We start from the raw sequence: 57,671 nt of genomic DNA, 5'->3' as shown, positions 1-57,671 counted from the left end.
GCTTTCTCGATGGTTGGGTTAATACACACAACAGTATGGGCCACCACGGCTGGTACTTTGATCAGCAGACCACAGAGCAGCTGCGCAACAGCGGTTTTGATGACATTAAGGCCGCTTGCCGTAACTACCACTGGCACTTCGACAGTGCCCTTCAGGCAGGAGAATATTGCCGCCTGATGTTTGGTATAGACCGGGCTGAGGCGTCAGATGTCAGTGAAGTGTTGGCCCGTGAACTGGGTTTTGACAGACTGACAGACGGCCGGATCGGGCTGCGTTGGCAGCTGCACTTTATTACTGCCTGCAAGTCCGGAGGTTGATGGTTACGGCATTTAAATATGTTCTCTGGGGATCATCGCAACCGCAGGCCCCTGATAAAATAAAACCGCTGTAATCTCACCACTTACGCATTCTTCCTGTCTTGCCTGCCATAAACTGCAGGTTGCTCAGCCGGATAGGGCGTTGCCATTCACAGGGTTCAATTAACCCCTTCTTCACCTACTAAATCAGGATACTGAGGCCAGCAGCCACATGGTTAACTCCGGAGTTAATTTCTGCCGGAGAGAATACTATGGCAATAAGAACAGTAAGCCGTTATATGCTGCTGGCACTCTGTATTGGCTGTGCAACCAGCAATGCCGGGCCGCTGAAACAGGTGGCCGTTATTCAGAGTTATCATCCGCAATATAATTGGGATGCGCAGTATCTGCAGGCACTGCAGGATAATATGGGCGAGAAATGTCAGCTGACGGCATATTCAATGGATACCAAGCAGCTGGCTAAAAGTGACTGGCCGGAAAAAGCTGCCGAAATACAGCAAAGCATACGTCACCTGGCTCCTGAACTGGTGATCATTGGTGATGATAATGCATTCTCGCTGATGGCTGAAAGCATTGCCGGAATGGGTATACCAGTGGTCTTTCTTGGTGTTAATGGCGGCCGAGCCCAGTATCCGTTTATCGATAACCCGTTAATTACCGGTGTACTGGAGCGGCCATTCTTTGTGCAGAACATCCGCCATATGCGTAAGGTTCTGAAGCGCGACAAACATTTTCTGATTCTTACCGACGACTCACCGACCATGAATAATGCCATCGGTGAGTTTTTTGGTGATGCCCGTACGATGGTTATTCATGGTACGCAGGTCGATGTGCTGATGACCAATAACCGCGAGCAATGGCTGCATGCAATAAGCTCTGCTTCTGAGCGCGGTATTGATGCTGTGATTGTCGGCACCCATCACACCATTCACGATCATAACGGCCAGCATGTCAGCCCGGATACGCTGATGAATGAAGCCTGGGGAAAAGCGGAAGTGCCGATTTTTTCACTGTGGGATATTTTTGTTGGTGAGCATAAAGCCGCCGGTGGCTTTACCGTCTCGGCTTATCAGGAAGGCGTTACTGCTTCACGTCTGGCAATGATGATTCTTAACGGCACTCCGATATCCAGTATTAAGCCTCTGAATTCACTCAGTGGTCATTATGTTTACAGCCGTAAAGGTATGCAGCACTGGAACATTCACCTGTCGTCGCTGACGGCTTCGCAGACCACCTTTATTGAATAAATCCGGGGCATATTCCTGCTGAGCGGCTCAGAGTAAACATTTTTACTGTTACCTGATGCCGCATTACATTCCGTATTCCCGTTCCACTCTTGCTATCCGCACCCGAAATCCGGAATACCATTGCCTGCGGCCAAGGCGTTGTGCTTCTTTATGATCGGCGTCGTTCTTCCAGCGATGGATAGCCTCAAGACTGTCCCAGTACGATACCGTAATACCCAGATCTTCCCTTGCGGATTCAATACCAAGAAACCCCGGCTGTCTTGCTGCTGTTTCAATCATGCGTGCAGCCATTTCAGCGTAACCGTTATCTCCTTCGGTGCGGTGACTGCTGAAAATAACAGCGTAGTAGGGTGGCTCGGGTGTTTGAGCTATTTCCGGCATAACAGACTCCTGCGTATGTAATATTCACTGTTGGGACAGTAAATACATGACGGTAATGTGCGCCTGCAGGAAAGTAAATATCATGGAATGGGCAGCAGTGTCTGTTGCTGATTGCTTGTATTTTTTTGGAAGAAAAGATTTAAAAGATTGGTATATCCCCGGAAGCCAAAGGCTTCCGGGGATAGCAGCATCGGCTTACTGACCGTAAACCATGGCCGGGAACCAGTTCACCAGTGACGGGAACATAATCAGCAGTGTCAGGCCCAGTAACTGCAGTACGATAAACGGAATAACACCACGGTAAATTGTGCCGAGTTTGATTTCTGGCGGGCATACACCCTTCAGATAAAACAGTGCAAAGCCAACCGGTGGTGTCAGGAAGGATGTCTGCAACGTCACGGCAACCAGCATTACAAACCACACCATAATCGGCTGATCAATCACACCATAGCCATTAATAGAAATTTCCAGAGCATTAATTACCGGAGCGACCAGCGGTAATACGATCAGTGTAATTTCAATCCAGTCGAGTACAAAACCCAGAAGAAAAACAATGCCCAGCACAAACAGAATGATGCCATAAGGGCCAAAGGGCAAAGAGGTCAGGAAAGATTCAATATACTCATCACCACCCAGCTCGCGCAGCACCAGTGCAAACATGGTTGCACCAATAAAGATCGCAAAAATGTAACCACTGACGCTGAAAGTATTGTGCAGGCATTCACGCACCACATTGATACTCAGACGGCCGTTATGCCAGGCCAGAAGAATCGCGGCGGCGGCGCCAACAGCAGACGCTTCGGTTGGCGTTGCTATACCGGTAAAAATACTGCCCAGAACCGCAATAATCATCAGCAGTGTGGGGAGCACGGAACGCATAACGTTAACCCAGACTCTCCATGTTACCGGCTGTACATCTTCTGCCAGTGGCATGGAATGCGGGCGGATGATGCCCCAGCCCAGCACATAGACGATATACAGCACGCCCAGCAGAAGACCGGGGACGACGGCTCCCATAAACAGATCACCGACAGACAGTGCCAGCTGATCCGCCATAATTACCAGCATAATGCTGGGCGGAATCAGAATGCCCAGTGTACCAGCGCTGGCAACGGTACCAACGGCAACGGTTTTACAGTAGCCCTGTTTGAGCATGGCGGGTAGAGACATTACCCCCAGCAGCACAACAGAAGCACCGACAATACCGGTAGAGGCGGCCAGAATAATCCCGATCAGAATAACCGTAATAGCCAGGCCGCCACGTACCCGGCCAAATAATTCCTGAAAGGATTGCATCAGGTTTTCTGCCGCGCCGGATTTATCCAGCATATTTCCCATAAAAATAAACATGGGTAGCGCAACCAGAATCCAGTTGTCCATGATCTTGTAAATACGGCTGACCACCAGACCAATGGAGTTAAAGTCGATACCTATCATGGTATCGAGATACATGTCGCTCATATACGCCAGAGCGGCAAACAATGTGCCGACACCACCCAGAACCCAGGCAATAGGAAATCCGGAAAAAAGCAGAAGGATAAAGCTGGCGAACATCGCCACGATCAGAATTTCATTAATTTCCATAGTTATTACCCCGTATCAGTAATACAGACTCGCGATACAGATGGTTGATAAAGGTAAGCATCATCAGGCCGACTGAGACAGGGATCATCGATTTGATCAGCCAGCGCCAGGGCAGACCGGCAGGGGCGAGAGAGCGCTCATTGATGCGCCAGGATTCGGCAACAAAATCCAGACTGTGAATAAACACGACGAACAGAAAAGGCATTGCCAGTAACAGAATTCCGGCGATTTCAGTCATGCTTTTTGCTCTGGCAGAAAAACGCGACTGCAGAACATCTACCCGTACATGACTGTTGGTCGCCTGAGCGTAAATAACACCAAAGAGTACGCCAATGGCATACAGGTGCCATTGCAGTTCTTCCAGTGCAATCAGACCGGCGCTGAAACCACGGCGCAGGGTTATCTGCAACAGAATAACGGCAATAAGAATGGCGTATACCCAGGACAGGTATTCGCAGCTTTTACGTAATACACGATCGACCGCATCTGCCAGCAGCACGGTCGAAGGTGGCCGGAGATCATTATTCATAACATTACCCGTTTAAAAACAGAAATACCGGCACAGGGTTCTGTGCCGGTTTAAGGCAGGATTCAGTCGCGGTTGATAAAGGCGCGGCTTGACCAGAGTTTGTAGTTGTCGCGGAAGTTTTTCAGATCGTCATAAACCACGGCAAAGGTCGGGTCCTTACGCTGTTCCTGAACCACCTCTTCCCATGCTGAACGGAACTGATCCATCATTTCCTTTGGCCAGGTACGGATTTCTACACCACGGACTTCGGCATTTTTCTTCATGGCTTCAAACTGAATGTACTCAGATTCCGCCACGGAGTTGGTTACAGATGCCTTACAGGTTGTGGAAATCTGTGCGCGCTGGCTGTCGCTCATGCCGTTCCAGGTATCTTTGTTGATCAACAGTTCGAATACCGTGGCCTGCTGATGCCAGCCAGGGAAGTAGTTATATTTGGCCACTTTATAGAAGCCCAGTTTTTCGTCGATGGCTGGCTGTGAGAATTCGGTGGCATCAATTGCGCCTTTTTCCAGAGCACCAAAAATTTCACCACCCGGAATCAGCGAGGTGGAGACTCCCAGTTTCTGCATCACTTCGCCGCCAAGGCCGTAGAAACGCATATTCAGGCCTTTAAGATCATCGACGCTGTTTACCGGTTTTTTAAACCAGCCGGATGTTTCCGGACTGATCAGGGCGCAGGGCTCAACGTGTACGTTGTAGCCGCCATCATCGTACATTTTCTGGTACAGTTTCAGGCCATTGCCGTAATACATCCACGCGGCAAACTCCGGCGCTTCAGGGCCGAACGGAATGGTAGAAAAGATTGCAGCAGCCGGCATTTTTCCTGCCCAGTAACCGGCAATAGAATAACCGGAGTTCACTTTACCGCTGGATACGGCATCCAGAATTTCCAGTGGCGCAACCAGTTTTCCCGGCTCGTAAATTTTCATTTTAATCTGACCGCCGGATACCAGAGGCAACTGCTCAGATACCCAGGTGATCGGGGTTCCAAGGGCCGGCAGGTTGGAGCCGAAAGCAATGGGTGTTTTCAGTAATACAGGTTTTGCATGAACCGCAGCGGCACAGAGTACAAGAGCGGAAGCCGTCAGTAATGGCTTGATCATGGTTTTCATATCAGACTCCGGATTTATTATTTTCCTTTAATCTGAAAAGTCAGTTATCTGACAGATCAGGATTAAAAAAACTATATGAACCGGTTGGCTTTCACTCCATCCTTCTTTGGTAGGGACAATTAAAATAAGTGCAATACCTACTAAAGTAGGTGGTGGGCAGTCAGATATCGCCATGCACAAAAAAATACGGAAATAGTCAGCCATAATTGTCACTATAGCTGTGACGAAACGCCGGGCCTGTTATATGGTGCAGGGGCGGACTGAAAGAATAAGATGAGGTGCCACTTGATCGATTACCTGAGCAGTATATGGCTGGTTGGTCTTATTTCTTTGGCTTATGTGGGTTTTCTGTTTGTTCTGGCTATTCTGGGTGACCGTATCCGGAAGTCTTCATGGCAGCCCTATGTATACAGCCTGACACTGGCAATATTCTGCACCACCTGGGCCTTCTATGGAACGGTTGAGCAGACCGTGCGGCATGGTTGGCTGCTGGCACCAACCTATCTGGGCGCGATTGTTTTAATCACCGTCGGCTGGAAAATTCTTGATCGAATTATTCAGATTGCCCGGCAGGAAAACAGCACGACCATATCAGATTTTATTTCAGCCCGCTTTGGTCATAGCCGTGGATTGGCAGTACTGATTTCGGTACTCAGTATTCTGGGCATCGTGCCTTATATTGCCCTGCAGCTTAAGGCTGTATCGGGAAGCTTTCAGATTATTACTGATACCACCTCTGTTCAGCTCAGCTGGTACAGTGATCCGACACTGTTTATTGCCGCCGTTATGGCGGTTTTCAGCATTCTGTTTGGTACCCGCACAGTGGACTCGAGTGAAAGCCATCAGGGCATGATGCTGGCTATTGCCTTTGAATCGCTGGTGAAGTTATTTGCCCTGAGTGCTGTGGGTATTTTCGCGGTTTATGGTTTGTATGATGGTTTTGGCGACCTGTTCAGTCAGGCATTAGCCAATGAAGAGCTGCATAAAGTACTGACTACCTACGAGAACCCAAGCGTTTATCTTACCCATGCACTTATCGGTGGCATTGCGATTATTGCTTTACCGCGCCAGTTTCACGTAGCGGTGGTGGAATACCGCAGTGAGCAGGATTTAAAAACAGCCCGCTGGATGTTTCCACTGTATTTGCTGCTGATTAACCTGTTTTTGTTGCCGCTGGCTCTCGCTGCATTTATGCATGGTGACGTGCTGGAGTCTTTTAACTTTATTACCTTACAACTGCCGCTGGCATTCGGGCAGACAGAGCTGGCCACCTTTGCTTATGTTGGAGGCTTGTCGGCCGGAACCTCAATGGTGATTATTGCTTCTATCACCCTGGCCACCATGATCTGTAACGAGATCATTATCCCATTGTTAATTAAGCTGCGCCTGCAGGGCGACTCGCGGGATATTAAAGAACGTGTACTGAATATCCGCCGCATAGCCATTGTTATTGTTATGGCTTTTGCTTTTGTTTATTACCGTATGCTGTCGCAGTTCCACAGTCTTTCAGAAATCGGTCTTCTGTCGTTTACCGCTATTGCTCAGTTTGCCCCACCGATTCTGATTGGTCTGATGTGGCAGGGAGCTAACCGGCTGGGCGCTTATGCTGGCCTGATCAGTGGCTTCTTACTGTGGTTTTACTGTTTGTTTTTACCGGTATTAGCTAATGCCGGCTGGATTGATGCCGGCTTTATGGATGGGCCGTTTGGCTTGTCTTTTTTACGTCCGCAGGCACTGCTTGGCTTTGACCATATGAATCCGGTGGTACATGGCACTTTCTGGAGCCTGATGGCCAATACCCTGGCTCTGGTTATTTTCTCACTGTATTACAAGCCGGGTTTCTCTGATATCGAGCAGGCGCAACGCTTTGTTGAACCTTTTTCCGGGCAGCGTAATGTCGCACCACGGCGCTATGCGATCCGTACCGACGATCTCAAAGCACTGCTACAGCGCTTTATTAATCCGGCAAAAATCGATGCCCTGTTTAAAGACTTTTCCAATCCGGTAACCGGGCGGCTGATTACCCGTGGCGTGGTCAGCGAATCGATGCTGAAAGCGGCCGATCGCTTACTCAGTTCTGTGCTTGGCCGGCGTGGGTCTGACTTGTTGTTGCACAATCTGGTGGACGATAAGTCACCGCAATTCGCCCACCTTAACAGCCTGATGGAAGAGGTGAGCGAAGTTGTATTGTTTAACCGTGACCTGCTTAACTCCGTGCTGCACAGTCTGGTACAGGGCATTACCGTCGTCGATGAAAATCATAACCTGGTGGCCTGGAATCAGCGCTTCGCCAATCTTTATGATTTCCCCCCGGGTTATTTATACGTAGGGCTTTCTGCAGAAATGGTGGTGCGCTTTATTGCCCGATCCGGTGGTTATGGTGAAGGTGATGTGGAAGCTCAGGTGCAGATGCGCATGAGCGAGATTGAAAACCGAATGTCGCTGCATTATGTGCGCCGTGCCGCCGATCGCCGTTATATTGAATTAATCGGTAACCCGATCTCAACCAACCTGTATATTACGGTATACAGTGATATTACCGAATACCGCAATATTGAAGATGAGTTGCGTAAGGCTAACGAAATTCTGGAAGACAGAGTTGAGGAACGGACGCAGGAGCTGACGGCTCTTAATGCCGATCTGCAGCGTGCCAACCGAAATAAAACCCGCTTTCTGGCAGCCGCCGGTCACGATCTGGTACAGCCGCTGAATTCGGCGTCGTTATTTTCTGCATCCATCATCAATAAATTACAGAAAGCCGCAAGCCGCTGTCCGGAACTCAGCACCGATATTCTGCCGGTAGCCCAGAATATGGAACACTCACTCAGCTCTGCCGAATCGCTGCTGAATGAGCTGCTGGAAATATCCAAACTGGATGCCGATATTGTGCGTGCCAATGTGCAGATATTCCGCCTGTCTTCCGTATTACGCTCGCTGGTTGAAGAATTCCGGCCGTTATTTCAGCGCAAGGGTATTGAGTTACGTTTTATTGATTGCCAGCTGATGGTTGAGTCAGACCCTGTACTGTTACGCCGTATTTTGCAGAACCTGCTGGCCAACGCATTACGCTATACCGACCGTGGCCGTGTGCTTATCGGCGTCCGCCGCAGTCGTGATCATGTGCGCCTGCAGGTACTGGACAGTGGCCGTGGTATTCCGCCGGATGACCTGCATATGATTTTTGAAGAGTTTCACCGGGTCGAAAGTCAGGGAGATAATGGCAGTAAGGGTCTTGGTCTGGGTCTGTCGATTGTGCAGCGTATGTGCAAACTGTTACAGCACCCGATTCAGGCACAGTCTGAACTTGGCCGTGGCAGTGTCTTCACAATGGCTATTCCTATTACTGAGCAGCTGCCTGAGCCGGAAATTCCTGCCGCAGCGCAGGTCAGTTTATCGAATGATCAGCTGATTCTGTGTATTGATAATGAGCGGCAGATTACCGAAGGTATGAGTGAGCTGCTCTCTGACTGGGGTTATCAGGTTGTGGCAGCCATTAACGACGAAGAAGCGTTACAGAAGCTGCAGGGGCGTACTCCGGCAGTGGCGATTGTTGATTATCATCTGGACTTCGGCAAAACCGGACTGGACGCTATGGCCGCACTGCAACCACACTGGCAGCAGCCGGTACCTTGTCTGGTAATTACCGCCGACTATACCGACGAAGTAAAAGAACGCATTCAGGCGCTGGATTATCAGCTGCTGAAAAAACCGGTTAAGGCAATGGCGTTGCGTGCGGTGTTAAATCAGATAATGGGGTATAGGGAATAAATACCAGAAGAAAAATCCGGGTCTTTCTCTGACCCTCTGGCAGAATGGTTTGATGGATTATTAATCCGGAATCACCAGCTCCTGCACAATCAGCGCAGCCTGAGTGCGGTTATTAATATTCAGCTTGCGGAAAATATCGCTGATATGGGATTTAACCGTGGTTTCTTTGATATTCAGCGCATAGGCAATCTGTTTGTTCAGTGCGCCTTCGGCAATAAACTGTAATACGCGTAATTGCTGCGGTGTGAGCTGGCGCAGTTTTTCGGCCAGATCAGATTTGGTATGGCTGAATTCGGGAAAGCTGATACCACCTGAAAAAATATGCTCAACCGCCGTGCGGATCTCCACAGGTGATGATGCCTTGGGAATAAAGCCCAGCGCCCCCATGCTGCGGATACTGCCGATAACAGACTGATCTTCGCTGGCGCTGACAACAGCAACCGCCAGTTGCGGGTGCTCACTGCGTATACGCATTAAGCCCATAAGGCCATTGTTGCCGGGCATTTTTAAATCGAGTAGCAGCAAATCGGTATCGCCTGAGCGCAGGTTTTCCTGAACCTGATCGAACGTCTCACATTCGCTGATGTTGCAGGGTTCTTTCAGCTCGGCAAGCGCACCACGCAACGCTGTACGGAACAGCGGATGATCGTCCGCAATAAGTATCTGATACATGGGCCCGCCTTGTTTTTATCGTTATCCGGCTATGACTCTAACCGTCGTCCTGACCTGCAGGCAATACACTAACACCCCCTCTACCTACTAAAGTAGGTTGTTTTGGTAACGAATTTTCAATGATAAGTACGGTCTGGCGCAGATTGGCATTTTCTGCTCATAAACCACAACAGTCCCTACTATTTTACGGGATACCCGTTACTTTCCCCGCCCTATATTAATCGTGCTCCGCAGGAATTACCTGCACTGTGCGGATACAGACTGGTTGTTTGTGATCCGTAATTTCACATCATCTAAAGGGTAGGAAGACATGATGCAAAATAACAATAAGGCCAACCGTCTGGCGCTGGCGGTATGTACTGCAGCTCTGTTTGGTGCGGTTGCCGCACAGGCGGAAGTTAAAACTGAAAATACCTTCAGCGGCTACGTAAAAGCAGACATGCTGTTTAATTCTGAAAATGACGCCACGGGTGGCCTGCGTGAGCAGGCACTGCTGACACTGAATGCCGATGAAGCCGATGATGAAGAAGGCGATCTGTATATGTCGGCCTGGGAATCACGCCTGAATTTCACCTCAAAAAGCACCGGCACTCCGGTGGGTGATCTGAAAGCAGTGATTGAAGGCGATATGTATTCTGGCCCGAGCCAGAATGTGTTTAACCTGCGTCATGCCTATATGCAGCATAATAACCTGACCATCGGTCAGACCTGGTCCACCTTTATGGATCTGGGCGCGCTGGCGGAGACCGCTGATTTTGGTGGCCCGGCTGCCCGTATTTTTACCCGTCAGCCTCTGATCCGTTACAGCGTCCAGATGGGTGATGCGACTCTGGATCTGGCAGCAGAAAAACCGAAAAACTCGATAGATCCGGTAATGCCGGATCTGGTGGCTAAATACACCATGAAAACTTCTTTTGGTCATCTGTCTGCTGGTGTATTAGCACAGCAACTGAACGATGATGACGGTGTTAAAGACGATTCTGCGATGGCGCTGGCAGCACGTTTCTCCGGACGAATTAACCTGGGAGGAGATAACGTTAAATTTGCCGTCATCTCCGGTCAGGGCCTTGGTGGCTATATGAACTTTGGTGATGTAGCAGCCTATGATTTCTCTGGCGACAGCATTGAACTGTCGGAACAGACCGGCTTTAAAGTCGCCTACCAGCATGTATTTACCGATACCCTGCGTTCTACTCTGCGCTATGCCCAGACCAGCAGCGAAATTGACGGTAAAGACATGGGTGATTTCAGCTCAGTACATGCCAACCTGATTTACAACCCATACAAGCCGTTAAGCTATGGTGCTGAAATTATTTCCGCGACCAAGGCCAAGGCTGAAGGTAATGCCCTGACTGAAGACCGCAAACTCAGTCGTCTGCATCTGTTCGCCAAACTGGCATTCTGATGTTCTTACTGAGCCGGGGATTTGTCTCCCCCGGCTCAGATTTTTCGCGCCCGTCGCATCCCCTGGCATTGTTTGTGTCAGCTCTCCTTCCTTATTCGCCAGGGGCTTTTTTTACTGTGTTGTTCGCCGGATATGACCGGAGGAAAACCTACCAAAGTAAGATGTGCCTGCTGTCATCGCTTCCTAGTATGAAGTTACACCAAAGCTTTCTTTGTGTGCGCACCAATAAATATAACGATGGATCAGAATCATGATTAAAAAAATAACCTTGTTTTATACCGCCGCCCTGTTACTCGGAGGCAGTATGCTGGCTGAAGCCGGAACCAGAACCGATTATACCTTTTCCGCTGAAAGCTACAGTGGTTCCAAAAGTCGTCAGTACAGTGTGTATCAGCCGGATGGCCTGAGCAGTGCTGCGCCGATGGTAATGGCATTGCATGGCTGTAAACAGAATCAGAATGATGTACTGAACGACTGGGGGCTGACGGCAGCTGCCGACCGTTATGGTTTTATTCTGGTTACCCCTTTTATTACCCGTTACGACGGCCTGCGTAATGAAAACTGCTGGGGTTTCTGGTTCGATAACGAACGCCATCAGGGTGGTGGTGAGGTAGAAGATTTAAAACGCATTGCAGAAAGTGTTGAAGCGGATTACAGCATTGATCCGCAGCGCCGTTTTATTACCGGTCTTTCTTCCGGTGGTGCCATGACCGTTGTTGCTGCAACAGCACATAACGAATACTGGACTGCCGCAGCAACGGTTGCCGGTCTGCCTTATGGTGAAGATTCTGCGTCGGTATCGCTCAGTGGCCAGTGTCCGGGTTATGCCACTTTTCACTCGGTTGCACGGGTGGCTGAGGATATGCGCAACGAAATAGACAGTAACCGGGTTATTCCTCTGATGGTGCTGCAAAATGAAAATGACTGCACCGTACTGGCACAGGCCGGACGTAATATTCGTGATGCTCATTTGCAAGTATTCGGTGCCAGTGGTTTTACTAATCCGACGGCAGCCTTGGCTGATAGCCAGGACTGTTCGCCGTATTACCAGAATAATTATGGCTGTGTACACAATACCTACACGCTGGATGGCAGCAGCGGCAGTGCATCGGTAGTTGAGACGGTTTTTCTGAATGGCCCGGCGGCTACGCCCAATACTCAGGATACCGATCACGGCCATTACTGGGTTGGTGGTGAAGACGGCAATAACGGTAAGTGGTCGGTACGGGTCGGCCCCAGCTATCCGGATATTATCTGGGATTTCTTTAACCGCCAGACAGGTAGTGGCGGTGACACTACAGGTAAGCCGGTATGTGTTATTTATGGCGATAATCCACAACAACTGAATCTGGGAACCGTATTCAGTGATGCCGGTGCCGGTTGCAGCGATGCCAGTGGTACATTAACCGTTACAGCCACCTGCAATGTAAATACCGCCGTTGTTGGCGAATACCACTGCGATTACAGTGCAGAAAACAGCGCGGGCAGTAAATCGGTACGTCGCATTATTAATGTGATTGACCCTGATGCACCTCTGGAAACCTGCAGCGAAATAAGCGCCACTCCGGCTGCGCATATCAGTGCCGGACGTGCGGTTGCAGGCGGCAGTTTCAGTCTGCGGGCTGTCAGTAATGGTGACCAGCAGGATATTGGTTACGCTTACGACAGCTGGGGCAGTGTTACCCTGACCGAAGGTGAAGCGGGGCTTTGGTATGCACAAAAACCGGCAGCCTGTAATGGTACATCTGACCCCGATCCGCAACTCGATACCTGCGATGACTGGTACAGCACTAACCTTGCACACCAGCAGGCCGGGCGTGCGTATTACAGCATGGGGTATTACAGCACTGGCGGAAATGATTCTCTGGGAGCGGTATCCGGTGTGTACACCTGGGTTAAATCAGGCAGCAGTGGTGTGTATCAGGCTGGCCGTTGTAATTAATTTTTCATAATAAAAAAGGCCGGGCAGTAATATGTCCGGCCTTTTTTATGGTTTTATTTTCATTTATTTTCGCTGGTCGTACCAAAGTACGGTATTTATCAGTATTGCCGGAAACTAGAATTCAGTGATGTTGCAGAGTGTTATTTTTCTGCCATTTTTCAGTTTTCCGGAGTCTTTATTGTGTCCTATCAGGATTTTCCGAAACTTATCAGTGCCACTGAAGCGGCTGCTCTTGTGCAGGATGGCGATACGCTGGCGACCTCCGGTTTTGTCGGTATCGGTTTTCCGGAGAAACTTGCCATCGCTCTGGAAAAACGTTTTCTGCAGGAGCGCTCTCCTAAGGAGCTGACACTGGTTTATGCCGCAGGGCAGGGGGATGGTAAGGAAAAGGGCCTGAACCATTTTGCCCACGAAGGATTGGTCCGGCGGGTTATTGGTGGTCATTGGGGTCTGGTTCCGGCGCTGGGAAAACTGGCGGTGGAAGGGAAGATAGAGGCTTACAATTTACCGCAGGGCATTATTTCGCATTTATACCGTGATATCGCTGCCGGAAAACCTGGCCTGCTGAGCCGGGTTGGTCTGCATACCTTTGTCGATCCGCGTCATGATGGCGGACGTATTAATGCCAATAGTCCGGAATCTCTGGTGCAGCTGCACTGCATCGGTGAAGAAGAATTTCTGTTTTATAAAAGCTTTCCTATCACCGTTGCATTTTTACGCGGTACTACTGCCGATGCGCGCGGCAATATCACCATGGAAAAAGAAGCGCTGCCATTGGAAAGTCTGGCGCTGGCACAGGCCGTACGTAACAGCGGTGGCAAAGTGATTGTGCAGGTTGAGCGTCTGACATCGCAGCACCGGCTGCATCCGTCGCAGGTGGTTATTCCCGGTATTCTGGTCGATCACATTGTGCTCGCCAGTGGCGATCAGCATTTTCAGACCTTTGCTGAATTTTATAATCCGGCCTACAGCGGTGACGTGCGTGTGTCGGATCATCTGCCCAGTGATGAACTCAGTATCCGCAAAATTATTGCCCGTCGCGCGGCACTGGAATTACGTGATCAGGCGGTGGTGAATCTGGGCATTGGTATGCCGGAAAGTGTGGTGCGGGTGGCCAGCGAAGAAAAGGTTTTAAACCAGCTGACACTCACCATTGAGCCCGGTGGTATCGGTGGCCTGCCCGCCGGCGGTTTAAGTTTTGGTGCGGTGGCCAATGCTGAGGCGGTGGTTGATCAGCCGGCGCAGTTTGATTTTTACGATGGCGGAGGTCTGGATCAGGCGTTTCTTGGTCTGGCCGAAGCCGATGCCTGCGGCAACGTAAATGTCAGTCGTTTTGGTTCACGCCTGGCGGGTGCCGGTGGCTTTATTAATATCAGCCAGAACACCCGCGAAGTATTTTTTCTCGGCAGTTTTTTTGCCGGTGGTGTGCAACCGCAGATTCATCATGGCGAGGTTGATTGCCAGCGCAGTGAAGGGCTGGGCAAGTTTGTCAGCCAGGTGCAACACCTGACCTTTAACGGTGCTTATGCACTGAGCCGGAATCAGCGCGTGCTGTATATCACCGAGCGCTGCGTATTCCGCCTGCAGCGTGCAACCGATGGTACCGCGAGGCTGGAATTATGTGAGCTGGCGCCGGGCGTTGATCTTGAACGCGATGTACTGCGCTTTCTGCCATTTACCCCATTAATTGCTGATGACCTGCGACCGATGCCCGCAGCGATTTTCCGTTCGCAGCCTATGCGTCTGCAGCTGCGGCCAGCAGTACGCAGTTAATTATTACCTGATAAAGGAGTGCTCATGAATATTGCCAATGCAGTGGTTGCTATTACCGGCGGCGCCCAGGGACTCGGTCTGGCGATGGCCTGCCGTCTTGTTGCCCGCGGTGCCCGTGTCGCATTGCTGGACGTAAATGCCGACAAGCTTAACGAAGCGCTTACCCATTGTGCGGCAGCCGCGCAGGAGCATGGTTACAGCACGGATTGTTGTGCGGCGTATCCGTGCAATGTGGCGGACGAACAACAGGTGGAAAATACCTTTTCCGCTATCGTTCGCGACTTTGGTCAGCTGGATGCACTGGTGAACAACGCCGGCGTATTGCGTGATGGTCTGCTGCTGAAAGTACGTGATGGCGAAGTAACGGAACGCCTTAGTCTCAGCCAGTGGCAGACGGTTATTGACGTTAATCTGACCGCGCCTTTTCTCTGCACCCGTGCGGCGGCCACACAGATGGTTGGCCAGAAGCGGGGCGGCTGCATCGTTAATATCTGCAGTATTTCCATGGCCGGCAATATGGGGCAATCGAATTACTCGGCGGCCAAGGCCGGACTGGCGTCGATGACGGTGGTATGGGCGAAAGAACTGGCCCGTTACAACGTGCGTGTCTGCGCTATTGCACCGGGTTTTATTGCTACAGATATGACCGCGCATATGAAACCGGAAGCGCTGGAAAAAATGACCCGTCAGATTCCGCTGCAGCGTATGGGCGAGGCTGATGATATTGCCCACACGCTGCAATACCTGCTGGAAAATGAATATATCAGTGGCCGCATTGTCGAGGTTGATGGCGGTTTGCGCCTCTGATTTCGCCGTACCGTTTATACCCGGCGGAGGTGCTGTCCCGGCGGGTATCCGGAAAACAATAAACACAACGGAGATTGCCTATGTTTGCCCGATACCCCATTCACCTGCTGACCCTCACCGGTGCTGTTCTGCTGGCCTCCTGTGGCGGCGATGACAATAACACCCCATTTAATATCCGCCCGGATTTTATTCAGGGCACACTGACGGCGGTGGAATACGATGGCGTCAGTGATGATCTGCTGACCGCCGGCCTTGGCGTCAGTGGTTTACAGGGTGCTGCACCGGCCTATGCCGACGCGCAACATCCGACGGCCGCAGAGCTGCGCCGTAAAGCGATTTACAGCAATTACCGCGCGCTGCTCGATACCACCACCGAAGGCGGCTTCGGGCGATTGTACGGCCCTAATATTTATCGGGGAGAAGTGCAGGCCCACGGCGGAAAAATCGCCGGTAAAGAATACGTTTTCCTCACCGACAGTGGCGACGGTGTGCAGCGTAACGTGACCGTTGCCGTGCAGATTCCTGCCAGCTTTGATCCGCATAATGCCTGTCTGGTGGTGGGCGCTTCATCCGGTTCACGCGGGGTATACGGAGCCATCGGTACCTCGGCCGAATGGGGGCTGAATAACGGCTGCGCGGTAGCGCTGACCGATAAAGGCACCGGTAACGGCGCGCACGATCTGGACTCCGATACCGTGATACTGGCCGACGGCACTTTAGCCAGTGCAACGGCAGCTGGTACGGCCTCGCACTTTACCGCCAGTGATGCCGGGCTGGATGATTTCAGCGCCACTTATCCTGCCCGTGTGGCTTATAAACACGCCCACTCTGGTGCCAACCCGGAAAAAGACTGGGGATTGTTTGTGCTGCAGGCTGCTCAGGCCGCGATGTACGTGCTGAATCTGCCGGAGAATTTCGGCCGTGAAAATGACGCCGGTAAAAACCTGCAGGTATTGCGCCGCAACAACACGCTGGTGATTGCCGCCAGTGTATCCAACGGTGGTGGCGCCTCGCTGCGTGCCGCAGAACTCGACAGCAGCGGCCTGATTGATGCTGTGGTGGTATCGGAACCTAATGTACAGCCAGCTCAGGCGTTGGCTGCCGGTTACAGTGTGCAGCAGGGCAGTTATCAGTGGAATCAGCTTGGCCGCAGCCTGTACGACTACACCAGCCTGCTCAGTGTGCTGCAGCCCTGCGCCAGTGTGGGTGCCGATGCTGCCGCCGTGGGTAGTGGCAGCGTTGCCCGTTGCCATGCGCTGCAGAGCGCCGGTCTGATCAGCGGTGCCAACGATGCCGAACTGGCAGCCGCTGCACAGCAGCAGTTACGTGATTACGGTCTGGTGCCGGAACAGGATTTTACCCAGCACGCCAATAACACCATTAAAGTGCCGCAATCCATTGCCGTTACCTACGCCAATGCCTATGGCCGTTTTGGTGTAAGCGATAATCTGTGTGACTTTTCAATGGCGTTTGGGCCTCTGGCGCCGACTTCCGCCACCACCACCCAGCTGGCCGACCTGTTTGCCTCAGGCAACGGTATTCCACCAACCGGCGGTATCGTGCTGATCGACAATAAAACCGGCAGCGAAGACCGCGCCGCCAGCGCCGACCAGAACCTCGCCGGACACCTGTGCCTGCGCGATCTGGCTTCAGGAGCTAACGCTGCTGATCAGACCAAAGCCCAGCGTGTAGCGGCCGGTATCGCCGAAGTAAGCGCTGACCCGCGTAAGCTGAACGTACCGACGGTCATTGTGCATGGGCGTGCCGATGCCATTATTCCGCTGAATCATTCATCACGGCCGTACTTCGCTATTAACCAGAGTCAGGGCAGCAAAGCCAATGCTGATCTGCGCTATGTCGAAGTGCTCAATGCCCACCACCTCGACCTGCTGAATGGCCTGTTTCCGGGCTACAAAACCCGCTACGTCGGCCTGCATTATTACTTTGGCCAGGCACTCGACCAGATGTATGCCCACCTGCGTAACGGCAGCCCGCTGCCCGGCAATCAGGTGGTTGCCACTACACCACGGGCCGATGCTGCCGACCTGCTGACCACAGAAAACCTGCCAGCCATGCAGACTGCAGACAACGTAAGCAGCGACTGCCGTATTCAGCTGACTGGCAAGACCCTCACCATCCCGGCTGGCTGCGGTAACCCGGTGCTGTAATGAAGGCGCTGTAATGACCGCGGCAGAGCGCTGACAACCGCCGCTCTGCCGCTTGTTTTGCCGCGCCAGCTCCACCTATGGAGCCGCCCGAAAAAAACGTATACAATGCGGGCACTTACGACCTGAGCCTAAAGTTGCTCATACGTAAACCGCCCGTAGCTCAGCTGGATAGAGCGCTGCCCTCCGGAGGCAGAGGTCAGAGGTTCGAATCCTCTCGGGCGGGCCATTTCCAGCAAGACTTTCCGCGCTAGTAGCTACTAACCAACTCAGCTTTGAGACCAGATTGAGACCAGTCTGAGACCATCTTGGATTTTGGTTGTTTTTTGATCATCTGCTTTTGATTGTTGCTCCTCCTGGCCCCACTCCTAGCATTGCTTTACCTCCTGGCCCTTTGCCGATATGGTCATCAATATGGCAAGGAGAGCGAACATGGACAAAAAAGCACAATACGAACTGACAGCCCCAAGGATGACGTTGTGTCCGGTTTGCTTTGAAGAAATAACAGTGAGAAGACTGGAAAAGCACTTACTCAAAGAGCATTCCCGCGCAAAACAAATCTGCTGCATCTCTTGTTCTGCGCCCTTCAAGAAATCCAAGTACGTGCAGCACATACGAAATGATCACTCCGATGGCTTTTGGATTGGTACTGGGGTTAAGAAAGCGCAGTTAAACATGGTTATTCAACGCTGGTATAGCCCCGTGCCGGACAAGAATACCCTCTACACCTGCTCAGCCTGTCATTCAGAAATTGAATCCAATCAGCTCTTTCAGCACCAGAAAACGGTTCATGGCATTGATTATTTGAACCCTAAGGTCATTGCTACCATGCAGCCTGGCCGCCTTGGCAAGGGAAACGAAGACTACAATACCGCCAAAGAGTTGAAGAACGCCGCCACCGTCAAGTTCACCGTGCGCGGTGTTGTGCCGTTAAGGGTATGCCAGGAGTTGATCATCAACTCTGCTTACTGGTACACCCATCAAAGCGGAAAACCAGTTCGAGCCCCAAAGCATCATAATAGAGTCACCTACTCGCCTTTTACTGGCGGGCGCATTTCCTTCGGGGCCAACACCTTCCTTATTCAAAAGGCCGCTGAGAAGTTGATTGAGCTGCTGGAAATCAGAACTGACGACCATGGTCGTTTATTGGTGGATCCTGCTGTTTTTGCAAAGGAAGCCACAGAAATTGTGGCCTCCTCGGTAAAAAGCAAAAACGGCCGGTATGCTCAGTACCCGATTCAGGATGATGGGCACATGCGCTTCGGAGCACAGTCCATCCATGTTCCCAGCTTCATCAAAACCTTCACGGAAGAATTCCGTATCCGCAACCGCATCCCCTTATAATTTGACACAAATGTTAATGGGGAATCTGGAAGACCCTCATCAAAACAGTTACCATCATCATAATTATGATCATCTAAGGAATATCCTCAGGGATGACATCCAACGCACAGATTGAAAGCCTCGCCTCAACAGGTCAGCGCGAGCGGCTATGGCAGATCGATTTCCTGGCCCGGTTCCGTGGTTACTTGTCCCGGCAGGATCTGGCCGATCGGTTTGATATTGCGTTATCGAATGCCACCCGGGATCTGACTCTTTACCGTGAGTTAGCGCCGGGCAACCTGGAATACAACAGCAGCAACAAAAGCTATTGCCGCGCCCCTGGCTTCAAACCCTTATTCACTTACGACCACGAACACACCCTGCAGGTGCTGTCACAAGGCCAGGCACGCGGGTTTGATGCCTTTCAGCAAAGCATCCGCATCGAGTCTTCCGCCAATCTGAACGAACCTGATCTGGACATTCTTGCCACCTTGTCGCGCGCCATCTGCAACCATCAGGCTTTGCAGGTCACCTATGTCTCGGCAAGCAGTGGTGATCAACAACGCGCCATTGTCCCGCATGCTCTTATTAACACCGGTTTGCGTTGGCACGTGCGGGCTTTTTGCCGGCAACACCAGCAATTCCGTGACTTTGTCCTTACGCGCTTTCTGGCCGCAGCTCCTTTAGCTGGCGCTGAGCAAGAGCATGAGCAGGCGCATAACGATGATGACTGGAACCAGCACATCACACTGGAGCTGGTGCCTCACCCCAAAGCTGCTTTTAAAAGAGCCATCGAGCTGGACTACGGCCTGCAGCCTGGTGCCACTCTTAACATTCAGGTGCGTGCCGCAACCGCTGGTTACCTGTTACGACGCTGGGGGGTTGATTGCTCTCGAGCAGGCGGGCTGTCGCCAGTGGAATACCAACTGCACCTGCATAACCGATCAGCCCTTGAAGGCATAAACTGCCTGCGCATCGCGCCCGGTTTTTCTATGGATAACAACACATGACGTCACAAACAGCACTGCAGCAATTTGGCTTCAAATATGGCCGCAATGGGGCTCATGCAAGCCGCACCATGATGCTCAGTGAAATTACGGAGTTATTCGCCGTATTGCCTGCATCCGCCAGTCCGGCCCAGTACCAACAGGAAATTGTGCAGTTTAATGTGCTGCACAAACCCACAGAAAAGTCCCGTCAGCTTACCTGGCGGCATTTGTGCGACCTGTATGGCATGGACAGCAGCATTCCATTGTTCCGGGTATTCAGACAGTTATGGGATAGCGACCCCGAAGCACGATTGCTGCTGGCCTGCCAGATCGGCCTTACCCGCGATCCTCTGCTGCGCATCTCCAAAGAAAAAATCCTGGCGCTCGAACCTGGACAGGTGCTGCCCAGAGTGGAAATGGAAGAGCTGTTTAAGGAACGCTGCCACGATCGGTACAGCGATGCCACACTGCGCTCCATCGCGCAGAACGTAAACGGAACCTGGACCAGCGCCGGTTACCTGCAAGGCCGCGTAAAAAAAGTACGCTCACAGCCTAACGTGCGGCCGGTCAATGTCGCCTTTGCCTTGTTTCTGGGGTACCTACAAGGCGCAACCGGCAACCGCTTATTTACCAGCGAATGGGCTCGTATGCTCGAGTGCACACCCGATCGCCTGCAAGATCTGGCGCGCATCGCCAGCCAGATTGGACTGATCAACTTCAAACATTCCAGTGACGTTATGGAAGTAACCTTCCCCAATTTTCTGACCCGGGAAGAGGAGGTATGGCGCCATGAGTAACCGCATTAATCGTCTGATCCAAAGCTACAACCGCCAGATCAGCATTCCGTGGGTGCATAACCTGGCCGATGAACAGCGGGTAATGTTTGCGGTTTACCACCGCGAAGATGAGTTACGCCTGCGCGCTCGCCTGGAAGAGTTCAAGCTGGCGACCGAAAGCTGTGGCCATCCCTGGCTGGAATTGGATATGACACACTTGTTCCCGGAATGGATGGCCAGCCAAAAATACCGTGAAGAATACTTTGCCGACCCGGAAAGCCTGCAGCCTAAATACAAAAGGTTCATTAGCCAGTCGGTCGAGAAACTGGCCGCCATCATTGCGGAAAAAGCCGATAACAACACCCTGATAGCCCTGGTTGGCTGCGCCACCTTGTTTGGCTTTGGTTCAGTCTCCGACTTTGTAAAACAGCTGTCAGCCCATGTGCCGGGGCGGCTGTTGGTCATGTTCCCCGGCGAATATGAAAACAACATTTATCGTCTGCTCGATGCGCGTGATGGCTGGGGTTACCAGGCCATTGCCATCATGGCCGACAACTGAAAAAAGACGTTACAAGGAGTACGTTAGCTCATGCTGAATCGTGATATTTACCAGCTGGAACCCAGCCAAAATCGCTTGGCCAACAATGGCGTCGCCCAGGTTAAAGATGACCTGTCAGAACCGGCTCTGAAAACCCTGCGCTATGAGCTGGAAACCTTCGTTTGCGACGGTGAATACGAAGCCGGGATGGACAAAATCCTGTCTCAATATCTGCGTAACTTAAACGACCAGCATGAGCAGCCCGGCGTATGGATCTCCGGTTTCTTTGGTTCAGGGAAGTCGCACCTGGCTAAAATGTTACGCGCATTGTGGGTCAACCAGAGTTTTCCAGACGGTGCCAATGCGCGCGATATTGCCGATTTGCCGCAGGAAATTCGTGACCACTTCAAAGAACTGAGCATTGAAGCCAAACGTCATGGCGGGCTGCATGCTGCGTCGGGCACGCTGGGTTCTGGTGCCAACAACAATGTGCGCATGGCGCTGTTAAACATCCTCTTCAAATCCGCCGGATTGCCGGAAGAATACCACCAGGCCCGCTTTATTATGTGGCTGAAGCGGGAAGGATTATTCGAGCAGATTAAAGCCGCCGTAGAAGCCGATGGCGACAAGTGGGAAGAAGAGATCGACGACCTGTATATGTCGACCAGCATCGCTTCGGCGTTATTAAAAGCCGACAGCACACTGGCTACCGATATTCCGGGTATGCGCCAGTTACTGAAAGACCAGTACCCGATCGTTACGGACGTTACGAATAAACAAATGGTCGATGCCATCATCGATGCCATCAGCGTTAATGGCGAGTTGCCACTGACTTTGATTGTCCTTGACGAGGTGCAGCAATACGTCGGCCAGGATGCAGAAAAAGCCCACCAGATTCAGGAAGTAACAGAAACCATCAGCGGCCATTCCGGCTTTAAAAACAAAGTTTTGTTTGTGGCAACAGGCCAGAACGCCTTATCCGGAATGCCGAACCTGCAGCGCTTAATGGGCCGCTTCCCCACCACCGTGCAGCTGTCCGACACCGATGTGGAATCGGTTATCCGCAAAGTCATTCTGCAGAAAAAAGAATCGGCCAAGCCGCAAATTGACTCATTGCTGAAAACGCATTTGGGTGAAATTTCCCGTCACTTACGCGGCACCCGCATCGAATACCATCGTGATGACGAAAAAGTCATGCTGGCCGATTATCCTCTGCTGCCCGTACGTCGCCGTTTCTGGGAGCGCGTGCTGCGTATCGTCGATACAACGGGTACGGTTTCGCAACTGCGTAACCAACTCAAAGTCGTGCACGAAGCCACTCAAAGCACGGCCGATAAAGAACTGGGCTATGTTGTACCCGCCGACTTTATTTACGACCAGATTGCCAACAACCTGCTGCAAACCGGCATTATTTCCAAAGCAGTTTCCGAAAACATTGGCCGCTTAAAAGCCGGTGATGAAAACAGCCAGATTCAAAGCCGCCTGCTGGCTCTTATTCTGCTGATTGGCAAGCTGCCCACCGACCCGGTATCCGATGCTGGCGTGCGTGCCACGCCCGATATGCTGGCCGATTTGTTAATCGATGATCTCGGCAGCGGCAAAGACCAACTACGCACCCAGGTACCGGAACTGCTGGAAGACCTGGCCAGCCAGGGCCTGATTATGGCCATGCAAACCCAGGCGGGTACGGAATACCGCTTACAAACCCAGGAAAGTGCGCAGTGGTACGACACCTTCCGACAAGAAGAAGCAACCCTGCGTGGCAACATGCAACGGGTCGAAAACCTGCGCATCGACTTGCTGCAAAAAGCCTTGCGCCAACAGATTCATCAGGTTCGGCTAACGCAGGGTCGCCACGTCAGCGAAGCCCGGCAAATACTGATTCATACCGATGCGGAGCTGCCACGCGATGCCAGCGAAAAAATATACGCCTGGCTGCAAGACGGCTGGGGTAACAGTGAAAAAGACTTCCTGAACGAAGCCCGTCGCCGGCCGGCGGGCGACCCGACCATCTTCATCTTTGTGCCTGCGCGCAACAAATCGGAACTGGCCGCCGCCTTAATTGCGCAACACGCCGCCGAAACCACCTTAAGCCTGCGGGGCATTCCCAATACCGACGCCGGCAAAGACGCCCGCTCGGCCATGGAAACCCGCAAACGCGATGCTGAAAAGCACGTTGAAACGCTGCTGAAAGAAATTCTGGATGGCGTCATGGTGTGGCAAGCCGGTGGTGCCGATGTGGATGGCAACAGCATCAGTGAGCGGGTAGAAACCGCCGCCAGGGCATCCCTGGTGCGTCTGTACCGCGAGTTCGACGCCGCCGACCATGCAGGCTGGAGCAAAGTGTACGACCGCGCCCGCAAAGAGGGCGGCCATAACGCACTGGAAGCGGTCAACCACAGCGGCGATGCCGACAAGCATCCGGTTTGCGCACAAATTAAACGCTACATTGGCGTATCCAAAACCGGCAAAGAAATCCGCGATTATTTCCTGGCCGCGCCCTATGGCTGGCCGCAGGATGCCATCGACGGCGCTCTGTATGCACTGCTGGCAGCCGGCGTCATCATCGCCAAAGACAGCAGTGGGCGTGCCATTAAAGCGCCAGACCTGGAACGCAAACAAATTACCCAGGTCGCCTTTTACCCGGAAAACGTCACCATCAGCCCGGTTGATCTGATTAAGGTACGGGGCGTTATTGGCAAATGGCTGGGCGTTCAATGCCAAAGTGGTGAAGAAAGCACCCGCCTGCCCCAGATGATCGAAAAAGCCCGCGAACTGGCCCAACGTGCCGGTGGCGAAGCACCGTATCCGCAACAACCCGATACCCAACTGTTTGATGATATTGCCCGTCAGTCGGGCAATGCCCAGATCAAGCTCGTGGTGGAGCACCAACAGGCACTTTTAGATGCCCAACAACACTGGCAGGAACAAGCCCAGGCCATTCAGGTGCGCAGCAACGACTGGGATCAGCTGCAAACGCTGCTGGAATTAAGCAAAGACCTGGCGTTTTACGCAGAGATCAATAAAGAAGCCGAGGCCATTCGCCAAAACCGCTCGCTGCTCAGCAATCCGAACCCGGCCAAGCCGCTAATTCAACAGCTGGTCAGCAAACTGCGGGATGCCGTTAATCACCATGTACAGGCCTACCTCGACACCCACGCGCAACAACTGCAACAACTGCAGGCCAATGCCGACTGGCAACGTCTGGACGACCAGCAACGCCAGCAGATGCTGGCCAAACGTAACCTGCTGACCTTGCCACAACCCGAACTGAGCGATGCCGATACCATCATCGATGCCCTCAACGACGTGAGCCTGACGCAATGGAGCGACCGCACCGACTCGCTGGCCAGTAAGTTCGACAGCGCCCGGATGGAAGCGGTGCAACTGCTGCAACCCAAAGTGCAGCGCATAGACCTGCCGCGCACCACCATCAGCACCGAGACCGAACTCAATGCCTGGCTGGACGACGTTAAAGCCCGGGTTTTAAACAAACTGAATGACGGCCCCGTAACCTTTTGACGAGCAGCGACGTAATGATGAACACCCTGCATTCAAACCATCGCCAACCGCTGGAAAAACCCCTGCGTGCGGCGCTGGAAAAAACCGTTATTAAAGCCCGCGACATCGCCGAGGCCGCCGCTGCCACCGCTCTGAACCGCTTAGGCATAGGCGAAGCCAAAGCCCCGGATTACTTAAGCGATGCTGAACGCACGCTGCGTACTCGTTTGCGCGCCCACGGTCGCCAACTGGGTGATGTTAAAAACGCTAACGGCAGCCAAAGCACGCACCAATTACGCACGGAAGTTGCCTACGAACACTGGCACCGTATGTTGTTTGCCCGCTTCCTGGAACAAAACCACCTGCTGATGTATGAAGCCGGCGTGCCACTGACCCTGCACGAATGCGACGAGCTGGTGCGCGACGGCGTGTACCGCGATGACCAGGAACAAGCCTGCCGCAACGGCTGGGAACTGGCCGGGGTGCTGGCCTCAAAAATGCTGCCGCAGATCTTCCGCGTGGAATCACCCGTATTTGCTCTGCATTTTGCCCCGGAAGACCAGCGCGAGCTGGAACACCTGCTGCACTCCCTGGCCCCGGAAACCTTCCAGGCTCAGGACAGCCTGGGCTGGGTTTACCAATTCTGGCAGAGCAAGCGCAAGGAAGAGGTCAACAAGTCTGAGGTCAAGATCGGCGCCGACGAACTCTCGCCCGTCACCCAGCTGTTTACCGAACCCTACATGGTCAGCTTCCTGCTGGATAACAGCCTGGGCGCCTGGTGGGCCGGGCAGCGGCTGACGGAAGCCGACTGGCAAACCGCGCACAGCGAGCAAGAGCTGCGCGACAAAGCCGCCATTCCTGGCGTACCACTCAGTTACCTGCGCTTTGTGCAAGACGACCAAACTCAACAATGGCAACCCGCCTCCGGCAACTTCGACGCCTGGCCCAAGCACTTAAGCGAACTCAAAGCTCTCGACCCCTGCTGCGGTTCCGGCCATTTTCTGGTGGCGGCGTTTTTGATGCTGGTGCCCATGCGTATGGAACTGGAACAGCTTACCCCGCAACAGGCGATCGACCGGGTGCTGAGTGAAAACCTTCACGGCCTGGAGCTGGACCAGCGCTGCGTCGAGCTGGCGGCCTTTGCCGTGGCGCTGGAAGCCTGGCGTTACCCCGATGCCGGTGGCTATCGCACGCTGCCGGAACTGCACCTGGCCTGCAGCGGCCTGTCCATCGCCGCCGCCCGTGACGAATGGAAAGAGCTCAGCCGCAAGGCTGGCAAGCAGAACCTGACCATTGCTCTGGACTGGATGTACCAGACCTTTCAGGATGCCCCAGTACTCGGCAGTTTGATCAACCCGCGCCGTAGCAAGGCCGCGCAGATCGCCCAGTGGAGCGAATTGCAGCAACTGTTGGGCGAAGCGCTCACTCAAGATCAGGCCAACCAGCAGGGCCAGGCCGACGGCGAAATCTCCGCCCTGACCAATCGCCTGGAAGCCGGTATTGTCGCCCAGGGCCTGGCCAAGGCCGCCGAGCTGCTGGCTGGCCAATACACCTGGGTCATCACCAACGTGCCTTACCTGGCACGCGGCAAGCAGCACGAGACCCTCAAGGACTACTGCGAAGAGTATTACCCGGAAGGCAAAAACGACCTGGCCACGGTGTTTCTTGATCGTTGCCTGGAGTTCTGTGTACAGGGTGGCAACGCCAGTATTGTGTTGCCACAGAATTGGCTGTTCTTAACCAGCTACCGTAAATTCAGGGAAAAGCTACTGCTTAGAGATAACTGGCGGCTTGTCATAAAGCTCGGCGGCGGTGCAGAGGCCTTCGAAATCGGACCTGGCAACATCACTAATATTGCTATGGTCTCTATTGTCAGTGGCAATAGCGCTGACCAGTCTGCGGGTCTGTTGAGAACTAGCGAGCAGGGCAACTGGATTCGTGGGGTGGATGTGTCCAAACCGCGCACTGCTGTAGAGAAAGCGGTGGGCTTGCTGGCAGATGAAGTGAAGAGTGTGGAGCAAGGTAAGCAGCTACAAAATCCAGATGCGACCATTATTCTTGACACGTCCGACATAGCAACGAGGCTGAATACGAAGGCTAAGGGGCTAGCTGGAGTCCTCAATGGAGACTCTCCTCGTTTTCAGCGTCAATTTTGGGAGTTCAATCAACGACCAAATATCTTCGTTTTTCAACAAGGCACTGTAGTTGAACCACTCCACTTTGGTGGCATGGATAAAGTCATTGAGTACGATGACGTTAATGGTCACCTTAGGCTTCCGGCTGAGTTTCGTCGCGAAAGACTTCATGACTCAGATCAGAGAGGTAATGCCGCGTGGGGTAGATGGGGCGTCGCAATCAGTCAAATGAGCGTGCTACCAACTTCACTGTATGTGGGCAACAAGTTTGATTCTAACATCGCTGTTGTTCTTCCTAATAATGAGGACGTGCTCTCAGCTCTTTGGTGTTATTGCTACAGCAGTACATATAACGAAGAAGTGCGGAAAATTGATCAAAAACTAAACGTCACAAATGCCACTTTGGTTAAAGTACCGTTCGACCTAGAACACTGGACCAAAGTCGCCGAAGAACAATACCCCAACGGCTTGCCCCAGCCCTACACCAACGACCCCACCCAGTGGATCTACCACGGCCATCCCTGTGGCTCGGTGATCTGGGACGAAGACCGCAAATGGACCGCCCACGGCGAAGTGCGCGTCGATGACAGCGTGCTGCAAGTCGCCGTCGCCCGCCTGCTCGGCTACCGCTGGCCGGCAGAGCTGGACCCGGAGATGGAGCTGGCCGCCGAACAGCGCGAATGGGTCGAGCGTTGCCAGGCACTGTCTGGTTTTGTCGACGACGACGGCATTGTCTGCCTGCCACCGGTGCGCGGTGAAAAAGCCGCCGACCAGCGCCTGGAAGCCCTGCTGCAAGCCGCCTATGGCGATGCCTGGACCACCCCGCTGAAAAACCGCTTGCTCGATGCCGTCGGCAGCAAATCCCTGAGCCTCTGGCTGCGCGACAAGTTCTTTGAGCAGCACTGCAAGCTGTTCCAGAACCGCCCCTTTATCTGGCATGTGTGGGATGGCCTGAAAGACGGCTTCAGCGCCCTGGTGAACTACCACCAGCTTGACAAGGCCGGCCTTGAGCGCCTGATCTACACCTACCTGGGCGACTGGATCCGCACCCAGCAAGCGGGTGTGGCCAACGGCGAAGACGGTGCCGATATCCGTCTCGCTGCGGCAGAAACCCTGAAAACCGAGCTGGAAAAGATCCTCGAAGGCGAAAAGCCCTACGATATCTTCGTGCGCTGGAAACCCCTGGCGGAACAACCCATCGGCTGGAACCCCGACCTCAACGACGGCGTACGCCTCAACATCCGCCCCTTCCTGCGGGCCAAAGACCTGGGCAAAAAAGGCGCCGGCATCCTGCGCTGGAAACCCAACATCAAATGGACCAAAGACCGCGGCAAAGACGTCGAATCCGCCCCTTGGTATTCATTAGGACTGGAATACGGCGAGGGCGAAGGCGCGCGGATCAATGATCATCACCTGGCATTGGAAGAAAAGCGTAAAGCAAGGGAGAGCAAAGCATGAGTAACAAGATAGCGGGAGCAGAGTACCCGCTGGCGAAAATCTTCAGTTCTGACTTCGACTTTGTTATTCCGGCTTATCAAAGACCGTATGCATGGACTGATGACCAGGCCTTGGAGCTATTCGACGATCTCTACAGTTTCTATTTGGCGGAGCCGGAGGATGACTCGTATTTTCTTGGCAGCATTGTGCTGATCAAGGCAGAAGGCAAGCCAGCATCCGAGGTGATCGACGGGCAGCAGCGACTGACCACGCTGACGATCTTGTTATCGGTGATCACCAGTTTGCTTGAGGGTGAGGTGCGTTCTGATTTCGAAGGTTATATCCGTGAGCCTGGCAGGCTTTCGCAAGGTATCCGAGCCAAACCCAGGCTGAGCTTGCGCGAGCGTGACAGGCAGTTTTTTGCCGATTATGTCCAAGCGTTCAAATTCAACGAGCTGTTTGCCCTGGAGTCTGCCCAGCTGGAAGAGCCACAACAAAACATCCAGCGCAATGCCAGACTGCTGAGGGACAGGCTTGTATCGGCTTTTGCCAACGATACAGCTGGTCTTATCCGGTTTGGTGCTTCGCTGATCCAGCGCTGTTTTCTGGTTGTGGTGTCCACGGCCAGCAAAAAATCCGCGTTCCGGGTGTTTTCCGTGCTGAATAGCCGGGGATTGGATTTGTTGCCGACCGATATTATTAAGTCCGATGTGATCGGTAATATCGCTGCGGCAAAGCAAGAAGACTTTACCAATACATGGGAAGAGCTTGAGGTCAAAACTGGGCGAGCGGGTTTCGCTGAGCTTTTCAATCATATCCGCATGATCTACGCGCGGGCAAAGGCTCAGCGCACTCTGCTGGAAGAATTTGAGGAGCATGTGGTAAAGAAATCGACCAGCTCTGAACAACTGATTTCGAAGGTCATTGAGCCATATGCCATGGCTTACCTGATTGCCAAAAAGAGTGAGTACATCTCGACAACGAACGCAGCTGATGTAAACGCTCTGTTGAAGTGGTTGAATCGCATCGACAACTCTGACTGGATGCCCTGTGCAATCCAGTTTTTGTCTACCCATAAGGATTCCCCGGCGTATGTACTTTGGTTCTTTCAACAGCTGGAGCGACTGGCAGCTTACATGCACGTCTGCGCTAAAAACGTAAACCAGCGTATCGTTCGTTATGCTGTTGTTCTCGAAGAGCTCATGGGGACGCATTCACTGGAAAACCCGATTAAGACGATTGAGCTAACGGAAAACGAAAAAAGTGAAATGCGGGATGTGCTCAATTCGGATATTTACTATCTGACGGCACGTCGACGAAATTATCTTATCCTGCGATTGGATTCTTTCTTGTCAGATGGCGCAGCTAGCTATGACGCTAAAGTGCTGACCATCGAGCACGTACTGCCGCAAACGGTTGAAGCCGGTAGTGAGTGGGAAGAAAACTGGCAGGATGCTGACGTCAGACAGCAATGGGTACACAAAATTGCCAACCTTGTGCCCTTGACCCAGCAGCGCAATTCGGCGGCCAGTAACTTTGACTTCACCAAGAAGAAAACTGCTTACTTCGGTGGGCGCCAAGGCGTTTCATCTTACGTGATGACAACTCAGGTGTTGAATACACAGGAGTGGACTCCGGACGTGGTCAACACACGTCAGAACAATCTGCTTGAGGTATTAGAAGCTGGGTGGAAACTTAAACCTATGTCTGCAGTATGCCTTTAGGCAAGCTGCAGAGAGGATGGATAGATCACAATAGATGGTGTCAGATGGGCAATGATTCATTCTGGATTTTAGGTGCTACACAATGAGTGCAATTCATACACTGTCAATCTCTGGCTTTAGGTCAATCCGCAAGATGGATAAGCTGCGATTACGCAACTTGAACGTGCTGATTGGCGCCAACGGGGCCGGCAAAAGTAATTTTGTCGCCTATTTTCGTATGCTATCTGAGTTGGTAGAAGGACGTCTGCAAGTATGGGCGAGCAAGCAAGGGGGAGCTGATCGGATTCTGAGTTATGGGGTAAAGGAGACATCAAGTCTTGAGACCCTTGTTTGCTTTGGCGATAACGAATATGAGTTGGTGTTGGAGTCCAACGCTGATGAAAGCTTCACCTTTACTAAAGAGCGTATCTACTTTTCCGGTGTTTACTATGGGCCAACCGACAAAAAACTTGGCACAGGGCATTTGGAGTCCAAGTTAAAAGAGCGCATTGCGCTCGGTGATGGAGCGTCGGTGGCAAAATTTTGTTATGGAGCTATTTCCGGTTGGAAGGTCTATCACTTCCATGATACCAGCGATACAGCGGGTGTTAAGCGGTGGTGTGCTGTACACGATAACGAATATCTGCGTATGGATGCCTCGAATCTATCAGCTTTTCTTTTTCGGCTACAAAATGAAGAGCCTGAGGTTTACAGTCAGATCATCAAAACCGTTCGTTTGGCCGTGCCATTCTTTGATGACTTTGTATTGACACCAAGAACGCTGCCAACTGAAGAGGAACAAGTTCGTCTACTTTGGAAGCAGCAAGACAGCGACTACGCACTTTGGCCCAGTCAACTGTCGGATGGTTCAATTCGTTTTATCTGCCTGGTAACGGCGCTGATGCAACCGCGGCTGCCTTCCACCATTATCATTGATGAACCCGAGCTAGGGCTTCACCCCTATGCCATCACCTTGCTGGGAGCTTTGTTACGTTCTGCGGCTAAGCGTACCCAAGTCATTATCTCAACACAGTCTGTCCCGCTACTGAATGAGTTTGAAATAGACGATCTCATCATAGTTGAGCGTGAGCAGGGGGCTTCGGTATTTAAACGTCTGGATGAATCTGATTTTGAGCGTTGGCTTGAAGATTACACGGTTGGTGAGCTGTGGGAGAAGAATGTTCTTGGCGGGAGGCCGTCACGATGATTCGGGTTCACGTAATCTGTGAAGGGCAAACCGAAGAAATGTTCGTGAATGAGCTGCTACAGCCTACCTTCATTAATAAAGGTATTTGGTTGGTTCCGGCTCTGGTGGGCAAGCCCGGGCATAAGGGTGGCAACTTCAAATTTGAGCGTCTTAAGTCCGATGTGGAAAACCGCTTGCTTCAGGAGCGGACCGCTTACTGCACTACCTTCTTCGATTTTTATGGTCTTCCAATGAGTTTTCCAGGAAAAAACGATGTTGACGATAGTGCCGATGTTTCAGAAAAAGCCGATGTAATGAAAGCCAAGATGACAGAAGAGCTGAGTCGGTTTTTAGGCCAGGATGCCATGCGCCGTTTTATTCCATATGTGCAGATGTATGAGTTTGAAGCACTGCTGTTCAGTGACCCTGACGCTTTGGCAAGGGGCGTTGATAAGCCTCAGATTTCTCAGCAGTTGAGCGCGATTTGTAACACATTCTCAAGTCCTGAACATATTAATAACAGCCCCCATACAGCGCCCAGTAAGCGCATTGAACAGCTGATCTTCGGCTATGAAAAACCCTTGATGGGTACCTTGGCGGCACTTGAGGTGGGCCTTAACGTAATGCGGGAAAAGTGCGCGCTTTTTGATGGCTGGCTAAAAGAGTTAGAGGCTATACCTCTGTTGAGCGCAAACGTCGAATGAGCCAAGGACTGTTATGAAACTTATTGACCTGCTGAGCCAAGAAGTTCGTGCCAGCGCCGAATACAACGCCAGTGCCCAGCTGGCGCCTTCTGTCATTCTTTGGACCGACAAGCTGCGCCAGTGGGAATCGGCGCTGCCCTTACTGCAAGCTGCGTTGCCGGAGCTGGTTGTATTTGGTGATTATCAGCCTGAGAAACGTCAGGGACCGGCGGTCTGGATCAAGTGTGTCATTGAAAATGCACTGCCAGAGTTCCAGCTGCCTGAGGATAAAACCCCCATTATTTATCTGCCCGGTTTAGAACGTCGTGATTTGCGCGCTATTTCCAGCTGTCCAGTTACTTTGATGCCACTGGCCGAGCTGCAATACCGTGGTTGTTGGTGGGCTTACAACAGTACCGGCCGTGATTGGACGGTGAATGCTTTCCTGACGTCAGCCAATGGTGGCGCCGGATTGGATGTGGCGCGTGACGAAAAAACTCAGCAAGCCATGTTGCGGGTACTGAACGAGATGCTGGAATCGGATCAGGCGGAGTTAGAAAGCCGTCGCCTGGAAGCTGCCGACTTCAATAAGTTGATTTCCAATGATCCTGTCCGGGACCTGTTGACCTGGATGAATGATAGCCGTGCTACCCGCGAACGCTGGGACCAAAGCCGCTGGCAGGCGCTGTGTGGTATTTGTGAAACCGAGTACCACTTCAGCCCGGAACGTGATGGGGATATTACCGCCGCAGAATTGCTGTGCCAGAGACAGGGTATTTGGGAAACGGTATGGCAGCGCTTTGTGGAAGGGGCAACCCATTATCCGAAGCTGCCGGCGCTGTTGATGTCGGTCAGTTATGATCTGGCGGCCGATGGCGAGAGTTATCCGGCCATTAACCAGTCGGAGGAAGCAGCTCTTGAAGCAGCACTGCGTAAGTTGCTGGATAAGCAGACCAGTGATGTGCGCCAAGGGATTCTGTCACTGGAGCGGCAACATGCTGATCGCCGTGGTTGGGTATGGACACAGTTGGGATTATCGCCGCTGGCATCGGTTCTGGAGCCTTTAGCCGTTGTCGCCAATCTTACTCAGAATGCCTTTAGTGGCACCATGCCGGAAGAAATGGCGACTCAGTATCGGGAGCTTTATTGGCAGACGGATGATGCTTATTTGCGGGTACTGGCTTTTTCGCTTCCCCCGGCATTACAAGAGTTGGTACAGAAGCTCTTACACCATGTTTATACGCCCTGGCTGGATGATATTACGTTGTCATTCCAGAAGCTGGTTCAGGTTAAAGGTTACCCCGGCAGTGGCAGCACTAAAGAAGAAGTGGGTAATTATCAGCCAGCCGGTGAGTTGGTGTTTTTCGTTGATGGGTTGCGTTACGACACCGCACAACGATTAGTGAAGCGTTTGCAGCCCCTGGGTAATGTCTCGCTGAAATCCAGCTGGGCCGCTTTGCCATCTGTAACGGCGACTGCGAAGGCGGCGGTGACACCGGTTACCGATCGTATTACGGGTCGAATCAGTGATGTTGATTTTGAACCCAGCCTCAAAGAGGACGATAAAGATTTCTCTGCTCATTACCTGAAGAAGTTTCTGGCTGAGAAAGGTTGGGATTATCTGAGTGAATCTGAAACCGGTAACCCCACCCGGAATGCCTGGGTGCAAAGCGGCGATATCGATACGGAAGGCCATGTTAAGGGCATTAAGTTGGCTGCCCGCATCGATACGTTGTTGCATGAAGTGACAGAGCGAGTAGAAGAGTTACTGGCTGCTGGCTGGACGAAGATCCGGATTGTTACCGATCATGGCTGGATTCTGACGCCCGAGCCTATGCAAAAAACCGATTTGCCCAAGCATTTAACCGAGACTCGCTGGGGCCGCTGTGCGGTTCTGAAAGAGTCTGCTTCTTCCGGAATGCTTGAGGTGGGCTGGTACTGGAACCCGCAAGTGACCATTGCAATGGCACCCGGCGCTCGTTGCTTTAAGGCGGGTCAGTGTTATGACCATGGCGGGCTGAGTTTGCAGGAATGCCTAACACCCATGATTGAGTTGGTGAGTACCAAATCCTCCCGCCAAAAGACGGTGCAGGCAAAGGTGGGGGATGTGCGCTGGATGGGGTTGAAATGCCGCATCAAAGTTGAGGCGGACGATGCCAATGTTGTGGCCGTGTTGCGCACCCATGCTGGCGATGCCAGCTCTGAGATCTGTAATCGTAAGCCGGTCAAAGAGGGTAAGTGTACCCTGATGGTTGAGGATGATCGCTACGAACAGCAGACAGCCGTGCTGGTTCTGCTGGATGAACATGACACTGTGTTGGCCAAAACGGCAACACTTGTAGGAGAGGAATAATGGAATTGGATAGCCTGGATCAAAAGGCGGCCAGTGCTTTCGATGGCTACATTGTACGCAAAGATCTGGTGCGTACCTTTGCCCGTCAGTTTCCGGTACCGACTTATGTTGTGGAGTTTATGCTGGGCCGCTATTGCGCCAGTACGGATCCTGATGAGATTGAGGAAGGCCTGGAGATTGTGCAGCGCCAACTGGCTTCCCGTACCGTTCGGGCTGGTGAAGAAGAGCTGTTTAAGGCCAGAGCTTACAAAGACGGTTCGATCAAGCTGATCGACATTATCAGCGCGCGTTTTGTCGAGAAAGAGCGTGGGTATCTGGCCAGTTTACCGAGTATTAACCTGAGCCGGGTTCGGATTCCCGATAAGCTGGTTGATGATAACGAACGCCTGCTGACCGGCGGCTTCTATGCCGAAGTGACTCTGGAATACGATTCCATCATTGCTGAAGAAAATGGCAATGCATTCGGCATCAAAGAGATTCGCCCTATTCAGCTGTCCAAGCGCAACGTTCTGGACGTTATGGCTGAAGCCAGGAAGTTTTTTGATAGCCAGGAGTGGAAAGATTTTTTGCTACGCTCCATCGGACTTGAGCCGGAGGCGATGACGCCTCGTGCGCGCGATGCGGTGCTGTTGCGGATGATTCCTTTTGTGGAACGCAACTACAACATGGTTGAGCTGGGACCGCGTGGTACTGGTAAGAGCCACTTATTCCAGCAGGTTTCTCCATACGCGCATCTGATTTCGGGCGGCAAAGCGACCATCGCGAAAATGTTCGTGAACAACGCCAATGGTCAGCGCGGCCTGGTCTGCCAGTACGATGTGGTGTGTTTCGACGAGGTGAGCGGCATTTCATTTGATACCAAAGAGGGTATCAACATTATGAAAGGTTACATGGAAAGTGGTGAGTTCAGTCGTGGTAAGGAAAGTATTCGAGCCGATGGCTCAATGGTGTTTGTTGGCAACTTCGATGTCGATGTTGAGCATCAGCAGCGTGTAGGCCACTTATTTGGCCCACTGCCAGCGGAAATGCGCGACGACACTGCCTGGATGGATCGTATCCATTGTTACCTGCCTGGCTGGGATGTTCCGAAAATGAATAAGGACCTGACGACCAATCACTTTGGTTTGGTCAGTGACTTCTTTTCCGAGTGCATGAGTCAGCTGCGTAACCAAAGCCGTGTTTCAGCCATGCAAAACCGCGTTCATCTTGGCGGAGCATTGAGCGGCCGGGATACCAATGCCGTGAATAAAACAGTATCAGGGCTGCTGAAGCTGTTATATCCGGATCCGGAGGCGACGGTATCGGATGAGGATATGGAATGGGCATTACGCCTGGCGTTAGAAGTTCGGCGTCGTGTGAAGGAACAGCAAAAGCGCGTTGGCGCTGCCGAGTTCCGCAACACCCATTTCAGTTATTTTATTGGCGATGACGGTATCGAAAAATTCGTTGCCACACCAGAACTGCGTGCAGACAACGAGATTGGCGATGATCCATTAGAGCCCGGTCAGATCTGGACGATCAGTGAGGGTGGCGCAGATATTGACGATAATGCAGGGCTTTACCGAATTGAAGTGAACGAAGGGCCTGGTTCTGGTGTGCGTATTCTTAACAATCCGGCTCCGGCAGCGTTCAAAGAATCGTTACGGTATGCCGAGCAGAATCTTTATGCCCGCTCTGTGCAGCTGGTTGGTGACCGTGATCCGAGATCTCACGAGTACAGTGTCCAGTTGCGTGCCTTTGATGCCGCGAAAAAAGGCTCAAAGCTTGGCGTAGCTGCCCTGGTTGCTATGTGCAGCGCGTTGCTGAAAAAACCAGTGAAAGGCGGCTTGATTGTGGTAGGTGAAATTAACCTGGGTGGCTCAATTGAGCCGATCAACAGCGCTGTGAACATTGCTGAGTTAGCAGTGGAAAAAGGCGCGACTGCGCTTTTGATGCCGGTTACTGCTCGTCGACAGCTTTATGATCTGTCGGACGAGATGGCGACTAAGGTGGACATTCAATTCTACCAGGACGCCCGCGACGCGCTTCTCAAAGCGATTGTGGAGTAGTTATTACTACTCCCATTTGGCAATCGGAATGGAATCCGGTTGTTCAGCCTGACCTTAATATCCTTGAATGCTTACTGCATATTAAGCCTGTGATTGAGGCTCGGTATCATTTACCGGCAAATGTTCAGCAATACTGCCAATAGGCACCTCAAAGTACAGACATAACCGATCCAATACATCCGTGTTGGTTATGTAACCCTTCTGATTGGCAATTTTTGATAGCGTGGTTCGGTGAATGCCGGTTTCACGCGACACCTCTTCCAAGGTTATCCGACGTCCCTCCTTAAATTCCTTGTCGGCTATCAGTTCCTTCAATCTAAAGCGGATCATGAGCTTGGTTTCCAGGCTGCTTTTGGCCTGCATATTACCGCTTAAACCAATCCACACCAAGCGCGTGGTCTCATCATACGAACACCTTGAAGATTAAATGTAGAGTACGCTCATCAAATAATGGTTGACATGGGTTTTGATCGCTTCTAATGTAGACCTTGCTCTACAAACAACCATTAAGGAACGCATCATGAGCCAAACCTACTTAACCACCGAAGAACTGGCCGAACGTATCAAGTACGACCCACGCACCATTCGTAACCAACTGAAAGACTCTGTCCTGCTGGAGGGCATTCACTATTTCCGCCCGTTTGGCGGCCGCAAGATTCTGTATGTGTGGGAGAAGATTGAAGCGGATATGTTCCGCGCTCCCAGCATCGACACACTGATGACTGGCCTGCGTTGAGGAGGCTGCTATGGCTAGCATCAGTGCTCGAACCGGCAAGCTGTACTTTGACTTCCGTTATAAGGGTGAGCGCTGCCGTGAATACACCAAACTGGAAGACAACCAGCCCAATCGCCGACGGATGGAGAAAATTCTGCAGCGGATTGAGGCAGAAATAACTCTCGGAACCTTCGTGTACCGGGATTATTTCCCGAAAAGCGTTAAGGCGGATTTCTTTGAGGAGTTGGATGAGAAGGTACGGGCGGCGCGTCTGTCACCGTATCACGCTGAGGATGACATCCCGAAGTTAAAAGATTTCGCTGACGTTTGGCTGGCTGAGAAAAAGATTGAATGGCGTGACAGCCATTTACTGACGGTGATGGTGAACCTGAACAGCTACATCCTGCCCAGATTGGGGGATAAAAGAGTCAGCGACATCAGCAAAGCCGATATCCTGAATTTCCGCTCCTCTCTCGCCAAAGATCCGGCGCGGAAATCCAGTGAACTGAAGGCTGCAACCATCAACAAGATCATGACCCCGTTAAGGATGCTTATGACAGAGGCCGCTGACCGGTATGAGTTTACCTGTCCCTTCCGGGGAATCAAATCGCTGAAGATCCAGAAAGTGGATGTTGAGCCTTTTACCCTGGAGGAGGTGCGCCGGATTCTGGATAACGTGCGTGACGACTTTAAGGCCTATTACACCGTGCGCTTCTTCACCGGGATGCGTACGGCGGAGATTGATGGTCTGAAGTGGAAGTACATCGACTTTGAACGCCGCCAGATTTTGATCCGCGAAACCGTTGTGGATGGCAACATCACCTACACCAAGACGGATGGCTCGCAGCGCGAGATTCATATGTCGCAGCCGGTGTACGACGCTCTGAGAGAACAGCAACGGCTGACGGCTGAGTACGAATTTGTGTTCGCTACCCGCTTAGGTACGCCAATGGCACATAACAACGTGACCAAACGTGTGTGGTACCCCTTGCTGCGCTATCTGGGCATTAAAGAACGCCGCCCGTATCAGACCCGCCATACCGCAGCGACTCTTTGGCTGGCCGCCGGGGAAAGCCCGGAGTGGATCGCGCGACAGATGGGCCATACCAGTACCGAAATGCTGTTCCGCGTGTACTCGCGTTATGTGCCGAACCTGACCCGACAGGATGGCTCTGCGTTCGACCGCCTGCTGCAACAGCGCTTTATTGTTGAAGAGCAGGCTCATAACGAAGCGGAGGAGGGCTGATGCATTATCAACGCTTCCATCAGCAGTGGGCATCAGAGAGAGCCAACCATATTGCCGATTGGCTCATTTTTGTGACGGAGGTTCAGCATGGCACCGGGTTGGCGGGTTATCTGGGGGTGAGTCCTTCTCTCGACAACCACAGCGCAGTTCGCATTTGGGTGCAGAAGAAAATGCGTGCCTGGCCAGCGGAGTTTCAGACGCTGGGAGATTTGCGCAAAGGCTTCGTTGCTCAATTGCCGTCGGAATATTTTGGTTAGGGGAGTGGGGGGGTGAATGTAGAGACAGGGATGTCGGATTTGGTTATTGGTAGTCTATAAATCAACCTGAACGCGGCAAAAAAACCAGGAGTGAAATATGTTCGGTAAATTCCTGTTCGTGCTTGTGAATACCGCCATGGCAGCCATCGCTTTCCCTGATTACTTTTATCTTGGACTGATTTATTCACTGCTGATTTTGCGACTATTCCGCTCGGGTTCGCAGAAATCTCAATCTTTTGCACAGAATTTTCGTCACCGCTTGGCTGCCGGCAGCATTGCTAGGGGCAGGGGACATTTTTCGTCAACAAGCGGTGCAGCGGCTATGATGGCTGAAAACGCCGAAAATTCATGGGATGACTGCTCAATCAATGCGACAGATGACGAACACTTTGCACGATCCAATTATTCCGATCCGTTCGAAAGCACAATCGATATAAATCCAGCTACCGGCCTGACGATGATGGATGGCATTAGTGGTATCGATGTAGGCGGTAATCTGTATGGCTGTTCTGGATCAGACTCATGGGACAGCGGCATATCCGATATGGACCATTCCTGGTCGTCGGATTCAATCGGGATGGATGACTCATGGTCAGGATCATCCGGAATGGATGATTGGTAAGACGGAATATCCAGGAAAACCGAAATTCTGTTCTGTCGGATATCGTCTCAAGCCAGCACTGACGACGCCATCAATACCATCAATCTCCACTTTGACGCATAGCCGCGGAACTATCCTCATTGGGGCGCCTGATCATTCGGATATCTGGGAAGCAACGGCGACCTTTTACGAGCAAGGTGACCTGAGTTGCATCCATCTCCTACACCCGTCCGGATTGAGTTTTAAACACGGGAGATATGAAAAATCATTTATATTTCAAGGTGTTGCAACTTTTCAGGGTTTCCCAGCCACTCTCCTAGCCGACTCCATTCGTAATCCTCGCTAACGTGCGTTTACCCAATCAAGGGAAACAACCAAGGAGATCTATCATGGCTAAATCAACTGGCTCACAAGGCGGTCGCGGCCCATCAAGTCATCCGGGACCAGGAGGTAACTGGCCAAGCACCACTGGCAGTCCGTCCGGCGGTGGCCGCGGCAACGCAAAACCCTCGAAGTAACCACGCGATACTTACCAGCCCCACTTAGGGGCTGGTATTGAGGAGACTTACATGAATAAGCTATCTTCGGATAAAGACATCGACAGATTTGTACATAACCTATTACGCTCTGGCTGGTTGCTGATCCGAACGAAAAAGCATCCTATTATCCAAAGCCCGACCGGCCGAAGAATTGCGGTGCCTTCGAGCCCTAGCGTAAAACGAGCTTTCAAAGAGTTCACTACCGCTGCCTGTCGACTCAACTCAAAGGATTGAAATCCACAATGCAAACACCGTTTCCTACACTCATGGAACTTGTCCGCCTGATCTGCAATGCATTTGATGCGGGCAGACCGATTAAGAAAGAGCTCGACAATAAAGTAACCGACCTCTACGTAACCCTACCAGAGGCAATGGAATACTTCTCACGCCCTGAACTCAAAAACGACTTTATCTGGATACTGGGAAATTCAGAGAGCCGATTGGGAGAATTCGTCGCAATCGTCGAGAGCGGACTACGTTCGTATATCGATTGGATAAAGAACGTTGACGCAAATGGCATGTCGCGAGATCAAATGACACCTATCATTTTTGGAGATTTCGCACGCCGTTTGCTGGAAGGAAGCTACCCGATGGTCGCTTCAAGTTATCCGGTATCTATATTCGATGAGGAGTCCGGTCTTGTCAGCTACGCACTGCCAAGCCTTCTGGCCATACTTCGTAAGGAGTCACTCGCATGGCAAGCCATGTTGAAGCATATTACGAAACAGCAAAGCGATATGATCGGTAGCTGGGAGCGGGGTGATCACATCCCGGACTTATCCAGCCTGAAAGGCCTCCTTAATCACCCAGGCATGGAGAATGAGCGGTCAGCCGTGATGCTAGCCAGAGCTTGGGATTATATTATTCGCGACCTTAATCAAGCGGGGAGCGATCCATCGACCTGGAGTGAGATAAGCATCCAGAACTCACTTTTTTTGCTGCGTGATGAAGTAAATGACGGCATCAAGGATATGTTTCCAGCAGCCAGCCTTATAGAAAGATACTTTAAAAAGGATGGAGTTAACATAAACGATGCGGAAGCAGCGATTCATGATCTCCGAAGCCTGATTCAGAACAGTAATAATCCACATTTTTCCGACCTTTATTGTGACAGGGCTTTGGCGCGAATGAGAGCTCAGCAAGAGTCCTTTGATGAATGCCTTTCTTTGTATAAAAGAGCAGTAGAAAAAGCCATGTACCTAGGATGCGATAACATAGAGCTTCTTCTTAACGAAGCTATGTCTGCCGCTGCCGCCATTGGCCCTGACAGAGTTTTCTGTAAGCAACTGCGCAAGGCGCAAGTTCTTTTTGGTTACGCCGCACCATTCAAAAGCGAAAATAATTCCAGCAGCAAATTCAGTGATCACGTTCAAGGCTGGCAGATTGAACGCTATGCAGAAGCATTTATTGAAAAACATAACTCAGAGAAGCTTAAAGCCCCAAGAACGGCTAGCGGTCCTATTGCGATGCTTCTAGAAGATATGGATAACATCCGATACGACTTGCGAAAGCCAGACAAAATTATCTCTTTAAAAACCCAGTTCGGTCAAAAGCGAATGCCTCAGCTGGCCTGTGCTGTTTATTTCGGCTATTGGGATAGTTTCTTAAAACTTCTGGAATCTGGCGCATCAGTCGATGTGCTTACCAGTAGCGAAGAGTCGCCACTACTCCTCGCCATTGAAAGGATGTCCCCAGATACGGCTTCCGAAAGGCGGGATATTAGATACTTTGAAAAGCTGTCATCTATTCCGCATAAACGCGAAACGATGGATCAAATAACATCCAAAAAAAGATTGAGTATTCTGCACTCTGCAGTCAATAGCGGGAATCCATACATCGTTGAAAAAGTAATCGACATGGGTTGTGGTATCGATTTGATATCCACAACAAACAAGTGCAGTCCACTTTACCATGCCGTTAGGAATATGGATTGCACATTAAATAGCGGGGCTTTTCTAAGTCGACTGAAAAACCCAGTCTTAGATACCGAAGGTGTCGATGCAATTATGCGCTACACAAATAGCCTTGCGAATAGTGATTCAATTATTAGATTAATCCATAGTTCTCAACAGGACTCCCTAATGGCAAGTTGTATGGAGATAGCCAGACAACACATAGTCGATCCATACCTTTCCATCCCTTTGGAAAGCAGACTTAAAATAATCGATTTATTGATAGAAAACGGGGCGAGTGTAAATCTGGAACATAGTTACCCGATCAAGGGCTATACGCCGTTAATGCATGCTGTTGAAGTCGGCGCACTGGAAGTAGTTGAAAAAATGCTGAAGTTCGGAGGAGATCCGGAAAAAACACATTACCAACCTGATCTTGGTCGACACTTAAACTGTTTCGACCTGGCAAAACTATGGAATCGAAAGGAGATTTTTCAGTTGCTGAGTTCGCAACTGGTTGGCTCATAAATTGATTTCCTCCAGCGAACACCAGCTGACTCAGCCCAAGCGAAAACCGGATTCTCTTGGGCTGCAGTTGCCCCAAAGCCACATCATGGAGCCTAATATTAACTGCAGCAGTAGCAGCCAAGCGGTTAGCCTCAATTCCTTTCATTTGAGATCAAAGCGAAGATAGCTTTGAAGTCATACCGATTAGCTGCTTCACGTCAAACTCAGACGCCCGCCCATCCATCAACGCCTGCAACTGCTTGTCGTTTAATGACAGTCGCGCAGCCGCCTCTCCGGGTGTCCACCCAGCCGCCACAATCCGCTCCCGAACACGAATGAGCAACCTGACCCTTTCCCGTTTGAAGTCAGCCTCCTCTGAACTCGCTGAACAGGACGCCCAGGCGTTATCGACCAGGATAATGCGGCTGTCTTCCATTGAGTGCCTCCAGTAGGTCAGTCAGCTGCTGGCTGAATAGCCAGACCACCAGTCACTGTTATGTAGCCAGTGTATCGCAGGCGGCTGATTTGGTTGGTATATGGGTAACGGTCATTGCACCGAATCGCCTGCAGTGGCATTACTATAGGTTTAGGCTTCAGAGGAATAGGCTATGGAATCCAGCACTGTCAGTTTTGACTATGTGGTACCTGTGGTAGTTATTGGTAACTTTCTGCTGATTCTCTTCAGCGCATGGGTGGTTGATCGCTGGCGCAAAAGATCGCGTGACTGATCAGCGCAGCAGGCGAATGCCTTCCAGCGGATCAATCTCAAGTGCTGCGCAGAACTGCACATACTCAAAGACGTCAAGTCTGCGTTCCAGTGACTCAATACGGTGTACTGCTGTTGTGGTTACCGACAGCAATTCGGCCAATGCCCGGATGCTCAGGCCTTTGGCCTGACGGTTGGCAATGAGCCAGCCAATGAGACGGGCGTATCTGGGGGAGGAGATGGTTTTGATCATGTACTCATAATGAGAACTACATGCCCTTGTTTCCAAATTGAGTATAAATTGCACTCTTAATCCCCTGTGATGCTCTCGCTATCTTGCTTAAACCCGCGCATATCTAAGGAAACTATCAACTATTGAGGTTCTGTCATTCAGTCTTTATAGTTTCTATGTTCTCATATTGAGAACGAAAACCATCAAGAGAAGGAAGACCTGAATGAATCGTTATGCGTTTGGATTACTCGTTTCTGCTGCGGCATTAACTGGCTGTGCCAGCATGGGAAATATGCTGGGACATGGCACTGACCACTTTTATGAAGGCGAACCCCGCCCGATGATGGAGGTGTCGGTGATTGAATCCAATGGCGAAGCTGGCTGGGGTATGGGTTCCGGTGTCAGCCTGATCGCTATCGATGGCAAAAAGCTGCCGACCTTTGCGCAGTCCAAACAAGCGCTGCTGCCAGGTAAACACACCGTCGAATACGAGTGCGACCTGACTCAGAACGTTATGGATGGCAAACGTGCTGGGCGCGCCACCACCACCATCGAACTGGAGAAAGGGGTTCACTACCGCCTGGTGGGCAATCTGTACGCGCTGCCGAAAGACCAGTGGTATTACTCAGAAGACACCTTCATGGGCACTACCAATCGCAAGCTGGAAACCAAAGCGTGCGACCTGAAAGCGGTTAAATTCAAAGCGTTGACCAATGAAGCTTAAGCCTTTAGTGGCCACCTTGCTGCTGTGGGCAGCAGGGCATGTCGCCGCAGAACAGTCCAAAGCCCCTTGGTATGGCACACTGACAACCGACAGCGTGCCATTTACAGGCTGTGAGGTTATGCGCATCAGCCCGTTCTCAGGCAGCTGGTCGTTTTTCAACAGTACGCCTGAACAGGTGCGTCAGACATTTAAAGAGTCTCGTACCCGGCTAGAGAATGAAGCTCGGGCAGCTGGGTTCCATGCACTGGTCGGTTTTCAGACCGATTGGATGGGTGGCGCCGGTGCCCTGGATTACACACGCAACCATACCCAATACCACGATGTTCTGGTCACCGGCGTGATGGCATTGTCGGCGACAGGTGTTGAGCTTAAATGTAAATAAACAGAGCCCACTCCGGGTGGGCTTATATCGCAGAGTGAGGTGGACGATGAATCAACCCTTAACCATTGCAGATGTCATGCGTGTTTTTGACAAACTGATCAGTCACTGGCAGTTATCACCGACCGAACAGTCCAGCATTCTGGGTATGACGCTGTCTCATTATGAGCAGCTAACCGAGGAAAAACAGAGTACCGCCTCACCTGAATTAATGGAGCGTTTGGTTCGACTCGTCGGCATCCAAAAAGCCGTTTCGGTTATCGCGCCCAGAGGGGCGGAGAACCAATTTTTTACGGCAACAGTCGATGCGCCACCACTGCAGGGCCGATCAATTCGCGACTATCTGATTACTCAGAACAGCGAGGAGGATCTGGAGGCGTTGTTTCGTTGGATCAACAGTAAGGCGTGCTAGGTGTCAGTTGCCTAGCCACTGACGACCGGAATCTCAGCTGAATCAAATACCTTTAATGATTTTGCCAGATAGTTATAAGCCTTTTCGGTTCGTTTTGACTCAAAAATCAGACGAGGTTTGTTAAGCCCGCCACTGTTCCATTCATCTCGCGAAATACCCCAACGGTAGAAACAATACCGCTGCTCTGATGGCACTAAATCCGAAAAGCGCTGAATGATATTGTCTCCAGCGATCTTCTGATTATTGGTATGAAGTCGAGCAAAATGATTGATTAGATCGCTATCCCTTAATATTTCATGAGGAAAATCCAGCAATTTTGGATAAAGAGTAATCAGCTGGCGTAAACTGATCTTCTTCTTGCGATAACGTTTGATCGCCGATACACATCCATCAAATTCAAAGTTTCGATTGTAGTTTCCTAGGCGTAATCGGTGCTTAGGTTCAGTCCAGTCCGACAGATCAACGTTAGTTGAAATTGGCTTTAGTTTACGAACGATCATGTCCCGATAATCCGCAAGATTACGTCCGCCGTTGGCTTTTACTGTTTTCTGAATCGCCTGACGACTAACACCGAGAGCTTCTGCCAGCTGAGCCGTAGAAAACGTCGGCATCATGCGGCGTTGATAATATGGAAACACCCAATCCAGAGAGTGAACATAGGTTCCGAGTGTGGTTTCTGGTGATGCATGCCCCATCTCCGCACTGATTTGATAGACAGGATTGACACGCCTTGTAGCCCCTGGAAGTGGCGCTAATCGATTGAGATATACGGAGTAATCCTCCCCGGTATCGCAATCGACATAATCAATCACAGGTAACGAGGCAGAAAACCGTGACCTAATCATTCGGTATACATTCAATGATGCGAATGAATGTCGCAGCGAATGAAAACTCGCATTCTCATCACCGGTTACGAATCGAATGATATGGGATATTTCGTCAAAAATATTTTTGTTATTTGTAGAGTCAGAAAGTTGGAGATAACCACTGAATATCTGCCGCTCATCAATAGACACATTTTGGTGACCTGTAGACATTAATCCTCTTACTGTGTTCATTTCATCATCGCTGTATCGACCACCGACAATGACTACGCGATTACCAGATAATGTTTTGGGTTTGAATTTTCCGTGCGTGGATATGACAATCGTTGGAATTCCTTCTAGCTGAATATCTCTGTATCTTAACGAAAGAATTTCACCACGACGAAGGCCCGATCGGTATCCCAGCATTACTGCCAATATCATTCTGGAAATAATAAATTTATCCTTTGGCTCTTCTGCCAGTTTCAATTTTCGATGCAACAGGTTTTTTATCGCTAGATACTCCCACGGCATAACCATTGATGGATATAACCAATTCTGTTCTCTCGAAGCATGCGCCGATTTAACCGTAACTAGAGCACGGTCATTCTCATTATGTAGATACCAAAAATAGTAATCCAGACTGGTAATAAGGTTCTTGGACGAGCTACTATTACTTGAACTGATAATATCCTTAAAAGACTCCTGTATCTGATCTGATGGAAGTGTTTCAGGGTCCGTATCCGGAAATAATTGCTCAAATCGTTGAGTTAGATTGTTCACGATTCGAATAACACCAGATCTTTTCAATCTCGTTCCAAATTGAGTATCATTCCTGCAGAAAAACGCAGCGCATTTAATGACTGAACGTAAAGCCCCTGATAATTTCTGACCGTTTGCATGCTGAATAAACTCTTCAGGAGCCGCACTTTGCCTTATTACATGCGAAACATAATTGGAATAACTTGACCGTTTTTGTTTCCGACTGATTATGCCGGCCGAAATTGATAATGGAGCGGATGGATATCTGACATGTGGGACGCGCCTGGTGATTAGCCGTAAAAATTGCTGCCTTGTCAGGCTACGATTCTTTTTTCGATTGGCTGAAATTTCAACTAAATACGATGGCACATAGTTTTTTAGTACAGCTTGGAACAGATCAATAATTATCTCAACATTGGGCAGGCGCAACAGGCCAATATAGGGGCATATGAACCGACTCAGGTACTGGTGCCAGCTTGTAGAGTTGTTAACATCAAGCTGGTTGCGGTAACGAACCAGCAATAGCAGGGTCATATCATCTGGCTGCCAAATCATCGGCTCGCTGTTAGCGTGTTTTGACAGCTCAAACCATAGAGTATTCTGATACCGCCATAGGCCACCGTAAAAATTTTTAATCCGCCAATCGCGGATCAAATCTCTATCGAGCAGTAATCCATGACGCATCGCACTGTAAATCAGTGCGCCAGGCACCTGACTGGTCTCTAGGTCCAATATGATCTGTGGAAAAATACTGTCAAGCTGTAGTAGCGCCTGGTACAACGCGTAATTGTCAGGTGTAACTGGAGCAGACGGCCTTGGCATTGCCGAGCTGCGGTACAGATCTGCATGTGATGAGCGTCCACTATCAATCGCATAGCGAGCGATTTCATGCAGTCGATCATTAACTTCAGAGGCGCTAAAATTTTTCCTCAGGTGATCAATCACCCTGGAATAGTCATGTACCTCTATCCGGGTAATCTCATTATACGATATGCCTACGGCCTGGAGCGCCAGGATCGATTCATCAGACAGCATTAAACCACTCCGGATAAATCGAAAGCTCTTTGATCAGCCGATCATAGAGTGCCATGATTTCCTCACGCATCTCTGCTGGATCGTCTGTACTGTATGGGTCCCACGACGATTCGCCTACTGAGTGATGATTCATCATCATGTTGGTGGCCTCATATGAAACTCCGTACTCAACCAGTTTTCTTCGAACAAATTTACGCAGGGAATTCACTGGATAATGCCAGTATTGAGCCATAAATCTGACAATGTGTTTCGGATGTGGGGATACCAATGTTTCATTATCCTCGTCCAGAAAAAATATATGCGATGACACATCTGCAATTTTATTGAGGCTCACGGTCAGATTTCTAACTGATTGATAGTGAATCGTAACTAATTCAGACAGTGGATGAACAAATTGAAATCGCGAATGTGAGTAGTCGGGGCGATCTTTATCCCGAAAAAAAAGCGCATGTTCACTGTGCTCAACTGGAATAAATGGATCGTACACTCCACGAATCGTCGTCAATAGTGCTTGGACCATGATGCAAAGCAGTGTGTTGGCGTTATGCCACTTCTGGCTTCCTCGATTTGAAGATAATGCATCCATAGATAGCTGTAAAATCATGTTTTTTACACAGGCATCAGTCGGCATATTCCTCGCAGAATAGAAACCATTAGCGGACATAAGTGTATCAGGAGTTTCATTTGATACCACCATTCCCATACGCCGCCGCATCTCTCTCGTAGCCATCGTATAGCAATGGATTACCTGAACATCAGATACTGCTGAGTAGTACTGCTGCACATTGGCAGAAGATATCCTTAGACCAAAGGTGGTTTGAACAATCACTGGATCGTAATGGGTTCTGGCAATTTCGAATGCGCAACGCTGTATTTTGTGCACGGTTATTCGGTCAGATAATGATTTTAACTCCTTTTTTATATACGCTGAGAATTCCCCACGTTCTTTAACCCTAAGCTCCTTTCTGAATGCTTCTATCGACCCAGGCCGGATATACAGATTTGGAATAATCACATAATCATCATCCGATATTGGAGACGAGGTTATTGAATTCTTAGCACCGGTGTCTCTGGTCGCATAATTCGGAGTGATTCTGGGTATTCGAAATTGATTTTTAATCCAGTCAAATTTCAGCCCTGATCCTTCAGTATCTTCCGCCATATTTAAGACATCATCCAGCGAACTACAGGTATACAGCATGATCGATATCGCCATTTGTACGCACTGTTTATCTGTTCCGCCACTATAGTTTCTGTTGGCAATGTAGTCGGCCAGCACATGCAGCTCAGCATCGGTTAGTTGTTGATAGGTGATAGGTAGTGCCGCATTGGCTCTCGCCAAAATATCTCTCGCCGTCCGACTCTGTCGTCGGGCTATTTTGTGCTCGATCGACGACGCGCGAACCGCTTCGATTAGTAGCAGTACCTGATCGCCAGGCTGATCCTCGCCAGGATCAATACCTGTCTGGGACACGCCCCTAGCCCCACCAGACGTAAATTTCTTATGCGCAACGAACTCGCTAACCTCGGGGAGATCAGCCGGGTCGTCAGGATCGGCCGGCACCAGTACGTGCACCTCGCCATAGTGATCATGGCGTGTCCCCGTACGACCGTCACTAACGCGAATCACGTCACCAACCGATCCGCGCTCGCGCCTAGTCACCCGCTGACCTAACGCCGCTCGGATGAATCGGCCAGCGTTAGTCTTCTGACTCGCGGTAGCGGGACACTGGGCTACCGCCTCCAAAAGGTCGTCGTAATATTGATCATCTTCGCCAGTTCCCAGTGATAAGACCCGAATCAAGAGGCCGGCGGCAGCGACATCGTGGGGCAGTAGCACCGCATGCGAATCATCCAAAGCCTCAAGCAATAAAGACTGTAACTGACGCACTAATATGCTATGCCGGTTATCGGCATACAACGCCGCCCAGACAGGGTTATCTACCAACGTGCCGTGAAGACGACTACTTGCCGGGACAGAGTATTTAACACTCCAGTCTGCTCCACGCTTTTCCTCCGAGGCCATGTGATCAAGATCAGCCAGCAAATCTGTCACAACAGGTGGGATCTGCCACCGAGTCTCATTGACTAGCCGCCCAAGGTTCTCCCTTACCTGGTGTAATCCAGTTTCTCCCAATGGAGGATTTAGAATTTCGCGTACGATTTGGCCCATAGATATCCCGCTTTTTTTGACTTGTGCAGTCTCTATAGCGGGACAGGGACAAAACCGGTTTTGTGGTCGGAGAAGTTCGTGCCAGGAGCGGGATTTGAGTGCTCTTATCAAGTGAAGACAGAAGAAAAACGGTGGATCGGAGCACTCAGAAAGACTTGCGGCTTGCAACCTAAGCAGTGCTGCAGTATGTTCAATATTATTGAACGTTCATTTTTATTGAACATTTGGAGCTGGCAATGCCCCACTCAGATTCACTCAACGATGGTATCCATTCTCTGGCCACAGCCGTTCAGCTCCCGGTAGAGATCGTTGGGCTTAACAGTCCGTTGTCCAATAACGGCTTGGGTATCAGTATCGGAACAGCACCAGCCATACCGCTGTTCTCTTTGGTTCAGGAAGCTGACAAAGCGGAGTTTGGTGAGCTACTCAGCCGGGATGGTGCGCATCGGGTTGTCTTTATGGATCACATATCACCTGCACAGGCGACGAAGTTGAGGGAAGCGGGTATCCAGTATCTGGATGCTTCCGGCAATGCCTTTATTCATCAGCACGGCCTGCACATCGTTGTGATTGGAAAGAAGCGCGCGACCGCTGCATCGAACAGAAAACAGCTGCCGGCCGAGGTCAAAACCGGAAAGGCTTTTCAGCCGGCTGGTTTGAAAGTTGTTTTTGCGTTGCTGGCCGACCATGAGCTGGCAAGAGCTTCGATGCGGACCATTGCTGAACGGGCTGGAGTATCGTTGGGATCGGTCAGTGCCATCATCAAAGATCTGACTGCCCACGAGTATCTGGTGGGCAGCGGGAATCAGCAGGAACTGATCAACACCAGCCAACTGGCTAACCGTTGGACAGAACTCTACCCCTATAGCATTCGGGATAAGGCTCATATCGGCCGCTTCACGGCTCAGGCCCCGGATTGGTGGCAGGCATTGCCGACGGATGTGGATTATCAGATCAGCGGCGAGATTGCTGCACTCAAACTCACCGGATACCTGAACCCCAAAGACGGCATCCTCTACGCTGAAGACGCTCAGTTGCCTGCCCTTATGAAAGCCGGTCGGTTACGGCAATTGAAAACCGATGAAAAACCAGAATTCATTATTGATATCTACCGACCCTTCTGGAAAGTGGATAGCGCAAAGCATATTGCGCCTGATCTGATAGTCGTCAGCGATTTGTTGTCAACGAGCGACCCCAGAAATGTGGATGCAGCCAGAAGGGTAATGAATGAATACCTTGATTGATGTGACCGGTAAGCTGCCACGCGGTCTGGTCGAGATGTATCGGAAGGTCGATATCTGTGCCAAAGGTCTGGGCATTGATTACCTGATTGTCGGAGCTATGGCACGGGACCTGGTTATGCACCATGGATTCGGCGCACATATTGAGCGCGGAACCCGGGATGTGGACTTTGCGATCCGGGTGGCCTCATGGCAGGAATTCAATACATTAAAAGAAGCACTGTCTGCTCAGGGGCTTTCCGTGGATCAGAAGCTGGCCTATCGGCTGGGCTTCGTCGATTCAGACAGCTTGCCCTGGGAACTGGATATTCTGCCTTTCGGCAACGTGGTCGATGCGCATCACGACATCAGCTGGCCACCGGATGGCGAGTTTAAAATGTCGACACTGGGCTTTCCGGAAGCACTGCTCCAGGCATGGCAAGTTAAGATCACGCAGGACTCCGAGTGCCTGGTTAAGGTCGCGAACCCCGTCGCCATCATCATTCTTAAAATGGTCGCATGGACGGAGCGGGACCGCGAGCTAAGAAAGAAGGACGCTGCAGACATCGGCTACATTCTGCAGAATTACGCCAAAATCCCCTCAGTCCTCAGCTGTCTTTACGAGGATGGGCACATGGAACGTTGCGACTGGGATGAGGACATGGCTTCCGCTGAACTTCTGGGGATTGAAATAGCTGACGTATCAGCAGAACCAACCCGTCAGTACATCATCAAACATCTGGTGGAAAACCAACCCAACAGGGCCTTCGGTACCGGGTGTGGTATAGGTAGTCTCAGGTTTCAGACTCAGGTACGGACTTCCGAACAGACTCGGGAGTAAAGCTGAAATAGACGCCGGTTCCCCCTTCGTTACGTCGTTTAATTTCCGCATTGCCGGAAAGCTGATAAGCCCGCTCCTGAATAATCGCCATGCCATAATGGTTACGTTTTTCCGGATCAGTATTGATACCGATGCCATCGTCTTCGATTTCCAGAATCACTTCCTTCTGGTCATTGCTGCAAAGGCTGATGTGTATGTTTTTGCCATGAGAGTGGTGGATGGCATTCTGGCTGGCTTCGCGGATTATCTGTAATAGATGAATTTCTTCCTGAGGTGATAAGGGGATATTAAAAATATCGTAGTTCAGGGATATTTCCATATCAGATTGCTCATGAAACTGATCTACGGTTTTCTGCAGTGCTTCGAGTAATCCTTTGCCATCCACCTTAAGACGGAAGGTTGTCAGCAGTTCGCGCAGTTGCCGGTAGGCAGAATCCAGACCCTGTTTCAGTTCAGCAGAGACATCCATCATTATTTCGAAGTCAGAACTACCGATGGCCCGGTTAAGGCGGGTGACCTGAATTTTCAGATAAGACAGAGCCTGAGCCAGAGAGTCGTGCAGCTCGCGGGCAATAACGTTACGCTCTTTCATCAGCGTAATCCGGCGGATGTTTTCCTCTTCACCCTGCAGGCTCATTGCAATAGCAAAGAGGTTGGCGACGGAGGTAAACAGATCACGCTGCCAGCGCAGCAGTGACTCCGGATGGCTGTTCAGGGTCAGAACACCATAGTCTCTGTTTTCTCTTGAGATCGGGAAATTAATCTGGGATGCATTGCCGCTGTTTGGTGTCAGACAGTCCCGGCAATTGCGTGAGCGGCAGTCATCATCCAGCTCTTTACTGCCATTAATCTGCAGATATGGAATATCCCCGCTTTCCGTCAGCAGGCAGAGTTCAATATTGTCGATACCTGTTACTACGGAAAGCTCTTTCAGGATGTTATCAAAATCTTCTTTCCTGATTTCATGGGTACTGGTTCGTCTGGCCAGATTGTAGAGAAAGCTGAGCGTTTTATTGCTGTTCTGCAGCTCGGCTGTTTTCTCTTCAACCTGCTTCTCCAGCGATTCATACATATAGGAAATCGCTTTACACATATGTTCAAAAGAGCGGGAAAGTACACTCAGTTCATCGGTGCCTTCTGATGGTGATATGTTGCAGGAAAAATCACCCCGGCTGATCTGGCGGGCGGTATTGGTCAGCTCACTCAGCGGTACGGTAAAGCGCAAATGTATCCAGTAGATAACAATGGCAGACAGAATCACGGTAATAAAAAACGCAATAATCTGGAAAGTTCTTAACGTCCGTATTTTTCCTTCGGCATTATGCTGAATGATCAATACCAGCCGATTAAGATCATCTACAAAAGCATTAACAAGATCTAATTTTTCATCAGCGCCCGTTTCTGAATCGCTGATTTTATTGGCCAGTAATATTCCCCGCTCCCTCAGCTCGTTAAAGAACTCTGTTGATTCAGCATTTCTGACCACGTTTTTCATTATTGGGTTGTTGAAGATACTGCGGATGATTTCTTTATTGTCACTTGCTGCTTCAGGATCTGTCAGCAGACGATGGCTGTGCATTCGTAAAGAGCCTGCACTGTTAATGGCATAAGCATCATTGTCGGTCTGATCTGAGAGCCAGTAAGAAACCAGAATGGTTGATATTGCCATCAGAATAATGGCGCTCATGGCGAGGTTGATGCGGGTAATAACCGATGTCTGTTTCATAGTTTAAAAACGGTAAATACGACTGAACGGTTATCTTACCCGCAGGATGTATTCAGGGATATGGCTGTTATTACTGGACCATATGCGAATGCTTATTATTAGACAGGATTACTTTTAGCTACTCCCCTTGCTTCCGCGGGATTGATTCAGCGCAGTATTTTTTATGGGTGAAAAATAAATTCCTTTAAAATCAATGGCTTGAAAAATAATTCATTTACCACTTTGTGAGTATTTTTGTGTGCAGGACGATGTTTTCCGGCCCGTGACGCCGGCCCGGCCCCATCGTTAATTGGTGCAATCTGAGTAGTATATCTCCGTATGTTTATAGCCGGTCTTTCGGGACACATCAGGAGTTAGCTATGAGTCACCTACTGGAGAAACTTCGGTTTTTCAGAACTCGTAAAGAGTCTTTCGCCAATGGCCATGGTGCCACAACGGATCAGGATCGCAGTTGGGAAAAAGGTTATCGTCAGCGTTGGCAGCATGACAAAGTCGTGCGTTCTACCCATGGTGTGAACTGCACAGGTTCATGCAGCTGGAAAATCTACGTTAAAGATGGTCTGGTTACCTGGGAAACCCAACAAACCGACTACCCGCGCACCCGTCCCGATCTGCCGAATCACGAGCCCCGCGGTTGTCCGCGTGGCGCCAGCTATTCCTGGTATATCTACAGCGCCAACCGCCTGAAATATCCGAAAGTACGTGGTCAGCTGATGAAACTGTGGCGCGAAGCCAAAGCTCAGCACAGCGATCCGGTAAAAGCCTGGGAATCGATTGTTTCTGATCCGGTAAAAGCAAAAAGCTACAAAGAACGCCGTGGCCTGGGTGGTTTTGTCCGTGCCAGCTGGGATGAAGTAAACGAGCTGATTGCCGCGTCCAACGTCTATACCACCAAAACCTACGGCCCCGACCGCGTCACCGGTTTTTCGCCGATTCCGGCCATGTCGATGGTGTCTTATGCCGCCGGTGCACGTTATCTGTCATTAATCGGCGGTAACTGCTTAAGCTTCTACGACTGGTATTGCGATCTGCCGCCGGCCTCACCGCAAATCTGGGGTGAGCAGACTGACGTGCCGGAGTCTGCCGACTGGTACAACTCCAACTACATCATTGTGTGGGGCTCCAACGTTCCGCAGACCCGTACCCCGGATGCGCACTTTCTCACGGAAGTGCGCTACAAGGGCACCAAAACCTGTGTAATTACCTCCGATTATTCCGAAGCTTCAAAATTCGGCGACACCTGGCTGGCTCCGCGTCAGGGCACCGACGCCGCACTGGCGATGGCGTTCGGTCATGTGATCTTAAAAGAATTCCACGTCGATAACCCGAGTGCGTATTTCACCGATTATGTAAAACGTACCACCGATATGCCGATGCTGGTGATGCTGGAAAACAATAATGGACACCTGAGTGGTGGTCGTTTTCTGCGTGCCGCCGATCTGGTCGACAATCTGGGTGAAAGCAATAATCCCGACTGGAAAACCATTGCCGTTAATAACGATGGCCGCTTAACCAGTCCGAACGGTGCCATTGGTTATCGCTGGGGTGAAAAAGGTAAGTGGAATCTGGAACAGAAAGACCGCGATGGTGACGTGGATCTGATGCTGTCCCTGAAAGACCAGAACGATGGTTTTGCCGAAGTGGCATTCCCGTATTTTGGTGGAGCACCGCACGAATACCAGTATTTTCAACATACCGAACACAGCGAAATTCAGTTGCGCAAAGTGCCGGTTAAGACCGTGCAACTGGCGTCCGGTGGCACCGCTCAGGTAGCAACTGTGTTCGATATGATGCTGGCACACTACGGTGTGGACAACGGCATCGGCGACAGCAGCCGCGCCAGCAGTTTTGACGATAATGTGCCGTACACACCGGCCTGGCAGGAAGTGATTACCGGTGTTGATCGTGCCGATGTGATCCGTATCGCCCGTGAGTTTGCTCACAATGCCGATAAAACCCGTGGCCGTTCCATGGTGATTGTGGGCGCAGCCCTGAACCACTGGTACCACATGGATATGAACTACCGTGGCCTCATCAATATGCTGATGATGTGTGGCTGTATCGGTCAGACCGGTGGTGGCTGGGCACACTATGTGGGTCAGGAAAAACTGCGTCCGCAAACCGGCTGGACCCCGCTGGCCTTTGGTCTGGACTGGGTGCGTCCGCCGCGTCATATGAATGGCACCTCGTTCTTTTATAACCACTCCAGCCAATGGCGTTATGAAAAACTGAATATGACCGAGGTGATTTCACCGCTGGCGCCGAAAGAAAAGTGGAATGGCAGCATTATTGATTTCAACAGCCGTGCTGAGCGCATGGGCTGGTTGCCATCCGCGCCGCAGCTCGGTACCAACCCGTTGCATCTGGCTGGCGCTGCAGCCAAAGCCGGTATGGATGTAAAAGATTATGTGGTGGAACAGCTGAAGCAAGGTGAGCTGAAATTCGCCTGTGAACAGCCGGATAATCCGCAGAATTTCCCGCGCAATATGTTTATCTGGCGTTCCAATCTGTTGGGCTCTTCCGGTAAAGGTCATGAGTACATGCTCAAGCATTTACTGGGCACCAAACATGGTCTGCTGGGTAAAGACCTGGGGGATTTCGGCGGTCAGAAACCGCAGGACGTGGAATGGGTGGATAACGGTGCCGAAGGCAAGGTCGACCTGTGGGTAACACTGGACTTCCGTATGTCCACCACCTGTCTGTATTCCGACATCGTGTTGCCGACGGCCACCTGGTACGAAAAAGACGATATGAATACCTCGGATATGCATCCGTTTATTCATCCACTCAGTGCGGCGATTGATCCGGTGTGGGAAGCCCGTTCCGACTGGGAAATTTTCAAAGGCATTGCCAAAGAATTCTCCCGTGTCTGCGTGGGGCATCTGGGCGTGGAAAAAGATCTGGTCACTACCCCGATGCACCACGACACCCCGGCCGAACTGGCCCAGCCGTATGGCGTAAAAGCCTGGTGGAAAGGCGAGTGTGAAGCGATTCCGGGTAAAACCATGCCGGGTCTCACCTTAGTGGAGCGCGATTATCCGAATACCTATGCTCGCTTTACCTCCATCGGTCCGCTGCTGGAAAGCATCGGTAACGGTGGTAAAGGCATCAGCTGGGATACCAAAGATGAAGTGAAATTGCTGCGTCAGCTGAATTACACCCATACCGATGATGGTGTGAATCAGGGTATGGCCAAACTGGATACCGCCATTGATGCCTGTGAAATGATTCTCACGCTGGCACCGGAAACCAACGGTCATGTAGCGGTTAAAGCCTGGGAAGCGCTGGGTGAAATTACCGGACTTGATCATACGCATCTGGCTAAGCCGAAGGAGGAAGAAAAAATCCGCTGGCGTGACATTGTGGCGCAGCCGCGCAAGATTATTTCGTCGCCTACCTGGTCGGGTCTGGAAGACGAGCATGTGTCCTATAACGCGGGTTATACCAACGTGCACGAGCTGATCCCGTGGCGCACCATTACCGGTCGTCAACAGTTTTATCAGGATCATGAATGGATGCGCGATTTTGGTGAGCAGCTGTGCTCTTACAAACCGCCGATCAACCTGAAAACCGTAGCGCCTGTGCTGAATAAAAAGCCCAACGGTAATAAAGAGATCGTGCTGAACTGGATTACCCCGCACCAGAAATGGGGCATTCACAGCACCTACTCTGACAACCTGCTGATGCTGACCTTGTCGCGCGGTGGTCCGATTGTGTGGATGAGTGAAACCGATGCCAAAGCTGCCGGTATTGTCGATAACGACTGGATCGAAATATTCAACGTCAACGGCTCTATTGCCGCCCGCGCGGTCGTGTCGCAGCGTGTACCGGAAGGTATGAGCATGATGTACCACGCTCAGGAGCGCATCGTAAACGTACCGGGTTCGGAAATGACCGGCACCCGTGGCGGTATTCATAACTCGGTAACCCGGGCGGTGATGAAGCCGACCCATATGATTGGTGGCTATGCCCAGCAGGCCTATGGCTTTAACTACTACGGCACCGTCGGCTGCAATCGTGACGAATTCGTCATCGTGCGCAAGATGAACAAAGTCGACTGGCTGGACACCCAATAAGGTTGGAGTGAGGTAATCCTATGAAAGTAAGAGCACAAATAGGCATGGTGCTGAATCTGGATAAGTGTATCGGTTGCCACACTTGCTCCATCACCTGCAAAAACGTCTGGACCTCCCGCGAAGGGGTCGAATACGCCTGGTTTAACAACGTGGAAACCAAGCCCGGTATTGGCTTTCCGAAAGAATGGGAAAATCAGGAAAAATGGAAAGGCGGCTGGAAGCGTGACGCCGGCGGCAAACTGCAGCTGAAAATCGGCGGTAAATTACGGGTGTTGGCGAATATTTTCGCCAACCCGGATTTGCCGGAAATTGACGACTATTACGAGCCGTTCGATTTTGATTACCAGTATCTGCATAACGCACCGGATAAAAAGCATCAGCCCGTGGCGCGTCCACGTTCGCTGATTACCGGCCAGCGTATGGAAAAAATCGAATGGGGCCCGAACTGGGA

The 57,671-nt window shown here is 51.2% G+C and carries 42 protein-coding genes and 1 tRNA gene (2 of these 43 cut by a window edge); 32 read left to right on the top strand and 11 right to left on the bottom strand.

The window, feature by feature from the left end:
• Window positions 1-317: the final stretch of a class I SAM-dependent methyltransferase gene (locus tag HUF19_RS16805; protein ID WP_260997666.1), read on the top strand. It extends 460 nt beyond the left edge of the window; 317 of the gene's 777 nt are visible here — the last part of the coding sequence; the start codon falls outside the window, past its left edge; its stop codon occupies window positions 315-317.
• A gap of 251 nt (window positions 318-568) precedes the next feature.
• Entirely contained in the window at window positions 569-1,564 is a 996-nt protein-coding gene (locus tag HUF19_RS16800) for an ABC transporter substrate-binding protein (RefSeq protein WP_260997665.1), read from the top strand.
• A gap of 63 nt (window positions 1,565-1,627) precedes the next feature.
• Here HUF19_RS16800 and HUF19_RS16795 read toward each other — a convergent pair whose 3' ends face one another.
• The 4 genes from HUF19_RS16795 to HUF19_RS16780 all read right to left on the bottom strand — a co-directional run bounded on the left by HUF19_RS16795 (window position 1,628) and on the right by HUF19_RS16780 (window position 5,170).
• Entirely contained in the window at window positions 1,628-1,945 is a 318-nt protein-coding gene (locus HUF19_RS16795) for an antibiotic biosynthesis monooxygenase family protein (RefSeq protein ID WP_260997664.1), read from the bottom strand.
• Window positions 1,946-2,140: 195 nt separating this feature from the next.
• The gene (locus HUF19_RS16790; RefSeq protein WP_145467917.1) at window positions 2,141-3,529 is read right to left on the bottom strand and encodes a TRAP transporter large permease; all 1,389 of its coding nucleotides are present in this window, start codon (window positions 3,527-3,529) and stop codon (window positions 2,141-2,143) included.
• Entirely contained in the window at window positions 3,519-4,058 is a 540-nt protein-coding gene (locus tag HUF19_RS16785) for a TRAP transporter small permease subunit (protein WP_260997663.1), read from the bottom strand. Before HUF19_RS16785 ends, HUF19_RS16790 begins: the two co-directional genes overlap by 11 nt.
• Before the next feature lie 62 nt (window positions 4,059-4,120).
• Window positions 4,121-5,170, bottom strand: a complete 1,050-nt coding sequence (locus tag HUF19_RS16780) for a TRAP transporter substrate-binding protein (RefSeq protein ID WP_145467921.1) — start codon at window positions 5,168-5,170, stop codon at window positions 4,121-4,123.
• A gap of 285 nt (window positions 5,171-5,455) precedes the next feature.
• On the opposite strand from HUF19_RS16780, the gene HUF19_RS16775 reads away from it, so the two are divergent.
• On the top strand, window positions 5,456-8,938 hold the full coding sequence (locus HUF19_RS16775) for a hybrid sensor histidine kinase/response regulator (protein WP_260997662.1): 3,483 nt from the start codon (window positions 5,456-5,458) through the stop codon (window positions 8,936-8,938).
• Between the two features lie 60 nt (window positions 8,939-8,998).
• Here the strand turns inward: HUF19_RS16775 and HUF19_RS16770 are convergent, their stop codons facing one another.
• Window positions 8,999-9,610, bottom strand: coding sequence for a response regulator transcription factor (locus HUF19_RS16770; RefSeq protein ID WP_260997661.1), 612 nt, complete (start codon window positions 9,608-9,610; stop codon window positions 8,999-9,001).
• Window positions 9,611-9,920: 310 nt separating this feature from the next.
• On the opposite strand from HUF19_RS16770, the gene HUF19_RS16765 reads away from it, so the two are divergent.
• The 17 genes from HUF19_RS16765 to brxL all read left to right on the top strand — a co-directional run bounded on the left by HUF19_RS16765 (window position 9,921) and on the right by brxL (window position 36,374).
• Entirely contained in the window at window positions 9,921-11,015 is a 1,095-nt protein-coding gene (locus tag HUF19_RS16765) for a DcaP family trimeric outer membrane transporter (protein ID WP_260997660.1), read from the top strand.
• Between the two features lie 250 nt (window positions 11,016-11,265).
• Window positions 11,266-12,957, top strand: coding sequence for an extracellular catalytic domain type 1 short-chain-length polyhydroxyalkanoate depolymerase (locus tag HUF19_RS16760; RefSeq protein WP_260997659.1), 1,692 nt, complete (start codon window positions 11,266-11,268; stop codon window positions 12,955-12,957).
• Window positions 12,958-13,137: 180 nt separating this feature from the next.
• Window positions 13,138-14,730, top strand: coding sequence for an acyl CoA:acetate/3-ketoacid CoA transferase (locus tag HUF19_RS16755; protein ID WP_260997658.1), 1,593 nt, complete (start codon window positions 13,138-13,140; stop codon window positions 14,728-14,730).
• 24 nt (window positions 14,731-14,754) lie between these two features.
• A complete protein-coding gene (locus HUF19_RS16750; RefSeq protein ID WP_260997657.1) occupies window positions 14,755-15,537 on the top strand; it encodes an SDR family oxidoreductase in 783 nt (260 codons plus the stop codon).
• An 80-nt stretch (window positions 15,538-15,617) separates the two neighbouring features.
• Window positions 15,618-17,705 carry a D-(-)-3-hydroxybutyrate oligomer hydrolase gene (locus tag HUF19_RS16745; RefSeq protein ID WP_260997656.1) on the top strand — a complete coding sequence of 696 codons (2,088 nt, stop codon included), beginning with the start codon at window positions 15,618-15,620 and terminating at the stop codon, window positions 17,703-17,705.
• A gap of 149 nt (window positions 17,706-17,854) precedes the next feature.
• Window positions 17,855-17,931, top strand: a tRNA-Arg gene (locus tag HUF19_RS16740).
• Window positions 17,932-18,134: 203 nt separating this feature from the next.
• On the top strand, window positions 18,135-19,046 hold the full coding sequence (locus tag HUF19_RS16735) for a hypothetical protein (protein ID WP_260997655.1): 912 nt from the start codon (window positions 18,135-18,137) through the stop codon (window positions 19,044-19,046).
• Window positions 19,047-19,138: 92 nt separating this feature from the next.
• The gene (locus HUF19_RS16730; RefSeq protein ID WP_260997654.1) at window positions 19,139-20,035 is read left to right on the top strand and encodes a helix-turn-helix transcriptional regulator; all 897 of its coding nucleotides are present in this window, start codon (window positions 19,139-19,141) and stop codon (window positions 20,033-20,035) included.
• Window positions 20,032-20,811, top strand: a complete 780-nt coding sequence (locus HUF19_RS16725) for a hypothetical protein (protein WP_260997653.1) — start codon at window positions 20,032-20,034, stop codon at window positions 20,809-20,811. Before HUF19_RS16730 ends, HUF19_RS16725 begins: the two co-directional genes overlap by 4 nt.
• Window positions 20,804-21,349, top strand: a complete 546-nt coding sequence (locus HUF19_RS16720; RefSeq protein WP_260997652.1) for a hypothetical protein — start codon at window positions 20,804-20,806, stop codon at window positions 21,347-21,349. The genes HUF19_RS16725 and HUF19_RS16720 overlap by 8 nt, the downstream gene beginning before the upstream one ends.
• A gap of 30 nt (window positions 21,350-21,379) precedes the next feature.
• On the top strand, window positions 21,380-24,850 hold the full coding sequence (brxC, locus tag HUF19_RS16715) for a BREX system P-loop protein BrxC (RefSeq protein ID WP_260997651.1): 3,471 nt from the start codon (window positions 21,380-21,382) through the stop codon (window positions 24,848-24,850).
• Between the two features lie 14 nt (window positions 24,851-24,864).
• The gene (locus HUF19_RS16710) at window positions 24,865-28,422 is read left to right on the top strand and encodes a BREX-1 system adenine-specific DNA-methyltransferase PglX (protein ID WP_260997650.1); all 3,558 of its coding nucleotides are present in this window, start codon (window positions 24,865-24,867) and stop codon (window positions 28,420-28,422) included.
• A complete protein-coding gene (locus tag HUF19_RS16705) occupies window positions 28,419-30,125 on the top strand; it encodes a DUF262 domain-containing protein (protein WP_260997649.1) in 1,707 nt (568 codons plus the stop codon). The genes HUF19_RS16710 and HUF19_RS16705 overlap by 4 nt, the downstream gene beginning before the upstream one ends.
• An 82-nt stretch (window positions 30,126-30,207) precedes the next feature.
• Window positions 30,208-31,311, top strand: a complete 1,104-nt coding sequence (locus HUF19_RS16700; protein ID WP_260997648.1) for an AAA family ATPase — start codon at window positions 30,208-30,210, stop codon at window positions 31,309-31,311.
• A 44-nt stretch (window positions 31,312-31,355) separates the two neighbouring features.
• Window positions 31,356-31,994, top strand: coding sequence for a DUF4276 family protein (locus HUF19_RS16695; protein ID WP_260997647.1), 639 nt, complete (start codon window positions 31,356-31,358; stop codon window positions 31,992-31,994).
• Between the two features lie 13 nt (window positions 31,995-32,007).
• Window positions 32,008-34,326 carry a BREX-1 system phosphatase PglZ type B gene (gene pglZ, locus HUF19_RS16690; RefSeq protein ID WP_260997646.1) on the top strand — a complete coding sequence of 773 codons (2,319 nt, stop codon included), beginning with the start codon at window positions 32,008-32,010 and terminating at the stop codon, window positions 34,324-34,326.
• Complete coding sequence (gene brxL / locus HUF19_RS16685; protein ID WP_260997645.1) at window positions 34,326-36,374, top strand: protease Lon-related BREX system protein BrxL; 2,049 nt, start codon at window positions 34,326-34,328, stop codon at window positions 36,372-36,374. The genes pglZ and brxL overlap by 1 nt, the downstream gene beginning before the upstream one ends.
• Window positions 36,375-36,455: 81 nt before the next feature.
• On the opposite strand, the gene HUF19_RS16680 is transcribed toward brxL, so the two are convergent.
• Window positions 36,456-36,737, bottom strand: a complete 282-nt coding sequence (locus HUF19_RS16680; RefSeq protein WP_260997644.1) for a helix-turn-helix domain-containing protein — start codon at window positions 36,735-36,737, stop codon at window positions 36,456-36,458.
• A 157-nt stretch (window positions 36,738-36,894) separates the two neighbouring features.
• Between HUF19_RS16680 and HUF19_RS16675 the strand changes: the two genes are divergently transcribed.
• The 5 genes from HUF19_RS16675 (at window position 36,895) to HUF19_RS16655 (ending at window position 42,152) form a co-directional block, all read left to right on the top strand.
• Window positions 36,895-37,110, top strand: coding sequence for a hypothetical protein (locus HUF19_RS16675; protein ID WP_260997643.1), 216 nt, complete (start codon window positions 36,895-36,897; stop codon window positions 37,108-37,110).
• Between the two features lie 10 nt (window positions 37,111-37,120).
• Entirely contained in the window at window positions 37,121-38,335 is a 1,215-nt protein-coding gene (locus tag HUF19_RS16670; protein WP_260997642.1) for a site-specific integrase, read from the top strand.
• Window positions 38,335-38,592, top strand: coding sequence for a hypothetical protein (locus tag HUF19_RS16665; RefSeq protein ID WP_260997641.1), 258 nt, complete (start codon window positions 38,335-38,337; stop codon window positions 38,590-38,592). Before HUF19_RS16670 ends, HUF19_RS16665 begins: the two co-directional genes overlap by 1 nt.
• 97 nt (window positions 38,593-38,689) lie before the next feature.
• Window positions 38,690-39,214: a hypothetical protein gene (locus HUF19_RS16660; RefSeq protein WP_260997640.1), complete on the top strand. Its 525-nt coding sequence runs from the start codon at window positions 38,690-38,692 to the stop codon at window positions 39,212-39,214.
• Window positions 39,215-39,974: 760 nt separating this feature from the next.
• Window positions 39,975-42,152 (top strand): ankyrin repeat domain-containing protein, encoded by a 2,178-nt coding sequence (locus HUF19_RS16655; protein WP_260997639.1) that lies wholly within the window; start codon window positions 39,975-39,977, stop codon window positions 42,150-42,152.
• Between the two features lie 151 nt (window positions 42,153-42,303).
• Here the strand turns inward: HUF19_RS16655 and HUF19_RS16650 are convergent, their stop codons facing one another.
• Window positions 42,304-42,567 (bottom strand): helix-turn-helix domain-containing protein, encoded by a 264-nt coding sequence (locus HUF19_RS16650; RefSeq protein ID WP_260997638.1) that lies wholly within the window; start codon window positions 42,565-42,567, stop codon window positions 42,304-42,306.
• 292 nt (window positions 42,568-42,859) lie between these two features.
• Window positions 42,860-43,090: a helix-turn-helix domain-containing protein gene (locus tag HUF19_RS16645; protein ID WP_260997637.1), complete on the bottom strand. Its 231-nt coding sequence runs from the start codon at window positions 43,088-43,090 to the stop codon at window positions 42,860-42,862.
• Window positions 43,091-43,292: 202 nt separating this feature from the next.
• Here HUF19_RS16645 and HUF19_RS16640 point away from each other — a divergent pair, with 202 nt between their 5' ends.
• Genes HUF19_RS16640 through HUF19_RS16630 form a run of 3 tightly spaced genes read left to right on the top strand, consistent with a single transcriptional unit; the run spans window position 43,293 to window position 44,584 of the window.
• Window positions 43,293-43,793, top strand: coding sequence for a hypothetical protein (locus HUF19_RS16640; protein ID WP_260997636.1), 501 nt, complete (start codon window positions 43,293-43,295; stop codon window positions 43,791-43,793).
• Window positions 43,783-44,175 (top strand): hypothetical protein, encoded by a 393-nt coding sequence (locus tag HUF19_RS16635; protein ID WP_260997635.1) that lies wholly within the window; start codon window positions 43,783-43,785, stop codon window positions 44,173-44,175. The genes HUF19_RS16640 and HUF19_RS16635 overlap by 11 nt, the downstream gene beginning before the upstream one ends.
• Before the next feature lie 46 nt (window positions 44,176-44,221).
• Window positions 44,222-44,584 carry a hypothetical protein gene (locus HUF19_RS16630; protein WP_260997634.1) on the top strand — a complete coding sequence of 121 codons (363 nt, stop codon included), beginning with the start codon at window positions 44,222-44,224 and terminating at the stop codon, window positions 44,582-44,584.
• Window positions 44,585-44,595: 11 nt separating this feature from the next.
• Here the strand turns inward: HUF19_RS16630 and HUF19_RS16625 are convergent, their stop codons facing one another.
• Together HUF19_RS16625 and HUF19_RS16620 are read right to left on the bottom strand one after the other, a co-directional pair.
• Window positions 44,596-47,184, bottom strand: a complete 2,589-nt coding sequence (locus HUF19_RS16625; RefSeq protein WP_260997633.1) for a tyrosine-type recombinase/integrase — start codon at window positions 47,182-47,184, stop codon at window positions 44,596-44,598.
• The gene (locus HUF19_RS16620) at window positions 47,174-49,357 is read right to left on the bottom strand and encodes a hypothetical protein (RefSeq protein WP_260997632.1); all 2,184 of its coding nucleotides are present in this window, start codon (window positions 49,355-49,357) and stop codon (window positions 47,174-47,176) included. Before HUF19_RS16620 ends, HUF19_RS16625 begins: the two co-directional genes overlap by 11 nt.
• A 236-nt stretch (window positions 49,358-49,593) precedes the next feature.
• Here HUF19_RS16620 and HUF19_RS16615 point away from each other — a divergent pair, with 236 nt between their 5' ends.
• Both HUF19_RS16615 and HUF19_RS16610 read left to right on the top strand, forming a co-directional pair.
• Complete coding sequence (locus HUF19_RS16615) at window positions 49,594-50,601, top strand: type IV toxin-antitoxin system AbiEi family antitoxin (protein WP_260997631.1); 1,008 nt, start codon at window positions 49,594-49,596, stop codon at window positions 50,599-50,601.
• Window positions 50,585-51,418, top strand: a complete 834-nt coding sequence (locus HUF19_RS16610; RefSeq protein WP_260997630.1) for a nucleotidyl transferase AbiEii/AbiGii toxin family protein — start codon at window positions 50,585-50,587, stop codon at window positions 51,416-51,418. The genes HUF19_RS16615 and HUF19_RS16610 overlap by 17 nt, the downstream gene beginning before the upstream one ends.
• Here the strand turns inward: HUF19_RS16610 and HUF19_RS16605 are convergent.
• Window positions 51,372-53,144: a histidine kinase gene (locus HUF19_RS16605; RefSeq protein ID WP_260997629.1), complete on the bottom strand. Its 1,773-nt coding sequence runs from the start codon at window positions 53,142-53,144 to the stop codon at window positions 51,372-51,374. The genes HUF19_RS16610 and HUF19_RS16605 overlap by 47 nt on opposite strands.
• A 359-nt stretch (window positions 53,145-53,503) precedes the next feature.
• Between HUF19_RS16605 and HUF19_RS16600 the strand changes: the two genes are divergently transcribed.
• Entirely contained in the window at window positions 53,504-57,220 is a 3,717-nt protein-coding gene (locus HUF19_RS16600) for a nitrate reductase subunit alpha (protein WP_260997628.1), read from the top strand.
• Window positions 57,221-57,240: 20 nt separating this feature from the next.
• Window positions 57,241-57,671 carry the start of a nitrate reductase subunit beta gene (narH, locus tag HUF19_RS16595; RefSeq protein ID WP_260997627.1) on the top strand. Its footprint extends 1,105 nt past the window's final position, so only the first 431 of its 1,536 coding nucleotides appear in the window; its start codon is at window positions 57,241-57,243; its stop codon lies off the right edge, out of view.

Source organism: Thalassolituus hydrocarboniclasticus, from assembly GCF_025345565.1.
GTDB classification, from domain to species: Bacteria; Pseudomonadota; Gammaproteobacteria; order Pseudomonadales; family Oceanobacteraceae; genus Venatoribacter; species Venatoribacter hydrocarboniclasticus.
This window is presented reverse-complemented; position numbering and strand designations above follow the sequence as displayed.

Coding starts and splice junctions, on each gene's coding strand:
- HUF19_RS16800 (WP_260997665.1), top strand. CDS start 569: ATGGCAATAAGAACAGTAAGCCGTTATATGCTGCTGGCACTCTGTATT.
- HUF19_RS16795 (WP_260997664.1), bottom strand. CDS start 1,945: ATGCCGGAAATAGCTCAAACACCCGAGCCACCCTACTACGCTGTTATT.
- HUF19_RS16790 (WP_145467917.1), bottom strand. CDS start 3,529: ATGGAAATTAATGAAATTCTGATCGTGGCGATGTTCGCCAGCTTTATC.
- HUF19_RS16785 (WP_260997663.1), bottom strand. CDS start 4,058: ATGAATAATGATCTCCGGCCACCTTCGACCGTGCTGCTGGCAGATGCG.
- HUF19_RS16780 (WP_145467921.1), bottom strand. CDS start 5,170: ATGAAAACCATGATCAAGCCATTACTGACGGCTTCCGCTCTTGTACTC.
- HUF19_RS16770 (WP_260997661.1), bottom strand. CDS start 9,610: ATGTATCAGATACTTATTGCGGACGATCATCCGCTGTTCCGTACAGCG.
- HUF19_RS16765 (WP_260997660.1), top strand. CDS start 9,921: ATGATGCAAAATAACAATAAGGCCAACCGTCTGGCGCTGGCGGTATGT.
- HUF19_RS16760 (WP_260997659.1), top strand. CDS start 11,266: ATGATTAAAAAAATAACCTTGTTTTATACCGCCGCCCTGTTACTCGGA.
- HUF19_RS16750 (WP_260997657.1), top strand. CDS start 14,755: ATGAATATTGCCAATGCAGTGGTTGCTATTACCGGCGGCGCCCAGGGA.
- HUF19_RS16745 (WP_260997656.1), top strand. CDS start 15,618: ATGTTTGCCCGATACCCCATTCACCTGCTGACCCTCACCGGTGCTGTT.
- HUF19_RS16735 (WP_260997655.1), top strand. CDS start 18,135: ATGGACAAAAAAGCACAATACGAACTGACAGCCCCAAGGATGACGTTG.
- HUF19_RS16730 (WP_260997654.1), top strand. CDS start 19,139: ATGACATCCAACGCACAGATTGAAAGCCTCGCCTCAACAGGTCAGCGC.
- HUF19_RS16725 (WP_260997653.1), top strand. CDS start 20,032: ATGACGTCACAAACAGCACTGCAGCAATTTGGCTTCAAATATGGCCGC.
- HUF19_RS16720 (WP_260997652.1), top strand. CDS start 20,804: ATGAGTAACCGCATTAATCGTCTGATCCAAAGCTACAACCGCCAGATC.
- brxC (WP_260997651.1), top strand. CDS start 21,380: ATGCTGAATCGTGATATTTACCAGCTGGAACCCAGCCAAAATCGCTTG.
- HUF19_RS16710 (WP_260997650.1), top strand. CDS start 24,865: ATGATGAACACCCTGCATTCAAACCATCGCCAACCGCTGGAAAAACCC.
- HUF19_RS16705 (WP_260997649.1), top strand. CDS start 28,419: ATGAGTAACAAGATAGCGGGAGCAGAGTACCCGCTGGCGAAAATCTTC.
- HUF19_RS16700 (WP_260997648.1), top strand. CDS start 30,208: ATGAGTGCAATTCATACACTGTCAATCTCTGGCTTTAGGTCAATCCGC.
- pglZ (WP_260997646.1), top strand. CDS start 32,008: ATGAAACTTATTGACCTGCTGAGCCAAGAAGTTCGTGCCAGCGCCGAA.
- brxL (WP_260997645.1), top strand. CDS start 34,326: ATGGAATTGGATAGCCTGGATCAAAAGGCGGCCAGTGCTTTCGATGGC.
- HUF19_RS16680 (WP_260997644.1), bottom strand. CDS start 36,737: ATGCAGGCCAAAAGCAGCCTGGAAACCAAGCTCATGATCCGCTTTAGA.
- HUF19_RS16675 (WP_260997643.1), top strand. CDS start 36,895: ATGAGCCAAACCTACTTAACCACCGAAGAACTGGCCGAACGTATCAAG.
- HUF19_RS16670 (WP_260997642.1), top strand. CDS start 37,121: ATGGCTAGCATCAGTGCTCGAACCGGCAAGCTGTACTTTGACTTCCGT.
- HUF19_RS16665 (WP_260997641.1), top strand. CDS start 38,335: ATGCATTATCAACGCTTCCATCAGCAGTGGGCATCAGAGAGAGCCAAC.
- HUF19_RS16660 (WP_260997640.1), top strand. CDS start 38,690: ATGTTCGGTAAATTCCTGTTCGTGCTTGTGAATACCGCCATGGCAGCC.
- HUF19_RS16655 (WP_260997639.1), top strand. CDS start 39,975: ATGCAAACACCGTTTCCTACACTCATGGAACTTGTCCGCCTGATCTGC.
- HUF19_RS16650 (WP_260997638.1), bottom strand. CDS start 42,567: ATGGAAGACAGCCGCATTATCCTGGTCGATAACGCCTGGGCGTCCTGT.
- HUF19_RS16645 (WP_260997637.1), bottom strand. CDS start 43,090: ATGATCAAAACCATCTCCTCCCCCAGATACGCCCGTCTCATTGGCTGG.
- HUF19_RS16640 (WP_260997636.1), top strand. CDS start 43,293: ATGAATCGTTATGCGTTTGGATTACTCGTTTCTGCTGCGGCATTAACT.
- HUF19_RS16635 (WP_260997635.1), top strand. CDS start 43,783: ATGAAGCTTAAGCCTTTAGTGGCCACCTTGCTGCTGTGGGCAGCAGGG.
- HUF19_RS16630 (WP_260997634.1), top strand. CDS start 44,222: ATGAATCAACCCTTAACCATTGCAGATGTCATGCGTGTTTTTGACAAA.
- HUF19_RS16625 (WP_260997633.1), bottom strand. CDS start 47,184: ATGCTGTCTGATGAATCGATCCTGGCGCTCCAGGCCGTAGGCATATCG.
- HUF19_RS16620 (WP_260997632.1), bottom strand. CDS start 49,357: ATGGGCCAAATCGTACGCGAAATTCTAAATCCTCCATTGGGAGAAACT.
- HUF19_RS16615 (WP_260997631.1), top strand. CDS start 49,594: ATGCCCCACTCAGATTCACTCAACGATGGTATCCATTCTCTGGCCACA.
- HUF19_RS16610 (WP_260997630.1), top strand. CDS start 50,585: ATGAATACCTTGATTGATGTGACCGGTAAGCTGCCACGCGGTCTGGTC.
- HUF19_RS16605 (WP_260997629.1), bottom strand. CDS start 53,144: ATGAAACAGACATCGGTTATTACCCGCATCAACCTCGCCATGAGCGCC.
- HUF19_RS16600 (WP_260997628.1), top strand. CDS start 53,504: ATGAGTCACCTACTGGAGAAACTTCGGTTTTTCAGAACTCGTAAAGAG.